Below are 56,620 nucleotides of genomic sequence, written 5' to 3'. Positions count from 1 at the left end.
CCAACATGGAGCCCATAGCCAAGGCTTGCGAGGCGCATGTAACGGGGCTCTTTCTTAATCGTCTCGCGCCGGGGACGATGCCGATCGAGGCCGGCTATGTCGGCGCGCAGTTTCTGGAGCAAATCCTTGAGCAGGCGCGCGAGGAGGGAGATCGGATCGAGAAGGATCTGGCCGAGCGTCTGACCCGTCTCAATCTCCCTTGCGAAATCCGGCGAATAGACGCTTTCTCCGATGAAATTCCGGAGGCCGGAGCGTTGGAGGCGCGGGTCTCCGATCTGTGCGTCGTGCTGCGCCCCTACACTCAGGATGGTGCACAGCGATGGCTCGGCCTCGTCGAGGGGATTCTTTTCGGGTCAGGAAGGGGCCTTCTCATTGCTCCGGAGAAGAAGCCCGCCCGTTCCACGATCGAGCATGTCCTCATTGCCTGGGACGCCGGTCGGGAGGCTGCGCGCGCGCTTGCCGAGGCAATGCCGGTTTTGAGACAGGCACGCGATGTCACGATCCTTGTCATCGATCCGGATGATGACGGGCCAAAGCAACAGACGAGCGCGCGCCTTGTTCAGTTCCTAGAACGACATGGCGTCAATGCGCGCATTGTGCATGCCCATAGCGACGGGAACAAGGTTTCCGACCTCCTGATAGAGGAAACCGAAAAAAGAGACGCGGACCTGTTGGTGATGGGTGGGTATGGTCATGCGCGCTTCCGTGAGTGGATTCTCGGAGGTGTGACGCGCGACTTGCTTCACTTCTCCCCGGTTCCCTTGCTTCTCGCGCATTAGCTAATGGGCCATCAGCACCGGCACTTCGGATGCCTCGAGCATCTCCCGTGTTGCACCGCCCAGCATCCACTCCCGAGCTCGGGAATGGCCATAGCCTCCCATGACGACCAGGTCCGCCGAGAGTCGGCGGGCTTGGTCCATCACCAGGTCGCTAAATCCAGCGCCATTGCTCTGGAGGAGTTTGACGTCGATGCGAGCCCCATGACGGGCCAAATGCCTTGCGACCTCAGCGGTGGGATCGTCCGAGCGATCATCGGTCTCATGCTCAGGATCAATCGCGAGAATCATGACTTGGGTTGAGGCTTCGATAAGAGGGATCGCTTCCGCTACGGCTCGGCTTGCCTCGCGCGTGTCGCGCCAGCAAAGAAGAATGCGTCGAATTGCTTCGTTGCGACGCCACCCCGGCGGGATCGACACGATCGCGCGCCCGCTATCGAACAAAACAGCTTCAAACAAATCGTCCCATTCCATCTTGCCGCCATCCCGATAAGGACGAGTCATGATGAAAAGATCAGCCCATCGAGCTTCTTTTGCTATGCAATCAGCTAACATTGCTCGAGTGTCATCCACCCGGCGAATCTTATTCGGAACGCCGAGACGTGAGAAACGCTCCGCTAGCCGTTGCATGATAAGGTCTCCTTGCCGCCTGGCTTCGTCCTCCAGAGCACCCAGAACCCCGGCGGCAGCAACTCCTCCATCAATCGGGACGAGACTCGCATAGTCAGGAAGAGGATTGGTGAAGAGGCCGACGAGATGGGCTTGGGTGGGCGAGGCCATCATCTCCGCATATGCGAGGCGCCCTTCATCGCCGAGGCCTCCATCCAGATGCACGAGAATGTCCTTGATCATCATGATGCTCCATCAGCCTTCTTAAGATTGCCCGGCCGGGGTGGAATCCGAACCCTCACAAGAGAGATCCGGCCGGTAGGCGATGAACCCACTGTAAGGTTCAACGAAAACCAGATGGTCCCGAACCGCTTTCACGCCGGGGATATTTTCGACCGCAACGTGGACCGCTGGCCGCTCCCGCTCATCAAGCAATGTCCCCCATAGGTCCACGACGCCGCCGGAGACGGAGACGTTGAGCAGGGCGATGGGCGCCCAGGATTGGGTTTTGAGTTCGCGAAGAATCGCTTCTCTGATCTCGCTGTCGACCGCATCGATCGGGAGAGGGCTTTGCTGAAGGGTCGCGGCGAGCGCACGGAGGATATCAGCCCGACTGACGATCCCGACGACCGTTCCGTCTCGCACGACGGGGATGCGTTTAATGTTACGCTCATTCATGAGCGTAACAATTTCCTCCAGGGGGGCCTTCTCGCCAACGGTCGTTACGGACTGAGTCATGACATCCGCAACCTTACGGCCATGGGCTTGAACGTATTCGTGAGCCAGACGCCCTGGGCTGAGGACCAATTCCAGCCAGCGTGGCCTTTTCCTCTCCGTTCCGAGCTCGGAGCGTCGGAGAAGGTCCCCTTCCGTCAGAATGCCGCTTAGGTCGCCGCTGATGGTGATGACGGGAAGCCCGCTGATCCGCTTCTCGAGCATGATCTCGGCTGCGCTCGCCAACGATGTCTCAGGCGTAACGCTGACTATCTCGCGCGTCATGAGGTCGGCCGCGTGCATCGATGTCTCCCGTCTCTATCGACGGGAGGAAGTGTAGCCGACGTCGGCCGCACCGCTTTGATCGCGGTCAATCAGCCAAGCTGATAATTCGAATTTTCTGATCGCGCGGAGAAATCCTACTGATGGAAACCGCCCCTCCCCGGCTCCCCTGTCTCGATTGGGTCAGTTTCAACGGGAGGCAGGGCCGGCTTCGGCCAGGGAGGATGCGCCAGCTCGAAATCGTCGAGCCCAGCGAAGCGAGAGAGTTCGGCCGGGTTATGCAAGAAGACTTTATGTCGGCCTTCCATCGAGACCAGGCCGGCCTGCTTGAGTTTTGTGACGGCGCGGCAGACAGTTTCAATCGTCAAGCCTAAGTAATCTGCCATGTCGAGGCGGGTCATGGGGAGGTCGAAGGAGATCGGTACCGCTTGCCCCTTTCCAACGCGGCGGGCGTTCATCAAAAGAAAGCTTGCGACACGCTCCTCCGCACTCTTCTGGCCAAGCAAGACCATCTGCTCTTGAGCGGCCTCGAGTTCGCCTGCAATCACGCGGAGAATATCATGATGGAGATAGGGGCAGTCTGTCGCGAGCGCGTGTAGCCGGCGACGTGGAAAGCGGCGCAGGCGCACGTCGGTGACGGCTTCAGCCGTATAGAGATAGCGGTCGTGGAAAGCGAGACCAAGAACATCGCCGGGAAAGGCAAAGCCTGTGATGGCCCGCCGGCCGTCGGGTAGAATTCTATAAAGCCTTAGCAATCCCTCGCCGATCATAAACGCATCGGAAGCCACATCGCCCTCCCAAAAAACGCTGTGCCCCGCATGACAGAACTCGAGGACGCGGGAACCGAAAACTATCTCCAATGTCAGCTTGGCCTGGTGGGAAGCTCCAGGAAAATGGTCGACCGACGCGCTCGCGGAATACACCATCGCGTTACCCTCGGAGAATCTCTCCGAGTCGGCGCCTAAAAGCGCGCTTCTTAATGGTCATTGCGTAACGGCTGATGATCGATCTGTAACATTTTGTAACACGAGCCTAGCCTCGCGACGGTGCGTTACCGCCGCGCAAGGTTATCGTGAACACATGGTTATCCGGTCCCTTCATTATCGATGCAAATATATAAACTCATTCCGTTAGTGCAAAATTGACGCAAATCAGAGGTGTTCTTTCGCGGCTCGCGCAGAGCGGGAAGGTATTTCGGATTCAGGGCATATCAGAGATAGCGGCCAAGCTTCTCTAAAGGAGCTGTAAGCGCGAAACGCCGCATGCAAAACGGTGCGAAGTGATTGTTGGGATTGCGAAATTTTTTAATGATTGAGGAAGATCAGTTTGACTAAACACAAACGACGCCAAAGTCCTTCGCGTCGATATCCTGAGTGAAGACTGCATGGAGAGGGTGATGGACGACAGGAGTTTGCGTCAACTCGTTCTGGATGAGCTCGATTTTGAGCCGAGCATTAACGCTGCCCATATCGGCGTTGCCGTCGAAGATGGCGTTGTCACCTTGAGTGGGCATGTCGGAAGTTATGCTGAGAAGGTCTCGGTAGAGCGAACCGTCCAGAGAGTGAAGGGGGTTCGCGCGGTTGCCGAAGAAATCGAGGTTCGATACCCGGCCGACAGGAAGACCTCTGACGATGAGATTGCGATGCGAGCGCTCAATATCATCGCGTGGGATGCCCGTGTCCCTGAAGGAAAGATTCATCTGAAGGTGCAGAAGGGCTGGGTGACGCTGACCGGGCAGGTGGAATGGCAATACCAGAGACTTGCGGCCGAATCCGCGGTTCGCAAGCTGTCAGGGGTAGTGGGCGTCGCGAATATGATCGAAATCAAGCCTCACCTCCAGGCCCCTGACGTGAAGCAGAAAATCATGGATGCGCTCAAACGCAGCGCCGAGATCGAGGCGGATGCAGTTCAGGTCACCGTGAAAGATGACAGGGTCATCTTGGATGGGAAGGTCCACGATTGGTACGAGCGTGTTGTGATTGAGCGGGCCGCCTGGTCCGCACCGGGCGTCAAGGCGGTTGAGGACAGGCTCATCGTGGCGTGACCTTGACATTGATCAGCGCGGCTCGCTGTCCCGGTGTTAGGATCACCCATCTCGGTGTTTAGGTGGGGTGTCCTATGCAAATCAGCGCACGGAGCATCGATATTGCATTTGGCATAGCCGGTGCGATCCTCGGCGGCATTCTGTTTCTCTCCCCCTGGTTCCTCGGGTTTAACTCCGTACCAATTGCGGCCTGGAACGCCTGGTTCTGCGGCGGCTTGATAGCACTCATCTCTCTTTCGTCCTTGTCCCAAGCGTATGACTGGGAGGAATGGATAGATCTGATCGTCGGGCTTTGGACCGCCGCATCGCCGTGGCTATTAGGGTTCTTCGGCACGATCTCGGCGATGTGGGTCCATCTGATTGTGGGACTTGGCATTGTCGTTCTGTCCGCCCTCGAACTGCAAAGGATTTACGCCGCGTCGTAGGCGCGGCCCATTCAATTATCGTCTGATCGATTGTGCGAAGATCGCTGATACGTCGAGAACGGTCAGGCGATCCGCGAGGGTTGAGACTAGTACGGAAGGCTGCGGGATGGTGTTTGTCAGGACGACGTGATCGATCGTCGGCTGCGTCAGGTTATCGATCAGCGACATGCCGCCTACGCCGTGCGTTGCGGCGACGATGACCTTTCTCGCCCCGTGATTACGGCATTGGGCGGCCACTCTCGCCATCGTAGCGCCCGTGCTGATAAGGTCGTCGAGGATGATTGCGACCCGGTCGGCGACGTTGCCGACGAAAAGATCTCCTGACAACTGCCCCATGCTCCGCTGCTTGTCGGAAAGGGCCTTCGAGACAGAGTGTCCCGAGAGTTTTTCCAGGTCTTGACGAAAGGTTTCTGCTCGCTTCGCTCCCCCGATGTCCGGCGATACGACGGCCATCGGGGCGCCACGGGTCGTTTGGACAATGTGCGCAGCCAGGACTTCATTGGCCACTAGATGCTCGGTGTCGCATCTAAAGGCATTCTGAAATGCTGCAAGATTATGTACCTCCATCGTAATCAGCCGATCCGTTCCAACTGCCTCGAACAGCTGGGCGACATACCGAGTGGTCACGGGGTCAAAAGGCTTCGTTTGGCGGTCTTTTCGAGCGTAGCACAGATAAGGCGCCAATACCGTCACGCGGCTCGCGCCAGACTCCTTAAGCGCACCGATAAAGAACAGCAGCCGGCATAGCCGATCGTTAACGCTCTGCCCATCTCCGCCATGAAGGCCGGCCGTTACGAAGGCCTCGCTGCCACGAACATCGACGAGAGGGCGCGCTTTATGTTCGCCGTCCTCGAACTCTCGCTCCTCATGCCTCTGAAGAGGGGCGCCGAGGTGACGCGCGATATGCTCACCCATGGCGGTAGCCGAGGAGAGCGCGAAGAGAAGTTGTCCATGTCTGGGCGGGGCCAGACGAAATTCATGCGGCGCGTGGAGTGGCGCCTCGATATGGTGCAGAGCCACACCGCCAAAAAGACCATCGACAGTGCGGCCGTCGCTCGCGAGCGGAGCGACCACGATCTCAACACTTGCCCTCGTGCCGTCTCGTCGGCTGATGACGAATTCTGCGAGGACCGGCTCAGCGCGCTCCCTGACGAGATTGGCCAGCCGCCGCAAGCGCACGGCTTCGCGCCGTTCCGAGGCATCGGTCAGGATGATCGCGCCTGGATCGCACGGTCCAACGAGCGATTCCAGGGTCGCCCCTCCGAAAATCAGCGATAGATCATCTCCATGGGGAGCAAAGCGGAAAATGAAGGCATTTGCCCCGTCGTCGCCCAGATCGGATACCGCGATCTCGGCGGGTTTAGGTGCGATGACGTTCTTGCGTCGTTCTATCCAGTACGTCAGGAGCCGCGAGAGCGATGAGTCCCGGGGCTGGGGTGCGAAATCCAGCCGTTCAAAAAGTCTCCGAAGCTTTGGATCAGTTGCCGCGAAAGTGGTCACCGCTGCGCCGCGCCGATTAAATATGGGGTGTAAGCGTATGGATTATCGCGTAGCGAGAAGCTGACTTTTCTCAATCTCGCGAGGTGGCTTCTCGCCCTTCCTAAGACGTCGAATGGTCGACTTCTCCCTCCTCGCTCGAACTTGCAAAATGTGAGGCTTCGCGCAGGTAGGCGAGAACCTCATCATCTGACAGCTGGTGAAAGTCGCGATAGAATTCGCCTATGCCGAAGAACGATTGGGGTGTGAGGAGACTCACCACATCGTCCACATCCCCCCGCAGGGACAAGGCGGTGTCCGCCGGAGCAACCGGGACAGCGAGAACAAGATGCGCTGCGCCGCGCCGGGCGAGGGCTTTCAGTGCGGCTCTGACGGTCGTTCCAGTCGCGATTCCGTCATCGACAAGAATGACAGTGTGGCCGGTCACGGAGGTAGGCTGTCGGTTAGAGAGATAAATTCTGCGGCGGCGTTCGATCTCTTTCAGCTCCCGCTGAGCGAGGGCCCCGATGGTTTCTTTGTCGAGCCCCGCCCAGGCAACAACCTCGTCATTGAGAACAATATCAACGCGCTCTCCATCCACGACGGCGGCTGCAGCCAGTTCGGGCTGGGCAGGAAGGCCGATTTTGCGGACGAGGAGAAGGTCAAGGGGCGCCTTCAGCACCTTCGCAATTTCGAACGCGACAGGAACCCCGCCCCGAGGAAGCGCGAGAACAACTGGCTTGTCCAACTCCATTCGAGCAAGCTCTACCGCCAGAAGGCGTCCGGCGCTCGTTCGATCATGAAACTCGTTCATGCGAATATAATTATCCTCTCCTCCCGCTCACGCGCCTGCTGGGTATGAATATCCGGCGCAAGCACAGGGATATTGATGATAATCAAGGTATGTCGGCTGAGATTGTCTCTCTTGATGAAATGGTCTCGCGGCCCGTCGGAGAGATGACGCCCTCGTCAGGAGAAGGCGACAAGCGCGCCGTTACGCTTGACGCGAAGGTGCGCTTTCTCAGCGAGTCCTCCTCCTATCCTCACGCGCCTCGGGACGTGACGTGGAAAGAGACCCATATGTCCTGGATCTTCTTAGCCGGGGATCGGGTCTTCAAGCTGAAGAAGGCGGTGCATTACCCTTATCTCGACTTCTCGACGCTTGCGGCGCGGGAGCTCTACTGTCGCGAGGAGATCAGGCTCAATGGTCGCCTTGCCAAGGGAGTGTATCTGGGCGTTGTGTCGCTGACCCGGTCGGATGACGATCTCCTTGCCTTGGGAGGGGAGGGGGAAATTGTGGAATGGCTTGTCGTGATGCGCCGCCTACCATCCGAACGCATGCTTGACGCCTTGTTGCGGGGCGGAGGCTTGGATGATGAGGCCATTTCGCGTCTGGCTCAATTGCTTGCTGATTTTTACAAGAAGGCAGAACGTCCGATTCTCTCATGTGACGCAACTTTCCGACGGTTTTCCGACGAGATGGTCGACAACCGGAACGTCCTGACATATCCGCCGCTCGACTTCGATCAAGCGCGCGTCGACGCACTTCTCACCCGCGTCGACGCAGTCTTGTATCTTTTCCGCCCCAAACTCGAGGAACGCGTTAGAGCAGGACACGTCGTTGACGGTCATGGTGATTTACGGCCGGAGCACATTTGTCTCAACGATCCGATCGTTATCTTCGACTGTCTGGAGTTCAACAGAGATTTCCGGCTGGTGGACCCCTTCGAGGAACTGGCCCTCCTCGACATCGAGTGCACGCGCCTCGGCGCCCCCCTTTTCGGGCCACTCCTGATGGATCACGTGGCTCGGTTGCTTGGCGCGGACATTCCTCGCGATCTGGTCTCACTCTATCGGGTCCTGCTCGCGACGCTGCGCGCCAGATTGTCCCTGGCGCACTTGCTGGATCCGGCTCCTCGGGAGCGAGGGAAGTGGCTTCCATTGGCCAAGGGATATCTCAAGATCGCAGAAGCGGCGCTTTGTCGGATATGACGTCGTGCAAGCGATTTACCGGCTTACTGGATGCGCGGAGAATAGCGAATGAGCTCGAAAATTCGACTTCCCCATAATGGCCTGGCTCTCGTCAGCGATGGCCGAAAGGCACTTGTCCTCCGAAATGAGGGGGATGAGCTTTATCCTAACTTGAAAGTCGACAAGGTTCTTGAGGCGCCCGAAAATCCTCCAGCCGCTCAGCAGGGCACGGACAAGCCGGGGCGCGCATTCATGCTCGACCAGCGAGGCGCGGTTGAGCAGACGGACTGGCACGCTCTCGCAGAGCAGCGCTTTGCGGATGAAGTGGCAGAGGCCTTTGAGGCGATATGTTTCGAGAGTGGCGTCAAGGCCGCAATCATTGCCGCCCCGCCGCGTACGCTGGCGGAACTGCGCAGCCGCTTTTCTGAGCAGATGAGAAAAATCATCCTCGCGGAAGTCAACAAAGACCTCACGAAGCACCCGGTCTATGAAATCGAGCAACATCTGATCGCGACGTAGAGAAAGGTTCCGTCAAAGTGTCGCCACTCGTGCCGCGATTTCTCTTTCATAGTCCTGAAGCTCTTCGTCTATGATGACCGGATAGGGCGTCATGGCCGGGGCGACTGTTCGCAGTGCCCGCGGAAGCTCCGACAGCATTCGACTTGTTCGATTCTTTATATCGGAGATCGGCGGACTTGGCCCAAGCCGGTGGCCTCCGAGCATCACAGGCTTCAGGAGTGCTGTCCCTTCAGATTGTCTTGAATCCAGTCGGGCGATGACGTCGCTTTCGGCCATCCCGCCGGCATAGTGGCGGAAGACCTGCTTGCGCCCGGGGAGCGTGCGCTTCCGAGGCGAGAACTTCATTCGTCCGACTCCCTCGTATTCGACGATCTTATAGGCGATGTCGAATGCGGGCAGATCCATCGAGACACTCATGTCGGTTCCGACACCAAACGCATCGATTGGCACGTCCGCCGCGAGGAGTCTTGAGATTTCACTCTCGTTCAGGCCGCCGCTAACGAAGATCTGGAGATGGTGCAGTCCTGCTCCATCCAGAATGGATCTTGCTTGTTGCGACAACGACACGAGATCTCCGGAATCGAGCCTGATTCCATGGATCTTGCAGTCCGGTCCCAGTTCTCGCGCGAGGTCTACGACACGGCTGACGCCCTCGAGCGTGTCGTAGGTATCGACCAGGAGGGTTGTTGTTGGAAATACCGTCGCGAAACTGCTGAACGCCTCGATTTCCGTGGCGCACGCCTCGATGAAGCTATGGGCCATCGTTCCAACCACGGGGATGCCATACTGTCTTCCGGCTTCCAGATTCGACGTTGCAGATATTCCGGCGATGAAGAACGCCCGCGCGCCTTTGATCGCGGCATCCAATCCCTGAGCGCGTCGGCCGCCAAAGTCGACGACCGGGCGCCCTTTCGCCGCTTCGACGACGCGGGCGGCTTTCGAGGCAAGGAGAGTTTGCAGTCCAACTTGATTGAGGACGAGCGTTTCGATGATCTGAGCCTCGCCGATTGGTGCGATGACCTCAAGGATGGGTTCATTCGCGAAAAAGGGCGTTCCCTCCTCAAGCGCGAAAATGTCTCCAGTGAAACGGAACGATCTTAGGTTTTCGAGGAATTCTTGCGGGAACAGACCGAGCGTCGACAGATAGCCAATGTCACGATCGCTAAAGGCGAGATTTTCTAGCTGGTCCAGAAGACAATTCACGCCGCAGGCGATCAGGAAGTTTCGCTCAGGCGGAAGGGTGCGAACGAACAAGTCGAACGCGGCCACGCCGTTCATGCCACACTCACGATAGGCATGGAGCATGGTCATCTCATAGAGATCGACAAAGAGTGAAGCGCTTGAGCCGCCTCGGACGTCCTGATGCGACGTCTGCATCTCTCCGCTCCGTCCAGACGGGCCGCTCCCTTCTACACCTCAGGAGGTACTGAAGGCGGGATCCCAAGGGGCTCACCGGGGCCAGGGCCTTCGTCGGGCGGCCCAGGTGGGATACCCAAAGGCTCTCCAGTTCCTGGTACGCCCGGGGGCTCCGGCGCGGCCGGATGCACAGGCTCAGGCATCGGGCTTGGGACATCGGGCTGAGGTTGGGGAGGAGGCGATGGAGAAGGGGTGTCAGGCATGAACTTGCTTTCCGTTGCTCCGCTTAACTGAAGAACGCTCCGAACGCGGGGCTGTCGATTGACCCGGCCCCGATTGTGCACGCTCCGCCATCAAGGCCATCATTATTCCATAACGGGCTGGCTGCTCGATCGGTCATGTTCTGTGATAGGCCACAGGGCACGAACATCTTCAGGTAGGGCTTGGCGAACTTTGTCGAGTTGGCCCGCGCTGACGTGTCGCGACAGGACATTAAAGACGGCCTGAATAGCTTTGACCCGATTGACGGAGCGCTGGTTGGTCAGCTCTCCACTCACATGCTCGATAAATTCATGCTGTGAACGGCCACGTTCGGGCTTCTGAACCAAACGCCAGCGATCATAATAAAGCCCACGCACAAGAAGCGGCAGCTGGGCGCCGAGATGGACCGCTAGTTCCGCCGGAATCCAATCCCGAACGCCGTGCAGCACCGCTCCCAAAGCGTGCCACGCGAGTTCCCTGTCGGGGCCGATTTCATCCATGGTCTCACCGAGCCAGGTGTTGCTGGTTTGGAGCGTCTTGTCGAAGACTTCGAGGCCTGTCGCACTCATCAGTCACCTCCGCTCAAGGGGAGCCCAGGTCAGCGATGGATTTTGGTGGCAGTAAGAGACGGCATCATCGGGATGGGTTGTTTGCCTTGCGAAATGTCAACGACCCCTTGAGCACGCAAGGCGATAGGGATACCGCGGCTCGGCTGGGAGCGAGATGTTTACGGCGATGCTCAGCGCCGATCTGTTAAGGTGACAACGATGGCGCAGAGCCAGACAGCCGGCGGAAGAGAGCCGCCCGACGAGTATTATCCGACGCCGCCGCCGACGGAGCCGCGGTCGGATCGTCTGGTGCCGCCGGACGCGCCGCTGAGTGAGCCGCCGGCAGTGCCCTCTCCGTTACCGGAGACGCCCGATCTCGAACGACCGGCGATCCATCCAACGCCTCCACCGGAAGTGTCATAAGAAAGAAGCTAGGTTGGCTGGACGAGATTCGTGAGCAAGCGGAATGCTCCGGGAACGAGCTTGTCGAGCTGATGATGCAAGACAAGGCTGACGTGGGTGTGACGGCCACGATCGATTGCGCCCGAGATCAGTGCTCCCTCGAGCGGCTTTTCTCCAGCGTCGTTCATTGCGAGCAGGGGCGTATAGCTGTCATCCCAAGCGGAGGCGAAATACAGGCCCCGCTCCTTGTCCCAGTCCGCCCAATCCTCATCGCCGATGCGATTGGGGCCGAGGAGGAGCGGGTGCGTTGGTGCCAGGACCCGCACGGGAGCGTGAGGATCGGTTACACGCCAGCGAAGCGATGGCGAGCCGATACGAATAGGACGCGGGGGAGTTCTGGCCGGATCCCAGCCGTCGGTGGGGCGATGGTAGAGCGTGACAAGGTGCCCTCCCGTTTCAACGAAGCGGTGCAGGTTGTGTGTAGCTGCCGCCAGATCCGGGCGCGTACCGAACGCGAAGATGCCGACGACGATTGTTGTGAAGCGCGACAGGTCGTTTTGTAGGGCATCGCCGTCCAGATCCGTCACATCGAATCCGAGTCGGCTCAACCAGAGACCGACCTTGTCATTGCCGCCGCCTACGTAGCCGATGCGGGTATCGGGGTGGCGCGCGACATCGAGGGCGAGGACATTTAGGACCTCGCGGGTGAGATGCGCCGTGCGGCCGATGTGAGGGTAGGCAATCTCGGTCGAGCGATAGGCGGGTGCCCCATCGGCCCAGGCCTCGACCCGATGGAGACCAGGTGTAAGGCTCGCCGGCGGCGTCACAAGCAGGCCTTTATCATTGCTAGCCACCTGCCAGCCTTCCGGCGCCTTAAGCGCAACATTGCCCTCGCTAGCGCGAAGAGTGGCTTTTACGGTGAATGGTTGTGGCGCAGTCTGGAGATTGACGAGAATGGTCTCTGGATCGAGCGCGACGGAATGGTCGGGCGCGATGCGCAGGGGTTCTTCCAGGTCGACGGTTGATTGCACCTTTCGGCCACCAATCTCTGCTTCGAGCACAACAGCAAGATCGCCGTTTCCACCGGCTGCGCGGTAGTGCGGCGGAAACAGGTTGGTCAATGCTGTGTCTGTCGCGATATCGAGATCGAACCAATGCGTTTGTTGGCGCGTGCGTGAGGCGACTGAGACATTCGACCGCGAGAGGGGGGAGACGGACACACTTTCGCCGCTACCGTCCAGCGCGATATGCAATGCGGTTCTGCCGCCCGGCGGCACGACGGCCGGTTCTACCCATGCCCGAGCATGCACGCCGCTCGCTTCCAAAATAACAGCATCAAGTTCTCGCAGCTTACGCGTGAGGCGATGGCCGTGGGAATCGAGAACCGGGTGAGAAGAAGCGGCGAGAGCGCTCTCGATTGAGCGCGCAGAGGCAAGGGCTGCTTTGACGATACGCTCTCTGTGTGGGAAAGCCGCGGTGGCCTCATCGATAGCCTGCTGAGCCGCGAGGAGATGAGAAGCGACCTCCCGCGGAACGTCGGGATAGGACGCCACCGCGCCGACGGTTGAGGGCAGACCGTCTCGGATATCGCTCTCGCTATTTTGATTCTGGCCGAGGTGGAGCGGCCAGGATTGGAGCGGGTTCTCTCGCCACACACCCATGCCTTGCGTCAGATGCTTGGCTCGCGACCATTCTCCGATCCGCGCGAAGGGCGCTCCTGTTGCTGCATCAGAGCCTGGAGTGCGAACCACGACCGTCGTCTCGGGAGGGGGGACCTCATCGTCGTAGGTGATACCGCCGCCGGACCATGCGGGCAGATAAAACTTGGCTACGCGCCAAGGCTTTAAGCCTTCCGTGAAGTGGTCCGGATATGCGCTCGGATCCGAGGCGCGTTCAACGGCGATCTTCGCGGACCTCGTCATGGCGCGGTGATGGCCGTGCTGCCCCGGCACGTCGAGGAAGGTCGGAATGACGATGTCGGGCCGCTCCTCCCGAAATGCGCGGACGAGGCGCTCGATGAGAAAGTCTTCGCCCCAGCGTCGGAGCGTATCGTCGCCGTTCTTGGAGAAACCGAAGTCATGGATCGGATCGTCAGGGCCATGGCCGACCCAGATCACATCGGCATCCAGAACCTGCGCAGCGGCCTCCAGTTCGCGCGTTCTGACGATTCCCAGGGCCGCTCCGCGCTCCGGGCCGATGGCATTTTGCCCTCCTTCTCCTCGCGTTGAGCACAGAATGGTCACGCGCATTCCGAATCCGAAACGGAAAGCGGCGAGCATTCCGTTGTGCTCGTCGTCGGGATGCGCGCCTGTGTTCATGACGGTCAGAACAGAGGTCAGCCGCTCAAGCTTGCGATGCAGGCGCACTAGAGCGGGATCCGCCATTTCTCTCGCGATCCGTTCGTGATCCCGCAACATCGTCATGTCCTTCGTCGATGGAATTTCAAGGAGTGGTTTGGATGGCCGTGTCGAGTCGAGGCGTCATCGTTTCCAGAAGAGGCAATGCCGCCGCTCCCAGCGCCGCTGTCAGGCCCCCGGTCGCGCCGCGGATCACGCGCGGAACGGCGCGTTGGCGTCGGCTCGCGACGGAGAGCGGGAGCGGATCAAGCGCCGTGATGAGATCATCGAGAAGCGCATCGGGCAGCGCGCCGCCAAAGATGATGCTTTCAGGGTCGAACAGATTTTCCAGCATGCCGACGACCGGAGAGAGATACGTTGCCGCCTCTGCGAGCCATTCCCGCAGAACGGGATTTTCTTCGGCGTGGAGCTTTTCGAGAGCACTGGGATCGTCGCAGGCAATACCGTTCACGCGCAAACGCTCTTTGAGAGCATGCAGCGATGCATAACCTTCCAGACAGCCTCGGTTGCCACAGGCACACGGCTTTCCGCCGGGCGTGACGATGACATGGCCGATCTCGCCTGCATTGCCGAATGCGCCCCGCATGGGACGCCCATCGGCAACAATACCGAGGCCGAGGCCCGTGCCGAAATAGAGGAGACAGAAATTCTTGAGCGATCTGGCAGTGCCGTGCAAACGCTCGCCGACGGCGGCGGCGGTCGCATCGTTCTCGACCAATGTGACCCTGCCAGTTGCGGCACTCAAAAACAAAGCCGGATCATGACCCGCCCAACCGGGAAGCGTTGTCGGGCCAACGGAACTCATGCCTTCGATCTCGAAGGGACCGGGCATCACAACGCCGATTCCAAGAAGTCTCTCAGACGATCCAGGGATTGTGGCGCAGGCAGCCTCGATCTCGGTCTTCAGAAGCGGTGTGATGCGGTGAGGGGCAGTATCGCCAATCGGCGTTGAACGATGGTTTCGGATGCGGCCGGTGAGGTCGACGAGCACAGTCGCCATGTGATCGGGCGCGATCTCGATGCCGATTGTCATCCCGCCATCGGGATTGACCATGACCTGGACGGGCGGAAGGCCACGGCCGGAGCGCAAACGCCCACATTCGAGCAGAAGCCCTTCCTCCAAAAGTTCGCCGACGATGTTGGAGACCGCCTGCGAACTGAGATGAGCGAGTCTCGCAATCGCAGTGCGTCCGAGCGGACCGTGCAATCGCACCGCGTCCAGTACGACGCGCCGATTATGCGAGCGGTTGCGTTCCGGATTGTTGCCGATTGCAACTTTTGCTGGCGGCGAGGGCTTTTGACGGGGCATCGCGAACTCGTATCCACCAGGACGATGGCCGCACTCAGCGAATAACTCAAGTGAATTATTTTATTGACAGCAGGTGGTCGAGCAAGCGAGCCTATCAGAATGGGCGGGAGGGATCGCGCTCTGCCTAGGGAACAAACGCCACGCCGATGCGAAGCTCGGGTGGATCATGTGGAGGGTCTCGCATGCGTTTTAAAAAGATGGTCGCCGGTCTCGCGTTCGGCGTCAGCGTCCTCGCTGCCAATGCCGCGAGCGCAGTTGAGATCGAGTATTGGCAATATGTCTTCGACAGCCGCGTGAAGGCGATGGATCAGTTGATCCAGAAATTCCAGGCGGCCAACCCTGGGATCACGGTGAAGCACACGACCTTCCCGTACGCTGAATATCAGACGAAAGTCGCAGCCGCCGTGACGGCCGGACAGGGACCGGACGTGGTTCAGCTCTTCTACGGTTGGGTTGACGGCTTCCTCGCGGGCAAATTGATTCAGCCTTTGCCGAAGGACGCTTTCCCGCACGACAAGATCGAATCGGAGTTCTTCCCGATTGTCACCGCGATGAAGCGCAACGGCGAATATTATGGCCTGCCGACGGCGGTTCGCTCGCTGGCGCTTTTCTACAACAAGAAGGCCTTCCAGGCCGCGGGCCTCGACCCGAACAAGCCGCCGCAGAACCTTGAAGAATTCCTCGCCGCGGCTGAGAAGGCCGTCAAGCGCGATGGCGCGGGCAATATCGTTTCGGCCGGCGTCACGCTCGACATGGCCGGGCAGGATCACCAGTGGTGGCGTGAAGTTCTGATCCGCCAGAATGGCGGCGTGCCGTACACCGACAATGATCGCAAGGTCGCCTATGATAGCGAAGCGGGCCTAAAGGCGCTGCAATTCTACACCGACCTGCAGACCAAGTATAAGGTTGGCCTCGCCGGCTTCATGGATGAGGGCCAGGCGGCGTTCAAGGCGGGCCTTGCCGCGATGACGATCGATGGCACCTTCCGCCTCGGAGCATTCAATTCCATCAAGTCGTTCGAATGGGGCGTCACCGAACTGCCGGCGGACTCGAAGGGCATGCGCAGCAACTATGCGAGCTACTTCGCGAACGCCATCACCGGCAAGGTGCAGGGCGAGAAGCTCGAGGCGTCGAAGAAATTCCTCGCTTACATCACGTCGCCCGAAGCGATGGATATTTGGCTCAAGGCCGTCGGCGAGTTGCCGGCCCGCCGCTCTGCGGCGTTGACGTCGGAGAACCTGGCGAACCCGATTTACGGTCCGTTCCTGAAGGGCCTCGAATACGCCCGTACTACGATGTTCGTGGATGAGGCGGCTCAGCGTCAGGTCGCGATCGACATGGTCAATCGCGTTCTGATCCAGAAGCAGGATCCGAAAGCCTCGCTCGCTGAGGCAGCGAAGGCCGAGCAGGCCATCATCGACCGCGCGGCGAAGTAAGACCATGACAGCGACGGCATTGCCTGCGAAATCCGCCCGCGCCTGGGACAGGCTCAGCCTGCGCCAGAAGCGCGTGTTATGGGCCTGGTCCTTCCTGGCAGTGCCGATCCTGTTCTACAGCGCGATCCGCTTCTGGCCGACACTTGAAGCATTCGCGCTGTCCTTCACCAACTGGAATCTCTTGAGGCCGGCGGCTTTCGTCGGCCTCGAGAACTACAAGCGGCTTTTGGCCGACCCGCTGTTCTGGCAGGTGTTCGGCAACACCTTCCTCTATCTGATTATAGGCACACCGGTCAGCCTCGTCATTTCCTTCACCGTCGCCTACTATCTTGATCGCGTGCGCTTCATGCACGGGTTCATCCGAGCTCTTTACTTCATCCCGTTTCTCACGACGGCTGTGGCGATGGCTTGGGTGTGGCGCTGGTTCTATCAGCCGGTTCCGATTGGCATTTTCAACGCTATTCTCACGTGGTTCGGCATTCCGCAGCAGCCGTTCCTTCGCTCGACCACGCAAGCTCTGCCTGCAATCCTGGCTCCGGCAGTGTGGGCCGGTCTCGGCTTCCAGGTTATCATCTTCATCGCAGGGTTGAGAGCCATCCCGACCTCGTACTACGAGGCCGCGCGGATCGATGGGGTGTCGGAGTTCACCATTCTTCGGCGCATTACACTGCCGCTGCTGAAGCCCACCATCGTGTTTCTGGTCGTATTCTCCTCCATCGGCTTTCTGCGTATTTTCGACCAGGTCTACAACATGAACTTCAACGATCCGGGCGGGCCGCTCAACACGACAAAGCCGCTCGTGCTGATGATCTACCAGACGGCGTTCAAGTCGCTGGATATGGGATATGCGGCGGCTCAAACGGTTGTTCTGTTCCTCATCCTACTCGCCGTCTCGCTCATTCAGCTCCGCATCCTGAAGGATCGCTGACGATGACTATGAATGTCGCCGCTTTAGAAAACCCAGTCGCGCGCCGGTCGATCCGCCCCGGGCGCATCATTATCTGGACGTTGCTCTTCCTGGGTGGCGTCGTGATGATGACGCCCATCCTCTTCATGCTTTCAACCTCGCTAAAGGATGCGTCTCAGGTCTATGACCTGCGCCTGATCCCGGAAGCACCCTCCCTGGACAACTATGTAGCCGTGCTGTCCGATGGACGCTTCTTGCGCTGGTTCCTGAACTCGCTGTTCGTTGCTGTTTGCGTTACCGTCTCAAACGTCTTTTTTGACTCGCTCGTCGGCTATACGCTCGCGAAGTTTAATTTCAGAGGGCGTTACATCGTCTTCATCGCCATTCTCTCGACCCTGATGATCCCGACGGAAATGCTGGTCATTCCCTGGTACTTGATGGCGAGCAACTTCGGATGGGTCGATACCTATTGGGGCATCATGTTCCCCGGTATGATGACGGCCTTCGGCACATTCCTTATGAAACAGTTCTTCGAGACGGTACCGGATGAGTTCCTCGAAGCCGGCCGCGTCGATGGGTTGAATGAATTCACGATCTGGTGGCGCGTCGCGATGCCGCTCGTCACGCCAGCAATCTCGGCACTCGCGATCTTCACTTTCCTGGGCAATTGGACGGCATTCTTCTGGCCACTCATCGTCACGAACAGTCGCGATCTCTATACCCTGCCTGTCGGCCTTTCGAGCTTTGCTGTCGAGCAGGCTATTCAATGGGAAATGATCATGACCGGAGCGAGCATTGCGACGATTCCGACCCTGATCGTCTTTCTTCTCCTCCAGCGCTACATCGTTCGCGGCGTGATGCTCGCGGGTCTGAAAGGGTGATCATGTCGACCAATCACGATCCCCGCCGAGACGACAAAAGCGTCTTCCCTAACCCCATCTATAAAGAGACGGTCCTGCGTCCGCTGTTCGACGGAGCCAAGGCTCATCATGTGGACGGTTTCCGTCGCATTGACCGGGCACATCTGGTGATGCTCACCGAAACAGGCATTCTCGATCGCAAGCAGGCGAGCGCCATCGCTCGCGCGCTTGAGGCTATCGATGCCGAAGTCGATGTGCCTGCACTGACCTATACGGGTGAGGTTGAGGACTTCTTTTTTCTCATCGAGAAAGAATTGAAGCGTCGGCTCGGACCTGATCTCGCCGGCCGGCTCCACACCGCGAGATCGCGTAACGACATCGACCACACCCTCTTCAAGCTGGGGTTGAAGGAGCGGATCGACGTCCTCCTCGCGAAGGCGCGGAATCTCGCGGGCGTGTTGATCAATGTTGCGACGCGCGAGCAGGAAACTCTTATCGTTGCCTATACGCACGGGCAACCCGCGCAACCGACGACGTTCGGCCATTACCTGGGAGCTGTGATTGAGGTCCTTCTGCGGGACATCGAGCGGCTCGTCGAGGCTCGCGCGATTGTTGACCGCTCGCCAATGGGTGCGGCTGCAATCACGACCTCTGGATTCCCGGTTGATCGTTCGCGAATGGCGACGCTCCTCGGCTTCTCGCAGCCGCTGCAAAATTCCTATAGCTGCATCGCCGCTGTCGATTATGTGACAGCGACCTACAGCGCCATCGAGCTGATGTTCCTTCATCTCGGCCGCCCGATCCAGGACCTGCAGTTCTGGACGAGTTTTGAAGTCGGTCAGGTTTATGTGCCAAACGCGTTCGTGCAGATCTCCTCGATCATGCCGCAGAAGCGCAACCCAGTTCCGATTGAGCATCTGCGCCATTTGTCGTCGCAGACGTTCGGCCGGGCGCGGGCCATGCTCGACGTGATGCACAACACGCCGTTTACGGACATGAACGACAGCGAGGGCGAAACGCAAGCCATGGGCTACCAGGCTTTTGCCTCGGCCGCTCGTGTGCTCGATCTTTTGGCCGCTCTGGTGGCGGATATCCGCATCGACGGTGCACGGGTTCAGGACAACATTCGTCGCAGCTGCATTACGGTGACTGAACTCGCCGACAGCCTTGTGCGGCGTGAAGGTTTGTCTTTCCGCGAGGCACACGAGATCGCAGCCGCGGTTGCGAAGGCAGTCGTGGCGGTCCAGGGCGATCTTGCAAATGACGGTTATGCGGCTTTCCTGAAAGCATTCGCAGAGGCCACGAAGCGTGAGACCTCGATCGACACTGCAACATTCGCGGAAATGGTCTCGCCGGAACATTTCGTTGCGGTTCGTGATCGGTTTGGCGGACCAGCGCCGAAAGCCCTGCAGGCTGCGTTGATGCAGTACCGCACGCAACTCGATGCCCTGACGTCGCAGGGGAAGGATATTGCAGCCCGCGAGGCGGCTGCGACCTCCGAACTTAAAGACAAATTTCAAGCGCTTCTGGGAGAAGCCTGATGGCCAATATCGTTCTCAACAGCCTCGTGAAGAAGTACGGCAATACGACGGCTGTTCACGGAATCGACCTCCAGGTCAAGGACGGTGAGTTCGTCGTGCTTGTCGGTCCTTCCGGCTGCGGAAAGTCGACGACTTTGCGCATGATCGCGGGGCTCGAGGATATTTCGGGCGGCACCATCTCCATCGATGGCCGTGTCGTCAACGAAGCCGAGCCGAAGGATCGGAACATCGCCATGGTGTTCCAAAATTATGCAATTTATCCGCATATGACGGTGGCTCAGAATATTGGCTTCGGCCTCTATACCTCGAAGCTGCCGGAATCCGAGAAGAAGAAGCGCATCGAAGAGACCGCGAAAATCCTCGGTCTGGAAAGCCTTCTCGGCCGACGGCCTTCGCAGCTCTCCGGTGGTCAGCGCCAGCGCGTTGCGATCGGCCGCGCCATGGTGCGCAACCCCGCCGCATTTTTGTTCGACGAGCCGCTTTCCAATCTCGATGCGCAGCTGCGCACCCAGATGCGGCTTGAAATCAAGAGGCTGCATCAGCGCCTGGGAACGACCATCGTCTTCGTCACGCACGATCAGGTGGAGGCGATGACGATGGCGGATCGCATTGTCGTGATGCGGGACGGACGCATTCTCCAAGTTGGCACGCCCATGGAGCTCTATGATAACCCGGCGGATATCTTTACTGCGCGGTTTATCGGAAGCCCCACCATGAATCTCCTGCCGGCGCGGCTTGTTGACAAGGCGGGACACCATGCGGCCGAGCTCAATGGCCTTGGCGCCTCGGTTGCGGTGTCAGCGGGCGGCATTTCCGGTGCGCAGGGTGCCGAGGTGCTGCTCGGCGTGCGCCCCCACGATCTTGTTGTTAGCTCCCAAGGGAATGGTATTCAGGGTCTGAGTCTGTCGGGAACCGTTTCTGTTGTCGAGCCGCTGGGATCGGAGACGTTGGTGCACCTCGACGTCGGAGGCGCTTCTGTCATCGCTAGCGCGCCGGGCAAGGTCATTCCGAAGGCTGGTGAGCGCGTGGCGGTGAACGCTTCTGCGGGCAGCCTCTATCTGTTCGATAGCAAGTCTGAACGCGCCCTATGCCGGATGTAATGCACTCAAGCGGGACGCTGCACAGTGTGCTGTGTCTCGGACGGACTTATTGCGATCTGGTTTTCACTGGGCTAGCGGGTTTACCGGTTCTCGGACGCGAGCTTTTCGCCAAGGACGTTGCGGTTGTGCCGGGTGGTGGGGCCTTTATCACCGCCGCTCATCTGATTGGATTGGGGCGCGATACCAGCCTTGTGACACGCCTCGGCACCGATCCGTTGTCGGCGGGGCTCGAAGGGGCGCTTGCTGAGAGCGGAGTGGATCTCACCTTCGTCGAGCGCGCAGCAGATGCCGGGCCGCAATTGACCGTCGCGATTGTGCAGCCACAGGATCGCGCGTTCTTGTCGCGACGTGCCGGGCATGGCCACCCGGCGACGGTGGAGGCTGCGCTTTCATCCCCAGGGGTACGTCATCTGCATATCGCCGAGTATGCCACTCTGATAGAGATCCCAGGCATCGTCGCTAGTGCGAAGGCGAAAGGCTTGACAGTCTCCCTCGATCCAAGCTGGGACGACGCCTTGATCCATGACCCGGGCTTCCTCGAGAATTGTCGCGGCGTCGATCTGTTTCTCCCCAACACCGAAGAAGCGTCAGTGATCGCCCGCGCGACCAACCATGAGCAAATTCTTGATCTGCTCATCCGTCATTTTCCGATTGTCGTGCTGAAAAAGGGTTCGGAAGGCGCAACGTTGGCGACGGGAGAAGGTGAACGATTGTCTCGCTCCGCTCCTCACGTGCCCGTTGTCGATACGACCGGCGCGGGAGATGCCTTCAATGCCGGCTTCATTCATGGTTGGCTGGCAGGGAAAGGCTTCTCCGCCAGCCTTGCGGCGGCCATTGAGGCCGGTAGCCTGTCTGTCCAGGCAGCCGGCGGCGCTACGGTGTTGAGAAAGATCGCCGCCGAATGATACCTAGTTAGTTCATCGCGCCTCGCCTAGCGGTGATGCGCGAACATGACATGGCGAACCTGCGTGTATTCCGTGAGACCGGTCATCGAGAGATCGCTGCCATAGCCGGAATTGCGCATGCCGCCATGAGGCATCTCGGTAGCAAACACACCATGCGTGTTGACCCAGGTGACCCCGTAGCGCAAAGCGGCAGCGAGCTGCGCTGCACGGCCCTGGTTTCGCGTCCAGATCGATGATGCGAGGCCGTAGCTTGAGGCATTGGCCCAACCAATCACCTGCCCTTCATCCTTGAACGGCGTGATGGATACCACGGGGCCAAAGACTTCTCGCTGCACGATCTCCGCGTTTTGCGGAGCGGCGATGAGCGTCGGCTCATAGAAGAAGCCGCGACGATCCGGTGCGTATCCGCCGGTGATGACTGCTGCCCCGCTCTCGCGGGCGCGGTCGACGAAGCCCGCGACACGGTCGCGTTGCCGCGCGGTGATCAGCGGTCCGAATTCCGCCTTGGCATCATCCGGCTCGCCATAGGGGAGGGCGGCAATGGCTTGCCCGAGATCGCTCACCAACTTGTCGTAGATCGATGCTGCCGCATAGATATGGCACGCCGCCGTACAGTCTTGTCCGGCATTGTAGAAACTCGCTTCCTTGAGGGTCTCAATTAGACCATCAAGATCAGCATCATCGAAGACCATGACCGGCGCTTTGCCGCCGAGTTCGAGATGAGTACGCTTCATCGTCTCCGCAGCGGCAGCAAGAATCTTCCGTCCGGTGCCTACATCGCCCGTCAATGAAATCATTCGCACGGCAGGATGAGAGACGAGCCGTTGGCCAACGACTGCACCGTTGCCTGTCACGACGTTGACAACACCTGGCGGCAGAACCTCTGCGAAAATCTCGGCAAGCTTCAATAGCGTGAGAGGCGTGTGTTCAGAAGGCTTAATGACGACGGTGTTGCCTGCCGCAATCGCCGGAGCGATCTTCCAACTGGCCATGAGCAGAGGGTAGTTCCACGGCGCGATCGACGCGACGACTCCGACGGGATCGCGACGCAGCATACTGGTGTGGCGGCCATTGCGATACTCCCCTGCAGGCACGCCCGGCATGGTACGCGCCGCGCCGGCGAAGAAGCGGAACACATCGACGACGTTGGGAACTTCGCCGCCAAGTACATAGCGATGCGGTTTGCCGCAGTTCATCGCTTCGAGCGTGGCAAATGTCGCGGCGTCGGCTTCGATCCGATCGGCTATGCGCAGCAGTGCCGAGGAGCGCTCGCGAGGAGTAAGGGCAGCCCAAGAAGGAAATGCCGCCTCTGCCGCTGCGACGGCACGGTCGACTTGCGCCTCACTCGCGCTGGGGAAAGAGGCGAGCAACTCGCCGGTCGCGGGGTTGAACACTTGCTCCGGTGTGCCCTCGCCGGCTTCAAAGCGAGCGTTCACGAAGACCTGCGCATTGTCGAACATCGTCAGTTTCCTGGGAAAGAGTGCTTGTTCAAAGATCGGTAGGCAGGCTCTCGCCGCGCAGCAGAGTGCCGAAATGACGGAGGAGAGCCTGGGAATGCGTGTTGCGGTCCGCCTGCCATTCCGGATGCCACTGCACGGCGAGGATGGAGGACGAGCCGATGCGAGCTGACACCGCCTCAATCAAGCCATCTGGGGCCGTTGCCTCTACATGCAGGTCTGGCGCGAGGCGATTGATGCCCTGATAGTGAACGGAGTTCACGATAATGCTCGGTGCATCGTACATCTGCGCGAGAACACCGCCACCTTTCAGCCGCACGTCGTGCTTGCACGAGAACATCGCGTCCAGGTTCGCCTCGGGCGGCGCATGATGGGGAATGAAGGTGTCATTGGTAGCAAGATCGCGTCGCAGGGTTCCGCCGAGAGCGACATTGATTTCTTGCAGGCCGCGGCAAATCCCTAGAGCGGGCTTTCCTGCTTTGATGACCTCTTCAAGAAGGCGTTTGACAACTTCGTCGCGGTCCTCGTCGAATGGCCCCTCCGCGTCGGCGCACTCGCCCTCGTAGTGCCGAGCCGCAATATTCGATGGGCTGCCGGTCAGCAAAATGCCGTCAATGGTGCTCGCTAGACGGGGAGCGTCGATATAGTCGGGCAGGCTAGGGACAATGACGAGGGACGCCTCCATGTGCCTAGCTGCAGCCTGGAGATAGCGCCGCATGACGCTCGCTGCGATCTCCTCGCCCACGGTGCGATTGCAGGCAATCACGCCGAGAAGCGGCCTTTTCTCGGCGGGGTGCTCGCGCTCATCGCGCTGGCTGGATGACGACACCATGATGACGCCCCGTCACGCTTCGATGATTTGCGCACGGCTGTCAGGAACGCTGACGACAACCGCATCCCCGGGGCCGAAGATATCCGTCCCGGGGGCTAGGCACTTGATACGCATATCGCCCAGGCGCAGAACGTATCGAATCCGCGCGCCGAGGAAGACCCGGGTCTCCACGGTGGCGCGGAACCCGTTCGGGATGATGGTCTGCGACGGCAACAACTTCATGTCTTCTTGCCGGAGGACCAAGCTCGCTTTGTGAGATGGCTTGGACCCCGGGGCGACGGCAATGACCTCTCCCCAAGGCAAGGTGGCGCGTGGTCCCGCGGCTGTCTCTTCGACCCGCACTGGGATCAGATTGGCGGAGCCGATGAATTCCGAGGTAAAGCCGGTCCGCGGGGATGCGTAGATTTCTTGCGGGCCGCCGACTTGCTCAATGCGTCCAGCGTTCATTAGAACGACAGTGTCCGAGAGGCTGAGAGCCTCTTCCTGGTCGTGCGTGACAAAGACCGTCGTCAGGCCGAGCCTGCGATGCAGCTCAATCAACTCCACCTGCATGTCTTCACGCAGGCGTGCGTCGAGGTTGGACAAAGGTTCGTCGAGAAGCAGGATCTTGGGATCCGAAACAATCGCTCTCGCCAAGGCCACCCGCTGCTGCTGTCCCCCAGAAAGTTGGCGAGGCATGCGATCCGCCAGGTGGCCGAGCTGAACTGTTTCGAGGGTCGCCTGGACGCGCTCGTCCTGCTCCTTCCTTGTCCCCCGATTGCGCATCCGCAGCGGGAAACGCACATTCTCACGGACACTCATATGCGGGAGAAGCGCATAGGACTGAAACATCATCGCGATGTCCCGGTTCTCGGGCGCGACATCCGTCACATCTCGCCCTGCAATTCGCAAGGTGCCGCGGGTCACGGCCTCAAGCCCCGCGATGATGCGAAGAAGAGTGGTCTTGCCGCAGCCGCTCGGACCCAGAAGACTGACGAACTGGCCGCTCTCGATTGACAGGGAAATTCCGTGCAGCACATCGACCGAGCCGAAAGACTTCACGATTTGGTTGAGTTCAAGGGTTGCCATGTCAGGTGCCGACGAAGCGTTGAATGCCGAGGAAGCGGTCGAGGGTCGCAATCAGGAAAACGGTCAAACCCATCATCAATGTCGACACGGCCGCCACGGTGGGATCGGGGCTGAATTCCAGTTGATTGTAGATCTGGATTGGCAGGGTCACGAGATCGGGTGTGCGCAGAAACAACGCGACCACCGCTTCGTCGAAGGAAATGTTGAACGCGAAGAAAGCGCCCGCCGCGAGACCCGGCACACATTGCGGCAGGACCACATAGAGAATGCGCTGCCAGCGGCTGGCGCCCATGGTGCGCGCAGCTTCTTCCAAGAAGGGGTCGGAATCGGCCAGCACCGCGAGCGTTGTGCGGATCACGTAAGGAAGGGCAATTACCATGTGGCCGATCCAAAGCGCCCAGAACGAGACCGGGCCGATTGTGGCACTCCACAGCATCAAGAGGCCGATGGCGAAGATGATTGATGGCAGAATGAGCGGAGACAGGAACAAGCCGGCGAGAAGGCTGGTGCCAGGCAAGCGCCGACGATGCAGAGCGATAGCCGCACCGGCCCCAACGATCGTCGCGGTTACAGTCACCAGGGTCGCGAGCTTTAGGCTCGTTATCAGGGCCTGAACGTAGGCGTTGGAGTCGAAAATCGCCGCGAACCAACGCAAGCTAAATCCACTTGGCGGAAAGGCAATGAACTGACTCTCCGATACGGACACACCTGCGACCACGACCAGCGGCGCGAGGATGAAGACGAGCGTCAGAGCCACGAAGAGCGAGGCGAAAACTCGCAACGTGTTGGGGACAGCCTTAACCATGACGCCGCCCCGACAACTTGATGTAAGGGGTCAGTGCCAAAAGGACGCCGACGAGGAGAATGACGGATTGGGCGGCAGCAAAATTCCATTCCAGGGTTTTGGTGGCCGCGTCATAGATGGAGGCTGCAACGACCGGAAGCCGTACGCCACCGAGAAGTGATGGAGTCACGAACGAGCTGACCGACAAGGTGAACGCGAGGAGCGAGCCGGCAAGAATGCCAGGCATCGCCAGGGGCAAAATAACAATCCGCAATGTCGCGAAAAAGCCGGCGCCCATTGTGCGAGAAGCCTCTTCCAAGCGTCGATCGATCTTCATGACGACGCCGAGAATGGAAAGGGTCGTGAAAGGAAGGAGGACCTGTACCATGCCGATGACGATCGCGGCTTCCGTGTGCATGAGAGTGAAATTCCGCCCCACGAAGCCGAGCTTCCACAGTGTGAACGGGATCAGGCCGCCCCGCCCCAGAAGGACCATCCAGCCGAACGTGCGCACGACGACACTCGTCATGAGTGGCAGGATGATGAGGACGATGAGCCAAAGCCGCAGCGCGGGGCGAATGCGGGCCATGACATAGGCGAGAGGAAAGCCGATTGCGGCGCAGATCGCGGTGATCAGCAATGAGAGATAGATCGTCCGCCAGACGATACCGAGATAGTACGGATCTGAAAGAAACCGGATAAAGTGTTCAAGCGTCAGCTCCCGGTGGGTGCCGAGAATGCTCAGGCCAAGCATCTCGGCGATCGGGAGGACGAAAGCGAGCGCGAGCAGGAGGATGCCGGGGCCCGCAAGAGCAAGATCTTCAACGCGATCACGCATAGTGAGCCCCGGCCTTCAGATTAACGAGCGATCAACTTCTTCCAACGCTCGACGAGCGAGGCGCGAGCTGCATCGACGGCGACAGGATCAAACCGCATCAGACCGGAGACCGCCTGTTCGCCGTAGACCACCTCCTTGGCGACCGTGTCATCGAGCTTGGTCGCCTTGTTGGTCGGTGAGTACCGCAGCTCATTGGCCCAGCCGGCCTGAACCTCGGAGGAAAGCGAGAAGTCGATGAACTTCTTTGCGAGCTCCTGGCTCGGTCGATTGGCGACGAGGTTAGCGGTCAGGTAAACGGCGGGCGTTCCTTCCGCGCCCTGCACGAACTCAATCGGCAGGCCGGCCTTGCGCAGGGTGTAGGCATAGTCCTGCGCGTAGGGCGCAATCCATGCATCGTTTTGCGCAAAGTTCTGCTGCATCTCCGGCGAGGTCGACACGACAACGGCGCTGCCGAGAAGGCCCTTCACGGCTTCGAATCCTGGATCCGGATTTTGAATGCTGCCGCCCTTGATCTTGTTCATCATCAGGAAGCCCAGCAGACCATAACTATTGGAGAGATCAGTCAGGACGACGTGATCTTTGTATGCCGGGTCCCACAGATCCGCCCATTTGGCGGGCTTCTTCGGGGCCTTGTCCTTGTTGTAGAGAAGGCCGATCGCTGCAACCGCATGGACCGGGCCTTCACCGCGGGAAAGGCCCTCGGTCGCGAAGGGGTAAAGGTCCTTGCCGTTCGACAATTCCTCGATCTTGATCGGGCTGATCAACCCCTCGCGTGCCGCCACGACTTCCTGACCGCCTGAGAAATGGATCACGTCAAACTGAGGCGCTGCCTTCTGCGCGCGTAGCTGTGCCAGGGCATCCGCCGAATAGGCGGTGATGACCTGCACATCCGCGTCGTACTTTTTCATGAACGGCTCGATCACGAGCTTGCGGTGGATCTGCTCATAAGCGCCGCCATAAGAATTGATAACGAGCTTATCTTTGGCAGCTGCGGGACTTGCGAGAGCGCCCGCGACGGCGAGCACTCCGGCGATCTGCGATACTCTGGCAAACATTGTCTTCACCCTCTGGTTCGTTGGTTCGTTGCTCAGGATCAAAAGCGGGGATTAGCCGAGACGGCCGATCTCAACCGTCTGCATGCCCTCGATACGGATGCTGCGGCATGCCGCGGCGATCGCCTCAAGGCCCTCGGTCATGCGGCCGAAGATGTTGCAGGGCGTCCAGCCGATGGGGCCGAAGATACGCCCGCCGTTGTCGTAGAACATGCCGATCTCCCAGAATTCATCGGTCATGCCCTTCATCAGGTTTTTGGCCTGATAGAACCACAGAAGCTCGCCGGCGATGGGGAAGCAAGTCTGGTTCTCGGCCGGAATGGACAGGGGATCGAACGTTTGAGCCTCCAGGGGGAGGCCGGTCATGATTTCCGGACCGGCGAACATGGCGTGGGTGGCCGGAACCTGGATCGGCTTGGCAAGGGCATTCCAGATCTTCTCGCAGGTCACGGGAGCGTTCTCCCAATAGAGCTCGATGGTGCCCTGCACATTCTTTTCGACAAATTTCAGGTAAAGGCGACGTTTCGTCATGGATAATTTCCCCAAGGGCCGGGCGTTTCCCGCCCAGGCGAGTATTTGCGGGGCCAGCGTCGCAGTCAAAAGTTTATTTGTCCAATTATCGTTCTCTATTAGAACGATAGAAATTTTTTATCGAAGGTTATAATCTACCCAGGCCAGGCCTGGGACCGTCTCGCTGCAAAACTCTGCGGCGGTCCGCTTTGCAAGCTCCGCGACCCGTTCCGTGAGGAGGGAACCGGGGACCGGGTGGTAGCTCGCGATGAAGGTCAGGGGCGGGAAGGGCTTGTTGACCTGGACAGAAGCCAGATCGCCCGAGTCGAGTTCCTTCTCCACCACGATCGTTGGCACGGCGGCAATGCCGAAACCGTCCATGGCAAGGCGGATCATGGTAGGAAGGGAGTTGGAGTTGGAAAGCTGAGATGCCAGCACACTTTCATCCTGAAAGTAGGGCGCGATCATCCGGTAGGGCGGCGAGCCCCTCTGAAACGTGATGAGCGGCATCGTTCCCAGTTCTGCCACGGTGTAGATACGATCCTCGTCAACCAACTTGGGACTGCCGACCCAGGACATCGCGTAGGAGCACACGACAAAGCTGCGATACCCCTCCTCGAGAATTGGATCGAGGCAGAATGTGATGTCGAGCTCGCCGTTCTTCATGTGATGCAGAAGATTGACGGTGGAATCGGTGACGATCTCGATTTGGACGCCGGGGTAGGTCTGGCGCAGTCGATCATAGAGGCGCGGCAACCACGTTTGGACGATGGCGTCGATGGCTCCGATGCGAAGGGTGATCGCGACGTTCTCCGGATCTGTGAACCCGAGCTTGAGGCCATCGAAGTCGCCGAGCATCTTCTCAATAACCCTCAGCGCCTCATGGCCGGCTGGCGTCAGGTGAAACTCACGGCCCTCGCGGGCGATGAGTTGTACACCAAGCTCTCGCTCGAGTGCCGCGAGACGTGATGAGATCGCCGGCTGCGTCGTGTTGAGATGTTTGGCCGTGCGCCCAAAATGACGCAGCCGTGCCAGATGAACAAACGTTTCGAGATTGGCGAGTTTCATAGCGAGGCTCAGTTCACCGTGTGTGAGCCGGCGCAGCGGCTCCATTCCATTTCTTAAAAAACGCCGACCGCGTCGTCTTCTCAACAGGAAACATTTCGCCGCAAAACTTGTAACGCAGCCGGTCCGAGGGCGCGCCTCACAAGAATAGGAGATTGGTTTCGTTCGGCTCTGGCATGCGCTGGCCGCTTAGATAGTTATTTGATTGCAGCGCGGGCGCGCTTAGCCGCTCGCGTTTTTGAAATAGTGTTGGGTTTGATGAACGTCGTGTGGGGTTCTAGTTAAGGCCGAGCGGAGTGAGTCCGCCAGATCAAGAGTCCGACATGAGTACTTCCCGGCGCTACCTTATTGCTTCATCTCTTGCCCGCCTCATTCGCAGGGAACGTGGGGGGAATCGGGTAACGGAGGGGCATTTTGCCAATCAGGCTGACCGGAGTTCCTATGTCATCATCGAGGGCGACAAGGGCAATCTGGTATTAATCACCGCTGGTTCGGGAGCTCCTCTCGAAGAGCGGACGGAAGTGCCACGCGCCCACGCCGAGGCGCTCCTTGATGTCACACCTGGAAAGGTCGATTATGTCAGGTCTCATCTCACTGTCGGGACACGTGACATTCATATCAATCGCTTTGTCACGCCCGGGCCGCTCGATCTCATCTCAGTTGAGTTTGATACAGAAGAAGAGGCGAGAGACTTTCGTCCCCTATCCTGGTTTGGCCCAGATGTAACGGCGGAAACGTCATACCAGACCCGCGCGATTGCCCTTGAGGGCATACCAGGTGCACCGGACGTTCCGATCTCGAATGCTGCACTCAACAGCTTGCTTGACGCATTGGAGAACAGGCCTGGCGCGTCGCGGCCCTACACCGCCCGGCAGTCGTCGAGTGAGCCACAGCGGAGCTCGACTACGAACGAGAAGACCGCCCGAAAGCCGGCGTCCGCGCCCCAGAAAGCGGAAATCTCTGCGGCGGGAACTATTTCTGCCGAAGATGACGGTGGATTGAATCTCAACATCGAGGACAATGTCATCCGCGAGTTGGCCCGGTCGCTGCGTCCGCAGCGACGCTAGGTGATCGCGAAGGCTCACACTACACGGGCCGCTTCAAGAAACGCGTCGATATCGTGTTGTAGGCGATTGAGTTGGCTGTCGAGAGTGAGTTTTGCTTGCGCGACAGCCTCGGCTGCTGTCGCGGCTGATGCCGTCGAGTCGTTGAGTGTCTCGATATCCTGCACGACGACCTGAGTATGGCTTGTCGTTTGCTGGACGCTCCTGGCGATCTCAGAGGTAACCGCTGCCTGCTCCTCGACAGCCGCGGCGATGGCAGTCGCGATTGTGCTAACTTCCTCGATCACACGGGCAATCTCCTCGATTTCTACGGCACTCTTCTGCGTCGCCGTTTGGATCGCGGTGATTCGAGAGCCGATTTCGGTCGTTGCCCTGGCGGTTTGGGTTGCGAGGGCTTTGACCTCTTGCGCGACGACCGCAAAGCCTTTGCCTGCCTCGCCGGCATGGGCGGCCTCAATAGTCGCATTTAAAGCCAGGAGATTGGTCTGAGAGGCGATCTGGTCGATTAGATCCACCACGTTGCCAATCTGTTGAGCTTGCTCGGCCAATCCGGCGACTGACCCCTTTGTACGCTGCGCGCTGTCAAATGCCTGTCGCGCGACATTGGCGGAGCGGCCTGCTTGCTCGCCGATTTCACGAACGGAAGCAGCCAGTTGCTCGGTAGCGGCTGCGCCAGATTGCATGTTAGTCGCTGTCTGCTCGGCAGCACCTGCGACCTTGCTTGCGAGTGAGCTGGCCGATCCGGTTGCGGTATCAAGTTGGATGGCACTTTCTGACAGAGCTCCGCTCGCTTCCCCGGAGATCCTGAGGCTCGTAACCACCGCCTCAGAAAATGAGGCGATGGCGCTCGACAGTGCTTGGCCCCGCCGCTCGCGCTCCTCGATCAGCGCCTCCTGATAGACAGAGATCGCAAAGTCCATGTCGAGCATGATCGCCTTGTTCATCGCCGCGATTTTGCGGGCGAGCGAGGCACCGCTGAACCGATGCTTTGTCGAAAGGACATGCACCAATTCATTCATCACGAAAGCGTAGCCGCCGATGTACCACCGTGGCTCCAGCCCAATTTTGCTATGAATCATGCCAATTCGGCGGATGCTCTCAACGTAGTCCAGATCGAACCGGCCGCTGAAGAGCCGCTCCCAGTGCTTCTCCTGGGCCGAAATCAACCGGTCTTGCTGCGCCCCGATCATCTCGGACAGCGCCGGAACCCGGTGCACATGTTCGTAAAAATTCCGCAGGACGGTAGGCAAGGACCCGGAAACGGCTTGCCACACGGCGCCAAGCTCTCGACAGACACCCTGGTCGATGCTCAGGAAGTTGAGCCGGTCGGCGAGCGAGTTGTCTTGCATGGTTCTGCCCTAGGCGCTGAAAGTTGGGCATGGGGTTTAGAGCGCCAAGGTTGGCTCAGGCTTGCGCGGCTGAGATCGGGAGCGGGTGTTGCCGCACCCTAAAAGAGGAGCCGAAATCTACCTCGCAACTCCAACCATGGCGAAGGCTCGCGCGCCTCTTCGAATGAGGTCATCGATGCTGATGGGCTGGTAAATTCTGTAGCGCCTTCCTCTTTCCGGGGTTGCCCAGAAATATCGTTCTACTTGGCTGGCCGGCACAGCGGGGCTGAAGAAAAATCCCTGCCCATAGTCGCAGCCCAAAGTTCGCAAGAAGCGAAGTTGCGCTTCGCTTTCGAGCCCCTCGGCTACTGTCTTGATTTTTAAACTTCTCGCCAAGACGAGAGTGGCCCGTACGATTGCCTGATCGTCCGAGTTTGAGTTCAGGCCCGCGATGAAGGAGCGATCGATCTTGATCTCGTCGATGGCATAGCTTTTGAGATGAGTCAGCGAGGCGAACCCGGTGCCGAAATCGTCCAGTGAGATGGACACGCCGCGGCTGCGAAGGTCTGATAAGGCCTGCGCGATCTGGCTCGCCTTGTCGTCGAGCAAGACCGATTCCGTCACTTCAACAGTCAGCCGAGAAAGCGGGATTCCTTTCGAGGCAAAAAGATCAGCCACTCTCTTGGGATAATCCCCGCGTTTCAGCTCCGGCGCCGTGACGTTTATGGACACCTTAAAGGGGGGCATGTTGGCGCTCTGCCATTGGCGAAGATCATCGCTGATATTGAGCAGCATGTGCTCGCCAAGCAGCACCGCCGTTTCGGGATCACTGAGAGCAGCGGGAAAATGAGCCGGGGAGCGGAGCTCGCCGTCCGGCATGATCCACCGCGCGAGCGCTTCAAAACCATGGCACCGACGGTCAGTCAGCTGAATCTGCGGCTGGTAGTACGGTCTGACATTGCCTGTCTCCAACAATGATCGAACTGTCGACATCTCTTGAAGTCGTTCGGTCATTGCGGCTCGCATCTGAGGGGCGAAGACTTGAGCCTGGCCTCGACCTTCAATCTTCGCGCGGTAGAGCGCAATATCGGCATTTTGCAACAGCTCACTGAAGTCGGAGCCGTGATCAGGAAACAGCGCAACGCCAAGGCTGGCGCTTAATCTGATATTAGGGGCCCCCTCCGCGACCAAGGAAGTGATGGCCTCCAGAAGCTTGCCGATCATCGGCTTGAAGTCTTCGTTCGAAGAGATGTTCTTCAATATAAGCGCAAACTCGTCACCACCGACGCGGCTCACCTCGCCAATCTTCGATGCCAGCGACTGTATCCTGCGGCCTATCTCGACAAGGATAGCATCGCCAACCTGGTGTCCGAGTGTGTTGTTCAGGTCCCTGAAATGATCGAGATCCATCAGAATGAAAGCGACCTTCCGGGCTTTCTGGCGGGCTTCGACGAGCGAATTCTCAAGAAGCCCGTGAAAGTGGCTTCGATTGGGGAGACCTGTGAGAGGATCGTGGGTCGCCTCCCAGATTGGTCCCGCCTTGCCGCGGCGGGCCATGATATCTTGGATAGCTTCAAAGAGCTCCGCCGAATCCCCGCGCTCGTGCTGCGCGCCTTCTAGGTGAGAAAGGTCGACCCTGTCCGTCGAGCTGCTTATCGCGAAGCCGCTGTGATTGGCGAAAAGCTGCAGTGCCTCCCGCCCTGGGGAGGCATACGCGGCAAGAATGTCGTCCCGCGAAAGCAGCATAAAAGTCACTCAACAGCCTTCTTAGCGCTAAAGGTTGAATTCGCCATTCATACCCCTGGTCAGCGATACATTATTTCGCTTTGCAGAAGGGCGAGTTCCCTGCGTTCGATCAAGCGTAGGGGCGACGGATTAATTTCTTTTAAACATCCGCTGGCACTTCGGCCGACCCAAGTGTTTGCAATATTGTCTCATCGTCCTGCGTGATGAACGTACCGTGTCAGCCTCGGGCAAGATTGTCGACGTAGATCTCATGTGAAGATACTCGAGTTGGAGGTCCCCGTGGGATCGGTCTACCTTTTTGACGTGGCTTCACGACAGGCGCAATGGCTTGCTGCTCGCCAAGCGACCATCTCCGGGAACATCGCAAACGCGAACACGCCCGGCTACAAAGCCTCCGACGTTGAGCCCTTCGCAAAGGTCCTCGACAAGACACAACTCGCGATGGCCGCAACGGATAGCGGACATCTGGGCATAAATGGCTCTCCAGTTCGTGCGCTAAAAGTCAGAAAAACCGACAGCTGGGACATCATGCATTCCGGAAATTCTGTCAGTCTCGAGCAGGAGATGGCCAAGGCGGGAGATGTGAATCGTGAGCACTCGCTCAACACAAGCATCGTCAAGTCCTTTCATCGCATGATCCTGTCGAGCGTTAAGAGCGGACAATGATCGATCCACTGCAAGCATCGTCTAAACTGGCTGGTGCCGGCCTCGAGGCGCAGTCGATGCGACTTCGCATCGTTTCCGAGAATATCGCGAACGCGCAGTCCACAGGACAAACCGAAGGCTCTGATCCTTATGCGCGCAAGACGATCACGTTTCGCAGCGAACTCGATAGGACGCTCGGCGCAGCCACCGTTCACGTCAAGGATATCGGCGTCGATCAGGCGCCGTTCCAGCTTGAGTATGATCCCGGAAATCCTGCGGCGGACGCGAAGGGCTTTGTGAAAATGCCTAATGTCAACATGCTGATAGAGATGGCCGACATGCGCGAGGCCAACCGTAGCTACGAAGCGAACCTGCAAATGATGAAGCAGGCGCGGTCCATGATCGCGAGCATGATCGATATGATGAGAGGTGCGTGATGATCGAGAGTGTTTCTGCGCTTTCTTCCGTTATAGATCGCTCTGGATCGATCTCCGGGGTCCAAGCCGCCGGAATGCAGAAGGTAGCGCCCGTTGCCTCTCTGCGGCAGGCTATCGACTTCGGCGATGTCATGCTGCAGGTCGCCTCCAGAGCGACCGAGACACTGAAGGCTGGCGAAGCTGCGGCGATTTCCGGAATACAGGGCCGAGCATCCGTTCAGCAGGTCGTCGAGGCCGTCATGTCGGCGGAACAGGCGCTGCAGACGGCCATCTCGATCAGAGACAAGGTTGTCGCAGCGTATCAAGAAATCTCGCGGATGGCGATTTAAGGGGAATGTCATGAGAGCTCTCGCTATCGCAGCCACGGGCATGAATGCTCAGCAGCTGAATGTCGAAGTCATCGCGAACAATATTTCGAACGTCAACAGCACGGCGTTCAAGGGCGCGCGGGCAGAGTTCACGGATCTTCTCTATCAGGCAGAGCGTCTTCAGGGCGTCCCCAACCAAGCTGGTGAGGCCCCGATTCCGGAAGGCGCAATGCTCGGACTCGGCGTGAGGACCGCCGCTATCCGCAACCTTCATCGGCAGGGGCCGCTGACCAATACGACGAACCAGTTCGATCTTGCCCTGAATGGACGTGGCTGGTTTCAGATTACGAGCCCGAACGGCGAAACGATTTATACGCGTGCGGGCTCGTTCAATAAGAACGGAACTGGTCAGCTCGTCACCATCGATGGATACGCGGTCGATCCAGCGATCAATATCCCGCAAAATGCGGTCGACGTCGTGATCAACGAATCTGGACAGGTTTTCGTCAAAGTCGACGGACAGCCGGTCCCGCAGAACATCGGGCAGCTCACAATCGCGAATTTCGCGAACGACTCAGGGCTCGAGCCGCTCGGCAACAACTACTATCGGGAAACGCCCGCTTCAGGAGCTCCGGTCGTTGGCGTTGCGGGCGATCCCGGCTTTGGAAAAATTCATCAAGGCTACTTGGAAGGGTCGAACGTCGATCCCGTCAAGGAAATCACCAATCTGATTTCCGCGCAGCGCGCCTTCGAGATGAATTCAAAGGTCATTCAGGCCGCCGACGACATGGCCGGAACTGTCTCAAAGGGCATCCGCTAAACCCGTCATACGGCTGATCCAGGGGAAATGATGCGATCGCTTCGGAACATTGCACTCGCCCTCACGATGTTGCTGGGCGCAACAGGCGGTGCGCATGCGCAAGAGCAGATGTTGCCAGTTCCGACTGTGACCATCTATCCAGGTGATACGATTAGACAGTCGATGCTGAAAGAGCGCGGTTTTCCTCCGAATTATCGCGCCCGATCGGCTGTCATCGACTCTTCTGTAGCCCTGGTTGGCAAGATGGCCCGGCGGACGCTCCTGCCTGGAGAACCGATCCCGTTCAATGCGGTGGATGATCCACGCTTGGTCACGCGCGGCGTGGCGACACAGCTTGTTTTTCATGAGGGCGGACTCACGATTACCGCGATGGGGGCGCCGCTTCAATCTGGAAGCCTTGGCGAGCAAATACGCGTCCGCAATATGGATACTGGCCGCATTGTTCTCGGCACGGTTCAGGCGGATGGCCGAATCCGCATCGGTGGCTAATGATGTTCCGTCTTGCATTCCTTTTGTTTATTACGCTTCTTCTCCACCCCGCCGAGGCCTCGACCCGGATCAAGGATATCGCGTCGGTGCAGGGCGTCCGCGATAATCAGCTCGTGGGCTATGGGCTTGTGATGGGGTTGCAAGGGACAGGCGATACGCTTCGCAACTCGCAATTCACTGAACAGTCCCTACAATCCATGCTCGATCGCATGGGTGTCAATGTTCGCGACATCCCGTTGCGAACGCGGAATGTCGCTGCCGTGACCGTAACGGCCGATCTTCCGGCCTACATCGGTACCGGATCGCGCATTGACGTCACGGTCACATCACTTGGCGATGCGACCTCGCTCAAGGGCGGGACGCTGATGCTCACAGCGCTCATGGGGGGCGATGGTCAGGTCTATGCTGTCGCACAGGGGCCGGTGGCCGTCTCAGGCTTCAACGCGACCGGCCAGGCTGAGACCCTGACGCAAGGGGTCGCGACCGCGGGCCGTATCCCAAATGGAGCGCTAATCGAGAGGGAAGTGCCGGGCCAATTCCGTGAAATGCCCTCGCTCGTTCTTGAGCTCAAGAATCCAGACTACAAGACCGCAACCCTGATTACCGATGCAATTAATGACTATGCCGAGAGACGGTATGGGAAGCGCGTCGCGACCCCTCGCGATTTCCGGACTGTTGTGCTGCAAAAGCCCCGCGACGTTGGAGCGACGCGCTTTCTCGCCGAGCTCGGCGATCTCCTCGTTCAGCCGGACACTCCGGCAAGGGTTGTCGTCGATCAGAGAACCGGGACAGTCGTGATCGGTAAAAACGTCCAGATCTCGACGGTCGCGATGACGCACGGAAATCTGACGGTTCGGGTTACGGAAACCCCTCTCGTTTCACAACCAGAACCATTCTCGGGCGGGCGGACGACCGTGGTGCCACGTACGCAGATTACGGCAAACGAACAGGACGCCCATCTCGCGGTTATCGGTGGCTCCGATCTTCAGACCTTGGTCAAGGGGCTTAACCAGATCGGGCTCAAGCCAACAGACATCATTGCAATTCTCCAGGCGGTTAAAACAGCCGGTGCGCTTCAGGCGGATCTGGTTGTCCAATGAGGCTTTCGAGAAGGCTAGCATTCATGCGAGAAGATCAGCCGCTTCATGATCGTACAGGCTTCCTGAGGATGCGCTCGTGCAGCAATCGGGGAGGAAGGGGGGGCGCGGTGGCAAGCGCAGTTGCGCTGATGGCGCTCGCCATCTCGGGCCCGGCCTCCGCGCAGGAGAAAGCGGCGGATACTCGGGGGACGGCGGCAAGAGCCGCCGAGGCGCTGAAGGACGCTAAAGCCAACCCCTATTGCGCAAATATCGCCGATGCCGCCGCCGATGCAAGATTTGCTTGGCAAAAAGAGACGCTGGCATCCCTCGAAAGGGAAATTGAGGGGCGCATCAAAGCCCTCGAGGAAAAGCGCGCTGAATACGAAGCCTGGCTGAAGCGCCGCAACGAGTTTCTGGCGAAGGCAGACGAGGCTGTCGTCGCCATATATTCCCGCATGCGTCCGGATGCAGCGGCACTACAGCTTGCAAACATGCAGGACGATACTGCTGCCGCAATCCTTGCCAAGCTCAACCCGAGAAGCGCCAGCGCTGTTCTCAACGAGATGGAGCCAGCGCGCGCAGCACAACTGACCGGTGTCATGACGGACACGTCGAAGCGGAACGCCGAAAGTGAGAAATCGGGATGAGACATATTCTCGTATCTGTCGCGGTGCTGGCTCTGGGAGCCTGCGCGATCAATCCGAACGATATAGGGCGTGAGCCAAGCATGACGCCAGTCGGGTACGGCTTGACGGTCGCGCGCGAGCCCGTCCCAACGGTTTTCGCCTCTCCGGCGAGGGCATCCTATAATTCACTCTGGTCACAAAGCAGCGCTGATCTCTTTCAGGATCCACGTGCAAAGAAAATCGGCGACGTCGTAACAGTCAATATTCTGATCGATGACAAGGCTCAATTCGACAATACGACTGATCGATCGCGCAAGTCGAAAGCGAACCTTGGGTTCGACGTCGGCTTCAACTTCAATGGGCGCTCAGCCGACTATAAGGCCGACGGGGATATCCGTTCTGCCTCATCAAGCGAGGGTCAGGGCTCGATCGATCGATCTGAAAAACTTCGGTTGTCTGTCGCGGCGGTGGTGACCGAGGTCCTGCCCAATGGCAACGTGGTCATAAGCGGGTCCCAGGAGATCCGAGTCAACTTCGAAGTTCGCGTCCTCAATATTGCCGGCATCGTGCGTCCGGGCGATATCTCCCGAAAGAACACTATCGGCTATGACAAGATCGCGGAAGCTCGCGTCTCCTATGGTGGGCGAGGGCGGTTGACAGAGGTGCAACAGCCGGCACTCGGGCAGCAGATCTATGACGCAATTGCGCCATTCTAGCAGTCATGAGGAAAGCGATTTGAATGGCAAAAAAGCGGGCCTCTTCGAAGTCAGCCTCATCGGCGAAGGGCAGCGGAAGCTGGCTTATGATCTTGCTCGTCTTGACGGTTCTTGCGGCTATAACGGGCGGCGGCTTCGGCTTTTACATGGTCGCAACGGTCGAGCGGGCCGTGGATGAGAAGAAAAAGGGGGAGCAGGATAAGACCTCCCAGGTCTTAAAGTACTCCGGCGACATGGCCATAAAGGGTCTCGCGCCGGTTGTCACAAATCTCTCGGGTTCGGCTGAAACGTGGATTAGGCTTGAATCGTCTATCGTATTTACCAACGGGTCCATGCAGAACCCGGATGTGATGGCAGCCGAGATCCGCCAAGATGTCCTGGCTTATCTGAGGACTCTCACGCTCCCGCAGATCGAGGGGGCGAGCGGGCTGCATCACCTGAGAGAAGATTTGAATGAGCGCGCGCAGATGCGATCGAAAGGCTTGGTGCGCGAACTGATTGTCGAAACTCTTGTTGTTCAATAAGCGATCGACGACGTAACTAGAGAATTACACGCAGGCTTGAAGTACGCACTAGCGCAACTCGTGGGGCACGATTCGCGCTACGCATGGGGCTCATTATCGCTATGATTGTCAGGTTCTTTTCAATATTGCTATTCTCCACATTTGCGACAAGCGCAAGTGCTCAGGTTCCGGGTCTTGAGTCGCTGATCCCCGCCGGAGACGGTGCCGTTAGCGGCCGCATTATTCAGCTCATTGCACTTCTAACGGTACTCTCCGTTGCGCCTGGTCTTCTGATTATGGTGACAAGTTTCACGCGGTTCGTTGTTGCTCTGTCGTTCTTAAGGTCCGGGCTCGGGCTCCAGAGCACCCCGGCAAATTTGTTCCTGATAAGCCTGTCGCTCTTTATGACCTTCTATGTCATGGCGCCGACGTTCGATCGCGCCTGGCAGGACGGCATTCGCCCTTTGACTGAGAACAGAATTTCGGAGGCCGAGGCCTTCAAAAAGGTCGCGGACCCGTTCCGCGAATTCATGCTCACTCACGTGCGTCCAAAGGATCTTCAAACTTTTAGCGATCTCGCGGCGAGCAGCTTTCAAAAGTCACAGGACGACCAGAAGATCGATCTGCGCATTCTTATTCCTGCCTTCATGATTTCGGAGCTGCGGAGAGGGTTCGAGATCGGGTTCCTGATCGCCCTGCCGTTTCTCGTCATTGACATGATTGTCGCGACATTGGTGATGTCGATGGGTATGATGATGATGCCGCCGACGGTCATTTCCCTCCCGTTCAAGATATTATTCTTCGTCCTCATCGACGGGTGGAACATGCTTATCAGCGGGCTGGTGCGATCTTACTTCTAAGGAGACGATCCGCGTTCCGTTAAGCAAATTTTAAGATCATAGCGACTTAGATCAGACCATCGGGCTACTAAGGCTTGACGATGACCGCAGCTTGGTACAGGCTTCAGTTGTCACCATGACAATCATGGCAGATTGGATCGAAACGTATGAGGTTCGGTCCGAAGGCATGAAGCCGAGCTGCCATACCGGTGGAAGTCCGGTATGTCCCCGAAATTTCCATTTCATTTTAAAGGGACAGCAAACATGTCTAGCCTTCTCACGAATACCTCCGCGATGACCGCTCTGACGACGCTGAAGAGCATCTCAGGGCAGCTCGACCAGACCAGCAGCCGTATCTCCACCGGTATGAAGGTCTCGAACGCTGCCGACAACGCGGCCTACTGGTCGATTGCCACGACGATCCGTGCCGACAATGGCTCGCTCGGCGCGGTGAAGGACGCTCTCGGCCTCGGCGCGAACTCGGTCGATACCGCCTTCAACGGCATGAACAGCGCCATTGAAGACATGAAGTCGATCCAGGCCAAGCTGACGGCGGCGATGTCGCCGAACGTCGATCGCGGTAAGATCCAGACCGAAATCAACTCGATCCTCAACAAGATGAAGTCGACTGCCGACTCGTCGGTGGTGTCCGGTGAGAACTGGCTGTCGACGGATTCGGGCGCAGGTAACTACACTTCCGATCGTAAGATCGTCGCCTCGTTCACCCGCGTCGACGGAGCCATTTCGGTCGACACCGTGAACGTGTCGGTGGACGACACGAAGCTCTACGACAAGACCACGACGGCTTCGGCTGGCGGCGGTGTGGATGCGAACATCGCGGCCGGCAAGGCGGCGTTCCAGGCGGCGGAGACCCAGTGGGACACTGACCAGGCGACCTGGGAGGCGAGCACAAAGGACGCGGCGGCGAAGACGGCTTACGACACGGCCAAGACCACCTTCGACACTGCGAAGGCGACCTATGCCACGGCCATCGACACGGCCAACGCGGCTGCCGTCAAGGACGCGGACGGTGCGGGCGGCATCCTCAACAAGGAATGGGGCGTCTTCGGCAAGGACGAGGACGGCGCGTACAAGCACTACGCTCTGTCTGTGGACAAGCTCGACATCTCGGCGATCCAGAACCAGGACCTGTCGAAGCTTCGCGCCTACATCGCGGTTGTCGACAAGGCGCTCAACGCCATGACCGAAGCGGCCACCACGCTCGGCGCGAACAAGACGCAGATCACATCGCAGACGACCTTCGTCGAATCGCTCATCAAGTCGAACGAGCGCTCCATCGGTACCCTCGTTGATGCCGACATGGAAGAAGAGTCCACCCGTCTCAAGGCGCTGCAGGTTCAGCAGCAGCTCGGCGTTCAGTCGCTCTCCATCGCGAACTCGAACACCCAGAGCATTCTCTCGCTCTTCCGCTAAGACTAAGCTCATTCCCCGATCCGTCGGGGAGTGACGCAAGAGCCACGCTCCCCCCAGGGCGTGGCTTTTTTATTTTGCGTCCTGGAGCACAGCTCCACGCAAGGTTCGTCAGTTAAAAAAGCCGATATGGCAGATTGAGCATTACGCTATAAGCCCGCTCGAAGGCATGACGCCGCCCTGCCATACCGGTGAAAGCCCGGTATGTCCCGACCATTTCGCTCACCAAAGGGACGCCGCATGTCTAGCCTTCTCACCAATAATTCCGCCATGACTGCTCTGACGACGCTGAAGAGCATCGCCGGAGAACTCGACAAGACCAGCAGCCGCATCTCGACGGGCTTGAAGGTCTCGAACGCTGCCGACAACGCGGCCTACTGGTCGATTGCCACGACGATCCGTGCCGACAATGGCTCGCTCGGCGCGGTGAAGGACGCTCTCGGCCTCGGCGCGAACTCGGTCGATACCGCCTTCAACGGCATGAACAGCGCCATTGAAGACATGAAGTCGATCCAGGCGAAGCTCACCGCAGCGATGTCGCCGAACGTCGATCGCGGTAAGATCCAGACCGAAATCAGCGCCATCCTGAACAAGATCAAGTCGACTGCAGACTCCTCGGTGGTGTCCGGCGAGAACTGGCTGTCCACGGATTCGGGCGCAGGCAACTACATATCCGACCGCAAGATCGTTGCTTCATTCACCCGCGTCGACGGCGCCATCACTGTCGATACCGTGAACGTTTCGGTTGACGAAACGAAGCTCTACGACAAGACCACGACGGCTTCGGCTGGCGGCGGTGTGGATGCGAACATCGCGGCCGGCAAGGCGGCGTTCCAGGCGGCGGAGACCCAGTGGGATACCGACCAGGCGACCTGGGAGGCGAGCATCAAGGACGCGGCGGCGAAGACGGCTTACGACACGGCCAAGACCACCTTCGACACTGCGAAGGCGACCTACGCCACGGCCATCGACACGGCCAACGCGGCTGCCGTCAAGGACGCGGACGGTGCGGGCGGCATCCTCAACAAGGAATGGGGCGTCTTCGGCAAGGACGAGGACGGCGCGTACAAGCACTACGCTCTGTCTGTGGATAAGCTCGACATCTCGGCGATCCAGAACCAGGACCTGTCGAAGCTTCGCGCCTACATCGCGGTTGTCGACAAGGCGCTCAACGCCATGACCGAAGCGGCCACCACGCTCGGCGCGAACAAGACGCAAATCACCTCGCAGACGACCTTCGTCGAATCGCTGATCAAAGCGAACGAGCGCTCCATCGGTACCCTCGTCGATGCGGACATGGAAGAAGAATCCACCCGCCTCAAGGCGCTGCAGGTTCAGCAGCAGCTCGGCGTTCAGGCACTCAGCATTGCGAACGGCAACACGCAGAGCATCCTCTCGCTCTTCCGCTAATCGCATCCCTCATCCGAGGATAGCGTCGACAGGCCACGCCCCAAAAGGGCGTGGCCTTTTTGCTACGCAATCTCCGCGCAAGATTAGAAAGAGACATTGCCGCTGAGACGATATCGTTAGAAGTCGGGTCTGTGCATGACTGGTCGCCAACACGCCGAGAAACTCTGGAGTAATCTCCTTGAACTCGGAGCGCGCCGCCTTGCCGCATTAGGCATCATCGGGCTGGCTGTATTCCTGGCGGTGGGTTTGGGGGCATACTATCTGAGCCGTCCGGCGCAAGAAGTTCTATATACCGGGCTTGAGCGCGAAGACGTAAGCCGAATCGGTGCCGCGCTGAAGGACGCCGCCATTCCCTTCGATGTGAGCGCTGATGGGACGGCAGTTCTCGTGAGCTATGGAAAGACAGCGCAGGCGCGAATGATCCTTGCCGAGAAGGGGCTGCCGCAGAGCACCAAGTCAGGATATGAGCTTTTCAATGATCTTGGGTCGCTTGGCCTGACTTCATTTATGCAGGAAGTCACCCGGGTCCGAGCGCTTGAGGGCGAAATCGCGCGAACCATTCAAACAATGAAAGGTGTGAAAGCAGCGCGCGTTCATATCGTCATGCCGGATCGCGGCTCATTTCGTCGTGAGCAGCAGCCGGCATCGGCCTCCGTCGTCGTTCGCACAGAGCAGGCAGATGACATGGCCTCCGCTCAGGCGATCCGCCACCTTGTTGCCGCGGCGATTCCTGGCATGAAGGTCGACCGAGTGACCGTGCTGAACACGGATGGCACGTTGCTTATGTCCGGTGACGATGGCGCGAATGTTGCTACGGGCAAGATGGCAAGCCTCGAGCGCGTGGTCGGTCGGGAAATCCAAGATAACATTCGCAAGACCCTTGCGCCCTATCTAGGTCTTGGAAATTTCGAGGTCAGCGTTGCAGCCCGCCTCAACACGGACAAGACCAACACCAGTGAGACGATTTACAATCCGGAATCGAAGGTTGAGCGCTCGGTTCGTACAGTCAAGGAGACAGAGGTTTCGCAGAACCGAAGCAGCCAGAAGCCGACGACGGTTCAGCAAAATATCCCGAACCAACAGGTCCGAGCCGATGGTGGTGAGAATTCGAGCGAGGATAATCAGCGCCGCGAGGAGCTGACGAACTATGAAATTTCCTCAAAGACGGTTCAAACGGTTAGTGACGGCTACGCGATCAAGAATCTATCCGTCGCAGTTCTCGTGAATCGCAGCCGCTTGGCCACGCCGAGCGGTGGCGATCAAACGCGCGCCGATATCGATGCCCGCATCGCGGAAATCGAGCAGTTGGTGTCGTCCGCTGCCGGATTTAATCAGGCACGGGGGGACCAGATAAAGGTTGCGGCCGTCAGCTTTGTTGATGACGGCCGGATGATGGAACCGACGCCGCCTCTGAGCCTTGTCGAAGTGCTGATGCGCCAATTCGGGAACATCATTAATGCGGCGACAATTCTGATTGTCGCAACCCTCTTGATTTGGTTCGGCCTGCGGCCCGCCGTGACCGCGATCCTAGCCCGGCCGGAAGCCGAGCAGGCATATGGCGCATCCGCACCTGCACTAATTGGGGACGATGCCGGCGTCGAGACTGCTGCGGGCACCGCGCAAATCGAGGCAGCGACAGTTCCGAACCTCATTGAGGATCTGACCGGAAAACTGAATCGCTCTCCGCAGAAAAAGCTCGAACAGATGGTTGAGTTCGATGAAGACCAAGCCGCAGCGATCCTGAAACAGTGGCTGCTCCAGGCGGAGGCAGCCTGATGGTAAGCGCGATTTCGCGATATCTTATCGATTTTCAGGTCGATGGAGCTTTCGACAATCTGGTTCACCAGGAGCGCGAGCGGGATTCCTCAGAACCGATCGAAGATACGGCTTCACTCGTCCGCGAGGCAGAGGAGCGAGTGAGAAAGGAAGAGCGCGCGAATTCTCAAGCAAAGTTCGATGAGGCGATTGCGGTTGAGAGAGCACGCGCCGATCAAATCCTCGCGGCTTCTCGGGAAGAATGGATTCGAGACGAAAGTGAGAAGCTGGCCATCGAGTTATCCGGGTCACTTCGTGCAATAGAGGGCAGCCTTATCTCCCGGATCGCACGACTTTTGGCCCCCTTCCTAACGGAAAGGATGTGCGCCCGAGTTCTCGATGATCTGCGCGCGACACTGATGGGATTGGCGGACGGCGGGGGCGTCTCGATGACAATTCGAGGCTCGGAAGACCTGCTTTCAGCGCTGAAGGAAAAATTGGGAAACTGCCTCCCGGCCGCGGAGTTCGTTCCCGACGGGACTTCTGAGATCCGCGTTGCCATGGGCGACGCCGTCATTGAGACCCAGTTCGCAACTTGGACACAGCGCCTCGCGGACGCGGTGCGACAGGATTGACCATGGCCGATCCAACCAAGCAAGAGATCATCATCGTCCGTCGATACGAGGCTGAAGAAGAACAGCACAAGGGCGGAGTCTGGAAGATCGCTCACGCCGACTTCATGACCGCGATGATGGCGTTCTTTCTCGTCATGTGGCTGATTAGCGCGATGGGGAAAGAGACGAAAGCGAGCGTCGCGAACTACTTCAATCCTATCCATCTCGCGGAAAGCACCCCCGACCGCAAAGGGTTGAAGGAGTCAAACAATACTCCCTCCCAAAGTGAGCCGGAAACCGAGAAGAAGCCGCTCTCTACCAAGGTGATTGACGAAGCGCCGGGCGGCCCGTCACCTCGTGTCCAAAGGCCACGATTCAAGGAGGGAGCCCTCTTTCAGGATCCCTACGCGATTCTCGCCAAACTCGCGGCGGAGGCTGAGCAGGAGCATCAGCCTGAGGCCGAGGGGGTTGAGTTGACGCCAGGGACTGCCGGCGAGCCGGGCATGAACGGAGGCGAGGTTTATCGAGATCCGTTCGACCCGCTCTACTGGCAGATGGCGTCAATGCCGAAGCCAAAAAGCAATGCACCAGGCGATCCGCAAACGGTGTCTCCGGTCCCCAAAGAGCGCAAGCTCGATGTGCTAGCGTCTCCCCAGCAAGCCACTGCGGAAACTCGGGTGAAGGATAGCGGAAATGCCGGGGTGACGGCCGCGCAGCCTGCTGAGAAGGAGACAAGAGCCGAAAAGCAGGCCGTGAACTCGCAGGAGAGTCAAATCCAGGCGGAGATCGCAAAAGTTACTCAGTCATCTGGAAAGGCCGGGCCGCATATCGAGGTCAGTCGCACTGGTGAGGGGATACTCATCAGCGTTACGGATGAGATTGACTTCAGCATGTTTGCGATAGGTTCGGCCGAGCCGCAACCGAAGGTCGTTCAGGCCATGGAGCGCATTGCAAAGATCATCAGCTCTCGTCCCGGGAAAATCGTCATTCGAGGTCATACCGACGGTCGTCCGTTCAAGTCTGATACCTATGACAACTGGCGTTTGTCGACCGCGCGTGCTCACATGGCGTCGTACATGCTCGTCCGCGGCGGCGTTAGCGAGGCCCGCATTGAGCGGGTTGAGGGCCACGCGGATCGCAGCTTGAAGAATGCATCGGACCCGAAAGATGCGGTCAATCGCCGAATTGAGATTCTTTTGCGAGAGCCTTCGTAGTGATGCGCCGTCCGCCACCACTCATCCTGCTGGTTCTCGGCTTTCTGGCGTCCTCTCCGATCAAAGCTGAGCCTGAGGCGGTCGCGGTCAAGGGCGAGAATGCCGACACGAATCCAGTGGAGATGGTCAGGTCTCTCCAGGCGTTGCAGGACCAGATCGCCGTCGGGTCAACGATGGCTCACGCCGCACAGCGGGTGCTTCTGACACGTATAGACGAAACGTTGTTTCCGCTTGATCCACAGGCCTGGCAGGATAAGAAGAACGTGCGTGCGGCGGTGACGTTCGTCCTCAGCGGCGGGAAGCCGGTCATCCTTCGGAAGCTCCTGTCTCTGGGCGTTCTTTCGGGACAGGACGAACGTATCGTGCAGGGCGCCCTCGCCTACGTCGAAGGACGGGAAGCCGACGCCAAGCGCTATTTCAATGATATCGACGTTGTGACTTTGCCGCCGAGCCTCGCGGGGCAAATGGCATTGGTCAAATCGGCGCTGACCGTTCGCGACGATCCCGCCGGATCTATGCAACTTCTCGACTATGTGAGGCTGCAATTGCCAGGAACGCTTGTCGAAGAGTCAGCGCTTCGGCGCGCAATCTTCGTCGCGAGCCAAACGGGAGACATCAACAAGTTCGAATTCCTGGCGAGGCAATACATCCGCCGCTTCAGACACTCCATTTATTCCGGGAATTTCCGCCAACGATTCGCGATGGCCTTAACCCAGCTTGAATTCACCCGGGATCCCAATCAGTTCGGGAGACTTGTCGTCATACTCAATGAAATGGAGCCCGACAGTCGAAGAGAACTCTATCTGTTGGTCGCACGCTCGGCGATTGACCAGGGTCGGACAAGTGCTGCGATTCTCGCCTCAGATAAGGCGCTTGTATTGTCCGATTCCGATAAGGTGAGCGCCTCAAGGGCCCGGCTCTACAGGGCCGCGGCGACTATCGTGACGGCAAAGGGGTTTGATCCCGGCGTCGACGAACTGCGAAAGATAGACAGGGCCGCTTTGTCCGTGAATGATCTCACTCTGCTCGACTCGGCGCTTTCCATGGCCAACTATATCCGCAATTCACCGGAGAGCCCTCCGGTTGGAAAGGCGACTTCTGATCAAACAAACGTTGCTGCCCAATCCCCCGCCATATCGCGGGCACAGGATGCTCTCGGGAGGGTGGATCAATTGTTTCGGAGGGAAATGCGATGAATACACTCGATATCCTCCCACAGAATGTGTCAAGGCGAACCGACGGCTTTCCTACGAAGTCGGCTCCGTCGCCTAATGATGCCGGGGATAGCAATTCGGGTGCAGACAGCGGCCTCGTCTTCGCGACATTGATTCAGGATCTATCCGACAGCACAGCGATGGGGGAGGGCATTCCTCCTGACGCGAGCAGCGCACGCTTGCTCGCTGCTGCAAGGCTCGCATCCCGAGAAAAATCAGACGAGGCAGTCGATGCATCCGCCGAATCCGACTCCAGCGTCGTTACTCAGGCCATTCCGGGCTGGACAGATCTCGCACTGCTGATCGAACAACCGCGTATTGCCGCTCAACAAGCCGCGGCGCGACAGGATGGAAGCGCGACGCCGCGGACGTCACCGGGGTCCCCAAGTTCGGTATCGGATGGAACGACCTCTCTGCTGAACCTCCTCGGATCGCAGTCTGAGGCAAAGGGCGAGGCTGAAGAGGTCATCAATCTTTCGAACGTGCCGAAACAAAGAGCGTCGGTCCTGCACCAGGAGGCGCATTTCAAGCCCGTGTTGCCTGTATCGTCTGCCGAGCCCGTGGTTCGGCGGAGTACCTCGGATCAGAGTGCGCCCCCCAGAACAGGTACGCAAGATGAGGCGGCTTCGCGAGGCTCGTGGGAGGCCACAGAGATAGAGTCCGGTGTGGCGGTGAAGAATGCCGAAAGAGGTCGGGTGGATGCGTCCGCACCGGCTAGGGTAGCCGACCCTGATGCCGCCGAATCCCCTTCAATGCACCCTGCCGCGCACCGCGTGGCGAGCGTTATCATTGAGGACGCGAAATCGACAGCGGACCGACAGGATCTTCAGGTTCGGCAATCCGAGGCCTTCTCCGTAGTCGGGACAAACCGCCCGTCCGAGGGCGTGGTTCGCATGCTCGACATTCAGCTTCATCCTGTTGAGCTTGGGACGGTGACGGTCAAGATGAAGCTTTCCGGCGACAGGCTTGAGATGGAACTCCATGCCAGCAGCAATGAGGCAGCTGATGTTCTTAAACGAGACTCTGAAAAGCTATCGAGCTTGTTGCGGATGTCCGGCTATCGGCCGGATGCCTTGACGATACACACCACCAGCACCGACAGCTCTCAACAGGGCAGTGCCTTCGGGCAACGTCAGCCATCCGCCGACCAGTCGTCGGCGGGAAGCTCCCAACAGGGAGCCTCCGGATCTGATGAACGTCAACAGGGGCGACAGCAAGGCCCCCAATCTCCAGGCCTGAAAGCTTCGAAAGACGAACTTGATGAAAGCCTTCATCCTCGCCGTAACATCGGTGGTCTCTATTTGTAGTTCGAATGCGGCGGCCGCGACAAATGCCGATAGCTGCGAGCGGGAGATGGTTCGAGCAGCTTCGAAGCATGGCATTCCGCTCGGCATGCTCTACGCCGTTGGCCTAGCCGAAACCGGGAGGAGAGGATCGCTGCAGCCTTATGCGATGAATATCGAGGGGCGTGCATATTTCGCGACAAGCGTGAATGATGCGATTCAACGATTTCAAGAAGCTCGCCGGGCTGGCGTAAAGCTGATTGACCTTGGCTGCATGCAGATCAATCACTACTACCACGGTGATCGCTTCGGATCGGTTGCCAGCATGCTCAGCCCCCGCGAGAACGTTGAGTACGCCGCTCAGTTTCTGAAAGAACTTAAAGCGCGGGAGGGAAGTTGGACGATGGCTGTTGCGCGATATCATGCCGGGCCAAACAATGACCCGGCCCAAAAGACTTACGTTTGTCGCGTGATCTCCAACATGGTTGCGAGCGGGTTCGGTGAGTGGACGCCGCGTGCTCGGAGCTTCTGTCAATAGAGTCTGCGTCGGCTGCGTGTCTGAAAGCTTGAGTGTCTAGCGAGCAAGTGTGATGGGCATCTCGATCCCATTTACCTTGCCCTCAAATACCGATCCATTCTCAGCGAGATGTGAGATGATAGCGCCGCGTGAGTACAAAATGATTGCGCCGTCACGGACTGTCCAGGAATTGATGTCCTGGAGATTTCGGTCTTTGCAGCGCACTGTCGACGCCTTGTAGAGGTCCAGAGAGGGAGCGTTCGATAGTTGGACTCGACAGGAACTGCCGGAGGCAACCCGCAGGGTCCAGTTCCCAGCTAGCGATGAGATGCTCTTCGTAACCTTGGGAGTTGGGCTCGCCGCAAAGTCAGAAGAAAGCTCCTCGGGCTTTTTATTACTCGTAAGCGACGCATTGCTATTCGAGCTCGGGATGCCAGCCGAATCCCTATCTTTTGCCGCCCATCGCCCAATAGGTTCCAACGGTTCCACTGTTATTTTTGGCCGAAGGTCAGGCGGGGCAGGTTTCTGAGTTCTTGGATATGCTCTGGGATCAGTCCAGGCGTCGGGAGAGGCGGTCGGGCTCGACAAAGCCACAGCCCCGCCGCGAGGCCCCCACGGGCCGGAACGGTACAAGTCCTCGACTCCGTTGCAGGCGGTAAGGCCACCGAGGCCGAGGAACGCTGAGAGCCGCAGACCAGTGCGTATATTTCGATAGCTTAAAAGCATTTTCAAAGCCGTTCCGCACGGCGACATAAGCACTTATCCGACGAAGGTGTACCCGATGTATCTTTTGGCTTCGATGGGATCGTAGCCGAGACGCTGTCTGAGCTTCTTGCGCAGCTTGCTGACATGGCCCTCGATGACGCTCTCCTCGACATCGTTGCTGTAGATGCCGTAGATGGCGTTGAAGATCTGCGTCTTGGTCAGACGGCGGCCGCGGTTGCGGACGAGATATTCGAGGATGTGGCGCTCGCGCCGCGGCAGAACCAGGCTCTCGCCATCGATCTCGGGATCGCGGCCATCGAAATAGACCTTGAGGCGCTCAGGCCGCTCGGATGTCGGGGCGCCGCTCATGCGCCGCCAGATGGCTTCGGAGCGGGCGAGGATCTCGCGCACATGGACGGGCTTGCGGACCACATCGTCGATGTTGGCGGCCAGCAGCTCGAGGGTCTGTTCGAGGGACCGAACTTCGCTCAAGGCGATGATCGGAGCGCGGGAATGGCGCCGGATGACGTCGGCGCAGGTCATGCGGTCTTGGAAATCGCCGAGGAGGAAGCCCTGTACGGCTTCAAGATCGGAACTGGAGGCGGCTCCAAGCCAGTCCTTGAACTCACCCGAGAACAGCCCGAGGGAGGAAACGCCCTCCCGGTCGAAACTGGCGACGTATCCCGCCGTCACCATCTGTCGCTCATCGACGACGATGTACATGTATCAAGCCCCCCGGCCCAAAAACGGTTGTCTGAACGCAAGCACTGAGAGAATGCCGCCGTGTCGCCGTCATGGCGCGCGGCCGACTTGTTTTTTACTTTGCTTTAAGATCGCGTGTGCTTGGATCTTCGGTCGCCCTCCCCGAATCAGTAGGCAGTTCGAAAATGCCGTTCGGGCGATTCGCCGTCAACGGCAAATAGATCTCCCCCCCGACAAAGCTCACACATTCCCTAACTGTGTGACCCATATGCAGGGCGATATAGTAAGAAAATAAGTCTAGAAATTAAAAAGAGAGGCCTCAGGCGGCGATGTATATTTCTTGCTGTGCGCATTGCATGCAAATTATATCGTCAATTCTAGGTTGTAGTGAATTTATATAATAAGCCTTAAGCACAATAGATTTAATTAGGCGGATTTAGATTTAAGGACGCAGTTGTCGGTTGTGTAACCATATTTCTATTGGGCGATATTTGTTTTATGCTTTGGTGCTTAACTCTTTATAGACATCGTAACACGTAGTCTCTGCCACGAAAAAGCCACTTTCCGTTTGGGGATGCGTGATGCGCTTTCTTAACAATCTGTCGCTGGTAACCAAGCTGGCCATTCCGGTGGTTATCTTCGTTGCGATCACAATCAGCATTATCGTGCTCGCCCGGAGTGGCCTGAATACGCTGACGCAAAATACTGAGAAACTTGTAGAGGTCGATTCCGCTCGCGTCACGGCGATCAGGTCGATCAGTGCAGCTATGAATGAGGCGACGATCCAAGAGAAAAACATCATTCTCGCATTGGATCAGGATTCAAGAACAGGCGCGGCCCAGCGATATGAAGAATACAAAAATCTTGCTGTCAGAGAGACGGACAGCTTGATTTCTCGAACGAAATCGGAAGACCAAAAGGCCGCTTATGAAGGGATTAAGGTCTATCTTCTCGATTACTTTGTTGCCACAGACAAAAGCGTCGCCCTTGGTATCAAAGGTTATATGGACGAGGCCGCCAAGGTGGTAACAAACGGCGACGCGCGCCAAGCTCGGATTCGGATCCGCGACCTTCTCAATCGGCAGGCGGATGCCGATTTGCTGGGTTTGCAGCAGGCTAGAGAAGAGGCCGATGATCTCGCGAAGCGAACATCCCTCATCTTGATTGTGGCCGCGAGCGGCGGCCTTGCCGCAGCCGTTGCATTGATCGCAGCAATCGCGGTCCTCGGAATTACGCGGCCGCTATCAAGAATAACAAATGTCATGGCGCGTTTGGCTGCCGGCGATCTCGCGGTGTCTGGGGCCGGAGCAGATCGAAAAGACGAGGTTGGTCGAATTGCACGGGCGCTTGAGGTCTTTCGAGACAGCGGCGTCGAGGCCCGCCGACTCGCTGCGGATCAGAATGCTGAAAGTGAAGCGAAAGTCTATCGCGCCCAACTTCTCGATCGGCTGACAAAGGAGTTTGAAGCGAAAGTTTCGATCCTAACCCAGTCGCTTACTGCCTCGGCCGGTCAAATGGAGGCGACAGCGAGGGCGATGACGGACGTTACCGAGCAGACCAATCACCAGACGGTCAATGCAGCCTCCGCCGCGGCTCAGACCTCGGCGAATGTGCAAACGGTAGCCGCGGCGACAGAAGAACTGTCCATCTCAATTCGCGAGATTTCGAGCCAGGTTACACAATCATCCCAGATCGCGGAGCGGGCCGTGTCGGACGCGAACCGTACAAACGCAACCGTGCAAACACTGGCCGCATCCGCTGACAAGATCGGAAACGTCATCGCATTGATCAACAACATCGCGGGGCAAACGAACTTGCTTGCGTTGAATGCGACGATCGAAGCTGCCCGCGCAGGCGAAGCTGGAAAGGGTTTCGCCGTCGTGGCGTCCGAGGTCAAAGAGTTGGCTAGCCAGACGTCCAAGGCGACCGATGAAATCTCGCAGCAAATCGGCTCGGTGCAACACGCAACAGAGGAGGCGGTCCGCGCAATCCAAGTCATTGCACAAACGATTACGGAGATGTCCCAGATATCAACCTCAATCGCCGCGGCGATGGAAGAGCAAGGCGCAGCAACTGCGGAGATTGCGCGCAACGTCCAAGAGGCCGCTCGTGGAACCGACCAAGTCACCGGAAACATCGGAGATGTTCGACAGGGCGCCGATGAAACCGGTGTTGCGGCGTCACAGGTCTTGAGCGCCGCACAGGATCTCGCTCAACACTCCGCAAGTCTCGAGCGGGAAGTCGACGCATTCCTTGCCGAAATGAAAGCCGCATAGAAAACGCGACTGAACAGCCTTTGGGATCATTCGGAAACAGCAAGGCGTTTTCGATCACCTTGATCAAGATAAGAGTAGCGCACATGGACGACCTTCTCCGCGAGTTTCTCACAGAGACAAACGAGCACCTTGACATCGTCGACGTCGAACTTGTCCGGTTCGAGCAGGATCCGAATAACGAGACGATCCTCCGCAATATTTTCCGGCTAGTGCACACGATCAAAGGGACATGCGGCTTCCTCGGCCTGCCACGCCTCGAAGCGCTTGCTCACGCGGCGGAAACGCTCATGGGCAAGTTCCGCGATGGAATGCCGGTTACGACCGAAGCGGTCTCATTGATCCTTTCTACTCTCGACAGGATCAAAGAGATCCTTGCGGAACTTGAACGAAATGGCGTCGAGCCCGAGGGCGTCGATGGCGATCTGATCAACGATCTTGAGAGGATGGCTGCTCAAAATGCGACGATCGATCTGGCGTCAGATCAGAAAGTAGAGACGATCGGGACTTTGGCCTACCAGGTGCTTGAGCGTGATCTGCTGCCGGGCGAGGTTTCGCTTGATGAACTTGAGCGGGCATTTCGCGAAGCGCCCGGACCCGATACGCAAACTCCGAAGCAGCACGTAGAAACCATAAACGACGCTCCGAGAAAGCCGGCTGGGTCAGTCGAGACGGTGGATGCGAGCGATGCATCCGCGAGCAAGATACAAACCATTCGCGTGAATGTTGATACGCTCGAGCACCTGATGACGATGGTGTCGGAACTTGTTCTGACGCGAAATCAGCTGCTTGAGATTTCTCGTCGCCACGATGATGCAGGCTATAAGGTTCCCCTGCAGCGCCTTTCTCACGTCACGGCTGAGCTGCAGGAAGGAGTGATGAGAACACGCATGCAGCCTATAGGCAATGCGTGGCAGAAGCTGCCACGTGTGGTGCGCGATCTCTCGGCGGAACTGTCGAAAAAGATCGAGCTCGTTATGCATGGTGCGGACACGGAGCTCGATCGTCAGGTTCTGGAGGTCATCAAGGATCCGCTAACTCACATGGTTCGGAACTCCGCCGACCACGGAATTGAAACGCCTCTGGAGCGGCAGGCGGTCGGAAAGTCCGAGCGCGGCACGATCCGCCTTAACGCGTATCACGAGGGCGGAACGATCACGATCGAGATCGCGGATGATGGTCGAGGACTGAATTTCGCAGCCATCCGCCGAAAGGCTGTTGAACGTGGCATCGCCAGCGAGATGGAAGTCGAGCGTATGAGCGAGGCACAAGTCGCCAAGTTCATTTTCCACCCCGGGTTCTCGACTGCCAAGGAAGTTACCTCGGTTTCCGGCCGTGGCGTCGGGATGGATGTTGTAAAGACTAACATTGAACTGATTGGCGGAACGGTTGATATTCGCTCTGAGCAAGGGCGCGGAACGACTTTCACGATCAAGATCCCGCTGACATTGGCGATCGTTGCTGCCCTCATTGTTTCATCCAAGGATCAGCGGTTTGCAATTCCACAAGTTGCAGTCATGGAACTTGTTCGGGTAACGCCGGGGTCTGAGCACGTCATTGAGCGCATCAACGGGACGCCCGTCCTGCGGCTCCGAGAGCGTCTTCTGCCGATCATTCCTTTGTCGAAGGTTCTCGGTCTGGAGAACACTGAAATCTTAGATGAGGGGTTCGTTGTGGTGACGCAGGTCGGGCGTCAACGGTTCGGCATCTTGGTTGATGGCGTCTTCCATACTGAGGAAATTGTCGTCAAGCCGATGTCGTCCAAGCTGCGGCATATTCAGTTGTTTTCAGGTAACACGATCCTTGGCGACGGCGCAGTTGTTCTCATTATCGATCCAAACGGACTTGCTCGCATGGTCGGGTCGGGGTCCGAAGACGGTCGGTTCCAGAATGATGATGGCCTCGAGAAGGCAAGCGCCGGCAGCCAGGAAACGACAACCCTTCTTGTCTTCCGCGGGGGAGGGGAGAGCCTCAAAGCCGTTCCGCTCTCACTCGTCACGCGACTTGAGGAAATCGATGCTGACACGATCGAATGGTTGGGGGGGCGCCCGCTCGTGCAATATCGTGGTCGCCTCATGCCTCTTGTCGCATCGGATGAGACAATGGAGATCAGGAGGGATGGGCAGCAAGCTCTCGTCGTGTTCTCAGATGGCGATACCTCGATGGGCCTCGCTGTCGAGGAGATTGTCGACATTGTAGAGGGCAAACTCGATATCGAACTTATTGCAGAGCGTTCGGACCTTATTGGGTCGGCGGTCGTCCGCGGTCGAGCTACGGAAATCGTGAATATCGCTCACTACCTCCCCCTGGTTCACGAAACGTGGGCGCGCTCGACGGCAAGCCGCTCCGATGCAGCAGCGACCGTCCTTCTGGTCGATGACTCCGCATTCTTCCGCGATATGCTGACGCCTGTACTCAAGGCATCCGGGTACAAGGTGCATGGAGCTGCTCGTGTTGAAGAGGCAATTCAGATTCTCGGATCAGGAGCACATGTGGATGTTCTGATCACGGCGATCGACCTCGCTGACCGCTCCGGATTTGAACTCGTGGAAGCACTTCGCGGATCGACACGATTTGCCTCTTTGCCGGTGATCGCTCTCGCTGTCCGGCATGACGCGCAGCAAATTGCCCAGGCGCACAGGTTGAATGTCACAGAACTTGTCGCGAAGTTCGACCGCGACGGACTGCTATCCGCACTTTCAGAACTTCAAGGATCTCTCGAGAAGGCTGCTTGATCATGGCGAACGCGAAAATGAACGGTCCCCAGGCGCCGAAGGTCGCCGATGAGCAGATCGAGTACGTTACCGTCAATGTGCACGGCCAGACGCTCGGGCTGTCAATCGATCGAGTACACGATGTGTTCGTGGTGAGCGAGATGACGACAGTCCCATTGGCATCCCCGGAGATCGTCGGGTTGCTCAATCTCCGGGGACGAGTTGTTACCGCTGTGTCATTGCGCCGGCGACTTGGGCTTCCCGATCTCGTGGAGGAGGGGAGGCGCATGGCAATTGGCCTTGAGCACCGCGGAGAGTCATACGGCCTGCTTGTGGACGGTGTGGGGGAGGTTCTGAAACTTCACGCGGCTGATCTACAGCCCAATCCGGTGCATTTGAACGCCGGCTGGGCGAGCCTTTCCCGTGGAGTGCACCAGCTTCAGGACAGATTGCTAATTATACTGGACGTTGATGCCGTGCTCGCCTTTGAGACACAGAAGCAGGCCGCCTGATAGGATCCGCTCCTTATCTTACTAACCAGGACTAACCATCGTGAGCCTTGACCTTTCCACGCCCGTTCTTGTTGTCGATGACTATCAGACGATGGTGCGGATTCTACGCAACCTCCTGAAGCAGATTGGCTTTGTGGATGTCGATGATGCCTCGGACGGGACTGCGGCCTTGGCGAAGCTTCGCGAGAAGCGTTACGGGCTGGTGATCTCCGACTGGAACATGGAACCCATGACTGGCTACGAGCTCCTTCAGCAGGTTCGCGCGGACGATG

Annotated in this window: 55 protein-coding genes (1 of these 55 cut by a window edge); 34 read left to right on the top strand and 21 right to left on the bottom strand. The window is 58.5% G+C overall.

The window, feature by feature from the left end:
- A protein-coding gene (locus tag HB375_RS18325; RefSeq protein ID WP_167670849.1) for a universal stress protein crosses the window boundary here: on the top strand, positions 1-779 show its 3' portion. Its footprint begins 58 nt before the window's first position; 779 of the gene's 837 nt are visible here — the last part of the coding sequence; its start codon lies beyond the left edge, outside the window; it ends in the stop codon at positions 777-779.
- Here HB375_RS18325 and HB375_RS00270 read toward each other — a convergent pair whose 3' ends face one another.
- The 3 genes from HB375_RS00270 to HB375_RS00260 form a co-directional block, all read right to left on the bottom strand.
- Entirely contained in the window at positions 780-1,631 is an 852-nt protein-coding gene (locus tag HB375_RS00270) for a universal stress protein (RefSeq protein WP_167670847.1), read from the bottom strand.
- An 18-nt stretch (positions 1,632-1,649) separates the two neighbouring features.
- Positions 1,650-2,402 carry a CBS domain-containing protein gene (locus HB375_RS00265; protein WP_167670845.1) on the bottom strand — a complete coding sequence of 251 codons (753 nt, stop codon included), beginning with the start codon at positions 2,400-2,402 and terminating at the stop codon, positions 1,650-1,652.
- 116 nt (positions 2,403-2,518) lie between these two features.
- On the bottom strand, positions 2,519-3,307 hold the full coding sequence (locus HB375_RS00260; protein WP_167670842.1) for a helix-turn-helix domain-containing protein: 789 nt from the start codon (positions 3,305-3,307) through the stop codon (positions 2,519-2,521).
- Positions 3,308-3,777: 470 nt separating this feature from the next.
- Here HB375_RS00260 and HB375_RS00255 point away from each other — a divergent pair, with 470 nt between their 5' ends.
- Positions 3,778-4,425: a BON domain-containing protein gene (locus HB375_RS00255; protein ID WP_167670840.1), complete on the top strand. Its 648-nt coding sequence runs from the start codon at positions 3,778-3,780 to the stop codon at positions 4,423-4,425.
- A gap of 74 nt (positions 4,426-4,499) precedes the next feature.
- Positions 4,500-4,850 carry an SPW repeat protein gene (locus HB375_RS00250; protein WP_167670838.1) on the top strand — a complete coding sequence of 117 codons (351 nt, stop codon included), beginning with the start codon at positions 4,500-4,502 and terminating at the stop codon, positions 4,848-4,850.
- Between the two features lie 15 nt (positions 4,851-4,865).
- Here HB375_RS00250 and prs read toward each other — a convergent pair whose 3' ends face one another.
- Together prs and HB375_RS00240 are read right to left on the bottom strand one after the other, a co-directional pair.
- Positions 4,866-6,350, bottom strand: coding sequence for a ribose-phosphate diphosphokinase (gene prs / locus HB375_RS00245; protein ID WP_167670836.1), 1,485 nt, complete (start codon positions 6,348-6,350; stop codon positions 4,866-4,868).
- Positions 6,351-6,450: 100 nt separating this feature from the next.
- Positions 6,451-7,140, bottom strand: coding sequence for a phosphoribosyltransferase (locus HB375_RS00240; RefSeq protein WP_167670834.1), 690 nt, complete (start codon positions 7,138-7,140; stop codon positions 6,451-6,453).
- Between the two features lie 44 nt (positions 7,141-7,184).
- Between HB375_RS00240 and HB375_RS00235 the strand changes: the two genes are divergently transcribed.
- Both HB375_RS00235 and HB375_RS00230 read left to right on the top strand, forming a co-directional pair.
- Positions 7,185-8,318 (top strand): hypothetical protein, encoded by a 1,134-nt coding sequence (locus HB375_RS00235; protein ID WP_246728274.1) that lies wholly within the window; start codon positions 7,185-7,187, stop codon positions 8,316-8,318.
- 48 nt (positions 8,319-8,366) lie between these two features.
- The gene (locus tag HB375_RS00230) at positions 8,367-8,816 is read left to right on the top strand and encodes a host attachment protein (protein ID WP_167670832.1); all 450 of its coding nucleotides are present in this window, start codon (positions 8,367-8,369) and stop codon (positions 8,814-8,816) included.
- A 12-nt stretch (positions 8,817-8,828) separates the two neighbouring features.
- Here the strand turns inward: HB375_RS00230 and HB375_RS00225 are convergent, their stop codons facing one another.
- From HB375_RS00225 to HB375_RS00210, 4 genes are all read right to left on the bottom strand, one after another.
- On the bottom strand, positions 8,829-10,193 hold the full coding sequence (locus HB375_RS00225) for a nicotinate phosphoribosyltransferase (protein ID WP_167670830.1): 1,365 nt from the start codon (positions 10,191-10,193) through the stop codon (positions 8,829-8,831).
- A 344-nt stretch (positions 10,194-10,537) separates the two neighbouring features.
- On the bottom strand, positions 10,538-11,002 hold the full coding sequence (locus HB375_RS00220) for a DUF2267 domain-containing protein (RefSeq protein WP_167670828.1): 465 nt from the start codon (positions 11,000-11,002) through the stop codon (positions 10,538-10,540).
- Positions 11,003-11,412: 410 nt separating this feature from the next.
- Positions 11,413-13,800, bottom strand: a complete 2,388-nt coding sequence (locus tag HB375_RS00215; RefSeq protein WP_167670824.1) for a PIG-L family deacetylase — start codon at positions 13,798-13,800, stop codon at positions 11,413-11,415.
- A 25-nt stretch (positions 13,801-13,825) separates the two neighbouring features.
- The gene (locus HB375_RS00210) at positions 13,826-15,049 is read right to left on the bottom strand and encodes an ROK family protein (RefSeq protein ID WP_167670822.1); all 1,224 of its coding nucleotides are present in this window, start codon (positions 15,047-15,049) and stop codon (positions 13,826-13,828) included.
- Between the two features lie 182 nt (positions 15,050-15,231).
- On the opposite strand from HB375_RS00210, the gene HB375_RS00205 reads away from it, so the two are divergent.
- From HB375_RS00205 to HB375_RS00180, 6 genes are read left to right on the top strand one after another with little or no spacing between them, the layout of a single operon-like run.
- Entirely contained in the window at positions 15,232-16,485 is a 1,254-nt protein-coding gene (locus HB375_RS00205) for a sugar ABC transporter substrate-binding protein (RefSeq protein WP_167670820.1), read from the top strand.
- Between the two features lie 4 nt (positions 16,486-16,489).
- On the top strand, positions 16,490-17,413 hold the full coding sequence (locus HB375_RS00200; protein WP_167670818.1) for a carbohydrate ABC transporter permease: 924 nt from the start codon (positions 16,490-16,492) through the stop codon (positions 17,411-17,413).
- Positions 17,414-17,421: 8 nt separating this feature from the next.
- Positions 17,422-18,273: a carbohydrate ABC transporter permease gene (locus tag HB375_RS00195; RefSeq protein ID WP_167671691.1), complete on the top strand. Its 852-nt coding sequence runs from the start codon at positions 17,422-17,424 to the stop codon at positions 18,271-18,273.
- Between the two features lie 2 nt (positions 18,274-18,275).
- The gene (argH, locus tag HB375_RS00190) at positions 18,276-19,793 is read left to right on the top strand and encodes an argininosuccinate lyase (protein WP_167670816.1); all 1,518 of its coding nucleotides are present in this window, start codon (positions 18,276-18,278) and stop codon (positions 19,791-19,793) included.
- The gene (locus HB375_RS00185) at positions 19,793-20,893 is read left to right on the top strand and encodes an ABC transporter ATP-binding protein (RefSeq protein WP_167670814.1); all 1,101 of its coding nucleotides are present in this window, start codon (positions 19,793-19,795) and stop codon (positions 20,891-20,893) included. Before argH ends, HB375_RS00185 begins: the two co-directional genes overlap by 1 nt.
- Complete coding sequence (locus HB375_RS00180; RefSeq protein ID WP_167671690.1) at positions 20,893-21,798, top strand: carbohydrate kinase family protein; 906 nt, start codon at positions 20,893-20,895, stop codon at positions 21,796-21,798. Before HB375_RS00185 ends, HB375_RS00180 begins: the two co-directional genes overlap by 1 nt.
- 26 nt (positions 21,799-21,824) lie before the next feature.
- Here HB375_RS00180 and HB375_RS00175 read toward each other — a convergent pair whose 3' ends face one another.
- The 8 genes from HB375_RS00175 to HB375_RS00140 form a co-directional block, all read right to left on the bottom strand.
- Positions 21,825-23,258: a gamma-aminobutyraldehyde dehydrogenase gene (locus HB375_RS00175; protein ID WP_167670811.1), complete on the bottom strand. Its 1,434-nt coding sequence runs from the start codon at positions 23,256-23,258 to the stop codon at positions 21,825-21,827.
- Positions 23,259-23,286: 28 nt separating this feature from the next.
- Positions 23,287-24,087 carry a gamma-glutamyl-gamma-aminobutyrate hydrolase family protein gene (locus tag HB375_RS00170; RefSeq protein ID WP_167670809.1) on the bottom strand — a complete coding sequence of 267 codons (801 nt, stop codon included), beginning with the start codon at positions 24,085-24,087 and terminating at the stop codon, positions 23,287-23,289.
- A 12-nt stretch (positions 24,088-24,099) separates the two neighbouring features.
- A complete protein-coding gene (locus HB375_RS00165) occupies positions 24,100-25,155 on the bottom strand; it encodes an ABC transporter ATP-binding protein (protein WP_167670806.1) in 1,056 nt (351 codons plus the stop codon).
- A gap of 1 nt (position 25,156) precedes the next feature.
- Positions 25,157-25,960, bottom strand: coding sequence for an ABC transporter permease (locus HB375_RS00160; protein WP_167670804.1), 804 nt, complete (start codon positions 25,958-25,960; stop codon positions 25,157-25,159).
- Complete coding sequence (locus HB375_RS00155) at positions 25,953-26,777, bottom strand: ABC transporter permease (RefSeq protein ID WP_167670802.1); 825 nt, start codon at positions 26,775-26,777, stop codon at positions 25,953-25,955. Before HB375_RS00155 ends, HB375_RS00160 begins: the two co-directional genes overlap by 8 nt.
- 20 nt (positions 26,778-26,797) lie before the next feature.
- A complete protein-coding gene (locus HB375_RS00150) occupies positions 26,798-27,832 on the bottom strand; it encodes an ABC transporter substrate-binding protein (protein WP_167671689.1) in 1,035 nt (344 codons plus the stop codon).
- A 51-nt stretch (positions 27,833-27,883) separates the two neighbouring features.
- Positions 27,884-28,360, bottom strand: a complete 477-nt coding sequence (locus tag HB375_RS00145) for a DUF3830 family protein (protein WP_167670799.1) — start codon at positions 28,358-28,360, stop codon at positions 27,884-27,886.
- A 117-nt stretch (positions 28,361-28,477) separates the two neighbouring features.
- Positions 28,478-29,452, bottom strand: a complete 975-nt coding sequence (locus HB375_RS00140; protein WP_205799999.1) for a LysR family transcriptional regulator — start codon at positions 29,450-29,452, stop codon at positions 28,478-28,480.
- 275 nt (positions 29,453-29,727) lie between these two features.
- Here HB375_RS00140 and HB375_RS00135 point away from each other — a divergent pair, with 275 nt between their 5' ends.
- On the top strand, positions 29,728-30,471 hold the full coding sequence (locus HB375_RS00135; RefSeq protein ID WP_167670796.1) for a CYTH domain-containing protein: 744 nt from the start codon (positions 29,728-29,730) through the stop codon (positions 30,469-30,471).
- Between the two features lie 14 nt (positions 30,472-30,485).
- Here the strand turns inward: HB375_RS00135 and HB375_RS00130 are convergent, their stop codons facing one another.
- Together HB375_RS00130 and HB375_RS00125 are read right to left on the bottom strand one after the other, a co-directional pair.
- Positions 30,486-31,817, bottom strand: coding sequence for a globin-coupled sensor protein (locus tag HB375_RS00130; protein ID WP_167670794.1), 1,332 nt, complete (start codon positions 31,815-31,817; stop codon positions 30,486-30,488).
- A gap of 117 nt (positions 31,818-31,934) precedes the next feature.
- Positions 31,935-33,542 carry a putative bifunctional diguanylate cyclase/phosphodiesterase gene (locus tag HB375_RS00125; RefSeq protein WP_246728317.1) on the bottom strand — a complete coding sequence of 536 codons (1,608 nt, stop codon included), beginning with the start codon at positions 33,540-33,542 and terminating at the stop codon, positions 31,935-31,937.
- Between the two features lie 279 nt (positions 33,543-33,821).
- On the opposite strand from HB375_RS00125, the gene flgB reads away from it, so the two are divergent.
- The 18 genes from flgB to HB375_RS00035 all read left to right on the top strand — a co-directional run bounded on the left by flgB (position 33,822) and on the right by HB375_RS00035 (position 49,463).
- On the top strand, positions 33,822-34,208 hold the full coding sequence (gene flgB, locus HB375_RS00120) for a flagellar basal body rod protein FlgB (protein WP_167670790.1): 387 nt from the start codon (positions 33,822-33,824) through the stop codon (positions 34,206-34,208).
- The gene (flgC, locus tag HB375_RS00115; RefSeq protein WP_167670788.1) at positions 34,205-34,624 is read left to right on the top strand and encodes a flagellar basal body rod protein FlgC; all 420 of its coding nucleotides are present in this window, start codon (positions 34,205-34,207) and stop codon (positions 34,622-34,624) included. The genes flgB and flgC overlap by 4 nt, the downstream gene beginning before the upstream one ends.
- Complete coding sequence (fliE, locus tag HB375_RS00110) at positions 34,624-34,953, top strand: flagellar hook-basal body complex protein FliE (protein WP_167670786.1); 330 nt, start codon at positions 34,624-34,626, stop codon at positions 34,951-34,953. Before flgC ends, fliE begins: the two co-directional genes overlap by 1 nt.
- Positions 34,954-34,963: 10 nt before the next feature.
- The gene (gene flgG / locus HB375_RS00105) at positions 34,964-35,752 is read left to right on the top strand and encodes a flagellar basal-body rod protein FlgG (protein ID WP_167670784.1); all 789 of its coding nucleotides are present in this window, start codon (positions 34,964-34,966) and stop codon (positions 35,750-35,752) included.
- Between the two features lie 66 nt (positions 35,753-35,818).
- Positions 35,819-36,241 carry a flagellar basal body P-ring formation chaperone FlgA gene (gene flgA / locus HB375_RS00100; RefSeq protein ID WP_246728316.1) on the top strand — a complete coding sequence of 141 codons (423 nt, stop codon included), beginning with the start codon at positions 35,819-35,821 and terminating at the stop codon, positions 36,239-36,241.
- Entirely contained in the window at positions 36,241-37,341 is a 1,101-nt protein-coding gene (gene flgI, locus HB375_RS00095; RefSeq protein ID WP_167670778.1) for a flagellar basal body P-ring protein FlgI, read from the top strand. Before flgA ends, flgI begins: the two co-directional genes overlap by 1 nt.
- Before the next feature lie 128 nt (positions 37,342-37,469).
- A complete protein-coding gene (locus HB375_RS00090) occupies positions 37,470-37,967 on the top strand; it encodes a MotE family protein (RefSeq protein WP_246728315.1) in 498 nt (165 codons plus the stop codon).
- Positions 37,964-38,662, top strand: coding sequence for a flagellar basal body L-ring protein FlgH (gene flgH / locus HB375_RS00085; RefSeq protein WP_167670776.1), 699 nt, complete (start codon positions 37,964-37,966; stop codon positions 38,660-38,662). Before HB375_RS00090 ends, flgH begins: the two co-directional genes overlap by 4 nt.
- An 86-nt stretch (positions 38,663-38,748) precedes the next feature.
- Positions 38,749-39,186, top strand: a complete 438-nt coding sequence (locus HB375_RS00080) for a flagellar basal body-associated FliL family protein (protein WP_246728272.1) — start codon at positions 38,749-38,751, stop codon at positions 39,184-39,186.
- A 101-nt stretch (positions 39,187-39,287) separates the two neighbouring features.
- Positions 39,288-40,025 (top strand): flagellar type III secretion system pore protein FliP, encoded by a 738-nt coding sequence (gene fliP, locus HB375_RS00075; RefSeq protein ID WP_167671686.1) that lies wholly within the window; start codon positions 39,288-39,290, stop codon positions 40,023-40,025.
- Positions 40,026-40,268: 243 nt separating this feature from the next.
- A complete protein-coding gene (locus HB375_RS00070) occupies positions 40,269-41,438 on the top strand; it encodes a flagellin N-terminal helical domain-containing protein (RefSeq protein WP_167670771.1) in 1,170 nt (389 codons plus the stop codon).
- Between the two features lie 237 nt (positions 41,439-41,675).
- The gene (locus HB375_RS00065; protein WP_167670769.1) at positions 41,676-42,845 is read left to right on the top strand and encodes a flagellin N-terminal helical domain-containing protein; all 1,170 of its coding nucleotides are present in this window, start codon (positions 41,676-41,678) and stop codon (positions 42,843-42,845) included.
- 135 nt (positions 42,846-42,980) lie between these two features.
- Entirely contained in the window at positions 42,981-44,621 is a 1,641-nt protein-coding gene (fliF, locus tag HB375_RS00060) for a flagellar basal-body MS-ring/collar protein FliF (RefSeq protein ID WP_167670767.1), read from the top strand.
- Positions 44,621-45,235: an arylamine N-acetyltransferase gene (locus HB375_RS00055; protein ID WP_167670765.1), complete on the top strand. Its 615-nt coding sequence runs from the start codon at positions 44,621-44,623 to the stop codon at positions 45,233-45,235. Before fliF ends, HB375_RS00055 begins: the two co-directional genes overlap by 1 nt.
- A gap of 2 nt (positions 45,236-45,237) precedes the next feature.
- Positions 45,238-46,428 (top strand): MotB family protein, encoded by a 1,191-nt coding sequence (locus HB375_RS00050; RefSeq protein ID WP_167670763.1) that lies wholly within the window; start codon positions 45,238-45,240, stop codon positions 46,426-46,428.
- Positions 46,428-47,624, top strand: coding sequence for a chemotaxis protein (locus HB375_RS00045; protein ID WP_167670761.1), 1,197 nt, complete (start codon positions 46,428-46,430; stop codon positions 47,622-47,624). Before HB375_RS00050 ends, HB375_RS00045 begins: the two co-directional genes overlap by 1 nt.
- Positions 47,621-48,949: a flagellar hook-length control protein FliK gene (fliK, locus tag HB375_RS00040; RefSeq protein ID WP_167670759.1), complete on the top strand. Its 1,329-nt coding sequence runs from the start codon at positions 47,621-47,623 to the stop codon at positions 48,947-48,949. The genes HB375_RS00045 and fliK overlap by 4 nt, the downstream gene beginning before the upstream one ends.
- A complete protein-coding gene (locus HB375_RS00035) occupies positions 48,903-49,463 on the top strand; it encodes a transglycosylase SLT domain-containing protein (RefSeq protein WP_167670756.1) in 561 nt (186 codons plus the stop codon). The genes fliK and HB375_RS00035 overlap by 47 nt, the downstream gene beginning before the upstream one ends.
- A gap of 36 nt (positions 49,464-49,499) precedes the next feature.
- On the opposite strand, the gene HB375_RS18550 is transcribed toward HB375_RS00035, so the two are convergent.
- Both HB375_RS18550 and HB375_RS00025 read right to left on the bottom strand, forming a co-directional pair.
- Positions 49,500-50,168 (bottom strand): AprI/Inh family metalloprotease inhibitor, encoded by a 669-nt coding sequence (locus HB375_RS18550; RefSeq protein WP_425515155.1) that lies wholly within the window; start codon positions 50,166-50,168, stop codon positions 49,500-49,502.
- Between the two features lie 33 nt (positions 50,169-50,201).
- Positions 50,202-50,870 (bottom strand): response regulator transcription factor, encoded by a 669-nt coding sequence (locus tag HB375_RS00025; RefSeq protein ID WP_167670752.1) that lies wholly within the window; start codon positions 50,868-50,870, stop codon positions 50,202-50,204.
- A 560-nt stretch (positions 50,871-51,430) separates the two neighbouring features.
- Between HB375_RS00025 and HB375_RS00020 the strand changes: the two genes are divergently transcribed.
- From HB375_RS00020 to HB375_RS00005, 4 genes are all read left to right on the top strand, one after another.
- Positions 51,431-53,125, top strand: a complete 1,695-nt coding sequence (locus HB375_RS00020) for a methyl-accepting chemotaxis protein (RefSeq protein WP_167670749.1) — start codon at positions 51,431-51,433, stop codon at positions 53,123-53,125.
- 83 nt (positions 53,126-53,208) lie between these two features.
- Entirely contained in the window at positions 53,209-55,857 is a 2,649-nt protein-coding gene (locus tag HB375_RS00015; RefSeq protein ID WP_167670747.1) for a hybrid sensor histidine kinase/response regulator, read from the top strand.
- 2 nt (positions 55,858-55,859) lie between these two features.
- Entirely contained in the window at positions 55,860-56,348 is a 489-nt protein-coding gene (locus HB375_RS00010) for a chemotaxis protein CheW (RefSeq protein ID WP_246728271.1), read from the top strand.
- Between the two features lie 40 nt (positions 56,349-56,388).
- Positions 56,389-56,620, top strand: a 232-nt coding sequence (locus tag HB375_RS00005) for a response regulator (protein WP_167670744.1), incomplete at its 3' end; no start/stop codon positions are given.

It is taken from the genome of Microvirga terricola (assembly GCF_011777495.1).
GTDB lineage: Bacteria > Pseudomonadota > Alphaproteobacteria > Rhizobiales > Beijerinckiaceae > Microvirga > Microvirga terricola.
The sequence above is the reverse complement of the archived record's forward strand: the minus strand, read 5'-3'. Positions and strand labels throughout refer to the sequence as shown.

What these genes read in the sequence shown, in the direction of transcription:
- HB375_RS00165 (WP_167670806.1), bottom strand. Translation starts at nt 25,155, where the DNA reads ATGGCAACCCTTGAACTCAACCAAATCGTGAAGTCTTTCGGCTCGGTC.
- HB375_RS00160 (WP_167670804.1), bottom strand. Translation starts at nt 25,960, where the DNA reads ATGGTTAAGGCTGTCCCCAACACGTTGCGAGTTTTCGCCTCGCTCTTC.
- HB375_RS00200 (WP_167670818.1), top strand. Translation starts at nt 16,490, where the DNA reads ATGACAGCGACGGCATTGCCTGCGAAATCCGCCCGCGCCTGGGACAGG.
- fliK (WP_167670759.1), top strand. Translation starts at nt 47,621, where the DNA reads ATGAATACACTCGATATCCTCCCACAGAATGTGTCAAGGCGAACCGAC.
- HB375_RS00145 (WP_167670799.1), bottom strand. Translation starts at nt 28,360, where the DNA reads ATGACGAAACGTCGCCTTTACCTGAAATTTGTCGAAAAGAATGTGCAG.
- fliP (WP_167671686.1), top strand. Translation starts at nt 39,288, where the DNA reads ATGATTGTCAGGTTCTTTTCAATATTGCTATTCTCCACATTTGCGACA.
- HB375_RS00080 (WP_246728272.1), top strand. Translation starts at nt 38,749, where the DNA reads ATGATCTTGCTCGTCTTGACGGTTCTTGCGGCTATAACGGGCGGCGGC.
- HB375_RS00050 (WP_167670763.1), top strand. Translation starts at nt 45,238, where the DNA reads ATGGCCGATCCAACCAAGCAAGAGATCATCATCGTCCGTCGATACGAG.
- HB375_RS00135 (WP_167670796.1), top strand. Translation starts at nt 29,728, where the DNA reads ATGAGTACTTCCCGGCGCTACCTTATTGCTTCATCTCTTGCCCGCCTC.
- HB375_RS00025 (WP_167670752.1), bottom strand. Translation starts at nt 50,870, where the DNA reads ATGTACATCGTCGTCGATGAGCGACAGATGGTGACGGCGGGATACGTC.
- HB375_RS00055 (WP_167670765.1), top strand. Translation starts at nt 44,621, where the DNA reads ATGGTAAGCGCGATTTCGCGATATCTTATCGATTTTCAGGTCGATGGA.
- HB375_RS00185 (WP_167670814.1), top strand. Translation starts at nt 19,793, where the DNA reads ATGGCCAATATCGTTCTCAACAGCCTCGTGAAGAAGTACGGCAATACG.
- HB375_RS00065 (WP_167670769.1), top strand. Translation starts at nt 41,676, where the DNA reads ATGTCTAGCCTTCTCACCAATAATTCCGCCATGACTGCTCTGACGACG.
- flgC (WP_167670788.1), top strand. Translation starts at nt 34,205, where the DNA reads ATGATCGATCCACTGCAAGCATCGTCTAAACTGGCTGGTGCCGGCCTC.
- HB375_RS00265 (WP_167670845.1), bottom strand. Translation starts at nt 2,402, where the DNA reads ATGCACGCGGCCGACCTCATGACGCGCGAGATAGTCAGCGTTACGCCT.
- HB375_RS00155 (WP_167670802.1), bottom strand. Translation starts at nt 26,777, where the DNA reads ATGCGTGATCGCGTTGAAGATCTTGCTCTTGCGGGCCCCGGCATCCTC.
- fliE (WP_167670786.1), top strand. Translation starts at nt 34,624, where the DNA reads ATGATCGAGAGTGTTTCTGCGCTTTCTTCCGTTATAGATCGCTCTGGA.
- HB375_RS00235 (WP_246728274.1), top strand. Translation starts at nt 7,185, where the DNA reads ATGAATATCCGGCGCAAGCACAGGGATATTGATGATAATCAAGGTATG.
- HB375_RS00180 (WP_167671690.1), top strand. Translation starts at nt 20,893, where the DNA reads ATGCACTCAAGCGGGACGCTGCACAGTGTGCTGTGTCTCGGACGGACT.
- HB375_RS00090 (WP_246728315.1), top strand. Translation starts at nt 37,470, where the DNA reads ATGGCGCTCGCCATCTCGGGCCCGGCCTCCGCGCAGGAGAAAGCGGCG.
- HB375_RS00250 (WP_167670838.1), top strand. Translation starts at nt 4,500, where the DNA reads ATGCAAATCAGCGCACGGAGCATCGATATTGCATTTGGCATAGCCGGT.
- HB375_RS00255 (WP_167670840.1), top strand. Translation starts at nt 3,778, where the DNA reads ATGGACGACAGGAGTTTGCGTCAACTCGTTCTGGATGAGCTCGATTTT.
- HB375_RS00210 (WP_167670822.1), bottom strand. Translation starts at nt 15,049, where the DNA reads ATGCCCCGTCAAAAGCCCTCGCCGCCAGCAAAAGTTGCAATCGGCAAC.
- HB375_RS00070 (WP_167670771.1), top strand. Translation starts at nt 40,269, where the DNA reads ATGTCTAGCCTTCTCACGAATACCTCCGCGATGACCGCTCTGACGACG.
- HB375_RS00150 (WP_167671689.1), bottom strand. Translation starts at nt 27,832, where the DNA reads ATGTTTGCCAGAGTATCGCAGATCGCCGGAGTGCTCGCCGTCGCGGGC.
- flgA (WP_246728316.1), top strand. Translation starts at nt 35,819, where the DNA reads ATGTTGCTGGGCGCAACAGGCGGTGCGCATGCGCAAGAGCAGATGTTG.
- HB375_RS00240 (WP_167670834.1), bottom strand. Translation starts at nt 7,140, where the DNA reads ATGAACGAGTTTCATGATCGAACGAGCGCCGGACGCCTTCTGGCGGTA.
- HB375_RS00220 (WP_167670828.1), bottom strand. Translation starts at nt 11,002, where the DNA reads ATGAGTGCGACAGGCCTCGAAGTCTTCGACAAGACGCTCCAAACCAGC.
- argH (WP_167670816.1), top strand. Translation starts at nt 18,276, where the DNA reads ATGTCGACCAATCACGATCCCCGCCGAGACGACAAAAGCGTCTTCCCT.
- fliF (WP_167670767.1), top strand. Translation starts at nt 42,981, where the DNA reads ATGACTGGTCGCCAACACGCCGAGAAACTCTGGAGTAATCTCCTTGAA.
- HB375_RS00140 (WP_205799999.1), bottom strand. Translation starts at nt 29,452, where the DNA reads ATGGAGCCGCTGCGCCGGCTCACACACGGTGAACTGAGCCTCGCTATG.
- HB375_RS00015 (WP_167670747.1), top strand. Translation starts at nt 53,209, where the DNA reads ATGGACGACCTTCTCCGCGAGTTTCTCACAGAGACAAACGAGCACCTT.
- HB375_RS00205 (WP_167670820.1), top strand. Translation starts at nt 15,232, where the DNA reads ATGCGTTTTAAAAAGATGGTCGCCGGTCTCGCGTTCGGCGTCAGCGTC.
- flgG (WP_167670784.1), top strand. Translation starts at nt 34,964, where the DNA reads ATGAGAGCTCTCGCTATCGCAGCCACGGGCATGAATGCTCAGCAGCTG.
- HB375_RS00215 (WP_167670824.1), bottom strand. Translation starts at nt 13,800, where the DNA reads ATGTTGCGGGATCACGAACGGATCGCGAGAGAAATGGCGGATCCCGCT.
- flgI (WP_167670778.1), top strand. Translation starts at nt 36,241, where the DNA reads ATGATGTTCCGTCTTGCATTCCTTTTGTTTATTACGCTTCTTCTCCAC.
- HB375_RS00175 (WP_167670811.1), bottom strand. Translation starts at nt 23,258, where the DNA reads ATGTTCGACAATGCGCAGGTCTTCGTGAACGCTCGCTTTGAAGCCGGC.
- HB375_RS00020 (WP_167670749.1), top strand. Translation starts at nt 51,431, where the DNA reads ATGCGCTTTCTTAACAATCTGTCGCTGGTAACCAAGCTGGCCATTCCG.
- flgH (WP_167670776.1), top strand. Translation starts at nt 37,964, where the DNA reads ATGAGACATATTCTCGTATCTGTCGCGGTGCTGGCTCTGGGAGCCTGC.
- HB375_RS00225 (WP_167670830.1), bottom strand. Translation starts at nt 10,193, where the DNA reads ATGCAGACGTCGCATCAGGACGTCCGAGGCGGCTCAAGCGCTTCACTC.
- HB375_RS18550 (WP_425515155.1), bottom strand. Translation starts at nt 50,168, where the DNA reads ATGCTTTTAAGCTATCGAAATATACGCACTGGTCTGCGGCTCTCAGCG.
- HB375_RS00230 (WP_167670832.1), top strand. Translation starts at nt 8,367, where the DNA reads ATGAGCTCGAAAATTCGACTTCCCCATAATGGCCTGGCTCTCGTCAGC.
- HB375_RS00035 (WP_167670756.1), top strand. Translation starts at nt 48,903, where the DNA reads ATGAAAGCCTTCATCCTCGCCGTAACATCGGTGGTCTCTATTTGTAGT.
- HB375_RS00170 (WP_167670809.1), bottom strand. Translation starts at nt 24,087, where the DNA reads ATGGTGTCGTCATCCAGCCAGCGCGATGAGCGCGAGCACCCCGCCGAG.
- HB375_RS00010 (WP_246728271.1), top strand. Translation starts at nt 55,860, where the DNA reads ATGGCGAACGCGAAAATGAACGGTCCCCAGGCGCCGAAGGTCGCCGAT.
- HB375_RS00270 (WP_167670847.1), bottom strand. Translation starts at nt 1,631, where the DNA reads ATGATGATCAAGGACATTCTCGTGCATCTGGATGGAGGCCTCGGCGAT.
- HB375_RS00125 (WP_246728317.1), bottom strand. Translation starts at nt 33,542, where the DNA reads ATGCTGCTTTCGCGGGACGACATTCTTGCCGCGTATGCCTCCCCAGGG.
- HB375_RS00195 (WP_167671691.1), top strand. Translation starts at nt 17,422, where the DNA reads ATGAATGTCGCCGCTTTAGAAAACCCAGTCGCGCGCCGGTCGATCCGC.
- HB375_RS00130 (WP_167670794.1), bottom strand. Translation starts at nt 31,817, where the DNA reads ATGCAAGACAACTCGCTCGCCGACCGGCTCAACTTCCTGAGCATCGAC.
- HB375_RS00260 (WP_167670842.1), bottom strand. Translation starts at nt 3,307, where the DNA reads ATGGTGTATTCCGCGAGCGCGTCGGTCGACCATTTTCCTGGAGCTTCC.